Below are 48,508 nucleotides of genomic sequence, written 5' to 3'. Positions count from 1 at the left end.
GTTGGGGATTATACGCCGTGGTCTACCTGCTGCTGGGCCTGGCCACAACTGCCTGGCACGTCTGGGCGTTGTTCGCGGCCTACGGCATGTACTACGCCCTGGTCGAGGGGCCGGAGCGGGCGCTGGTCGCGGACCTGGTCCCGGCGCAGCAGCGCGGCAGCGCCTACGGCTGGTTCCACCTCAGCGTGGGGATCGGCGCGCTGCCCGCCTCGCTGTTGTTCGGCCTGATCTGGAAGTTTGTCGGCGCGCCGGCAGCCTTTGCCTGCGGCGCTGTGGCCGCGGCTCTGGCCTCGCTGGTGCTGCTCCTGGTCCGGGGCGAGCGGCGGCTTTGAGCCGCCACATGGCCCGCGTAGTTCGCTAGTCCTAATGCCACGACCTTTTCCGCGCCCGGCTTTGAGCCGGGGGCAAAACTCGCGCAGTTCGCTAGTCCTAGCGCCACGACCTTCTCCGCATCGGAAAATGGGAGGAGGGTAATAATGTTGAATAACATTATTGGGTAGGCGCTCGGCAGAAATCAGTTTGAGATTTTTTCGGATTGCCGGTCCGAAATACGCTGAGATAGTTCTCTGGTTCGCACGGAGGCTTGCTCAGAGGGTTCTCAAAGGCGCCCAGTTAATCGAGACAGGTTAAGACTTCTTTTCATCTGCTGGCGGACGCACCCAGTGTCCCGCTTTGCCAATAACGCTGGTCAGCCCTATTTTCGGATGAGAACCCGCTGATCAATCCCCCGCGCACACAATTGCATCGCCTTTGAGCTTAGTAGGAAAAATCTCAAACTGATTTTTGCCGAGCGCGGGGAGGAGAGACGGCGGCGCGACGGCTGCGCCATCGCGCCGCCTCCCCACACCCCACCTGCTCGCCGGGGCATCAGCACTAAGCCGGGCGATCTTTACCTCAGTATTCGCAGTCCAGCCAGGCTTTGAGCTTATTGCGCTGGTCCGCGCCGGGCTTGTCGCCGCGCGGCGGCATCGACTTTTTATCGATCACCCACTCGAGGATATCACCCTTGTCTTCGGCGATCTTCTCGACCAGGTCGAAGTCGTAGCCCGCGGGTGCGCCCTTGCGGCCGAAGCCGCTCTTATCGCTGGCGTGGCAGCGGGTGCAGTACTGCTCCATGAAAGCTTTGCCGAAGTTCTCGTAGGTCGTCGGGCAGTCCGCGGCGCGGGCCGAATCGGAGATAAAGGTCGCCGCGGCCAGCAGGCAGCAAATCGACAGCACGACCACACAAGGAGTCAATGCACGGCTCATCGCATTTACCTCACAGCTTTGGATTGACTATTCCTGCATATCGCGCCGCGCTGAATAAAGCAATTATTCGGGCTAACCTTGCATTGCGCGGTGCGTGGTATATTCTTGACGCCATGCGTCATGGTCAAGGGATCGGCGGCCTGCTGTGGAGCTTGGTCCTGGCCGCGGCCGTCGGAGGACCGGCGGAGCTGTTGGGTTCGGCTGCGTTGCGGCCGGACCTGCTTTACGGACCGACGGTGGTTCTGCCGCTGTTGGCGGCCGGAGCTTTGCAGTGGACGGCGCTGGCCGTGCTGCTCGCGCCGCTGATGTGGATCGTGGGCAACGCATTGGGCGGCGGACGTTTCTGGCGCGCGTTGACGATCATTGCGCCCTCCGGCTGTGCTTTGGCCGTGGTCGTGGCTTTACGCGCGTTTCAGCTTTTCGGCGGCGGGGAATCCTGGACCGCGGCGTTGAGCCTGGGTTTGCCGCTGCTGTTGATCGCTGCGCTGACGTTGCTGGTTGCGCTGCTGTTCGCGCGGCAATCGGCGCGGCGTTCGGTTATGGCCGCAATCGGGATTGTGTTGCTGCTGCTCGGCGTTTCGTACCGGCTGATCGCGGAGCAAGGGGCCCAGAATCGCCGGACCGATTACGGCGTCTCGCTGGTGCTGGTGACCCTTGATACTCTGCGCGTCGACTACCTGGGGCTTTACGGATCGGAGCACGGCCTGACCCCGAACCTGGATCGGCTGGCGCAATCGTCGATCTGTTTCGATCTGGCCTACTGCACCCAGCCCGAGACCACGCCCTCCCACGCCACGATCATCAGCGGCCTCGAGCCGCTTAATCACGGCGCCTGGCGCGGCAACGGCCACCCGATCGGCAGCCATGTTACGACCCTGGCCCAGATGCTGGGCTTGGCCGGGTATCGCTGCGGGGCCTTTGTCTCGGGCTACCCCCTTGACCGCGCCTTCGGACTCGGACGGGGCTTCGCGGTCTACGACGATGCCTTTGCCGGCCGACTGCGCTCGTTCCTCTCGTTGCCCAGCCTGCTCGACGAGATGCGCTCCCGGCTGGGCGATTACGTACTCGAGCGCGACGGCGCGCTGACCGTGGACGCGGCCTTGGCCTGGCTGGATCGCGCTCCACAGCCGTTTCTGCTCTGGGTTCACCTCTACGACGCACACCACCCCTATCTCGATCACGAGGGCAATTTCGACCCGGAGCTGGTCGAGGCGGTCAACCGCCGTTGGTTCGAAGACGAACAGCAGCCCGGCGAGGCAGAGCTGATTAAGCAGCTCTACGCTTCGGAGGTACGCTACGTCGATCAACAGCTGGGACGGCTGATCGACGGGCTTGCGCAACGCGGGCTGCTCGACGAGCTGGCGCTGGCCGTGGTCGGCGACCACGGAGAGGGTTTGGGCGACCACGGCTACAAGTGGCACTCCGAGCGGCTGTACGAGGAGCAGGTGCGCGTGCCGCTGCTGATCCGGCTGCCGCGCTCGCGTCTCGGCGGAACGCGGATCAACGCCCTGGCGCGTACCGCGGACATCGTGCCGACGCTGTACATGCTGGCTCTGCCCGGCGCGTTCCTGCCCGCGGCCACCGATGGCGTGGACCTCTCGGCCGCGTTCGACGGCGAGGAGGAGGCCATGGGCGAGCCGGCGCTGATGCTTACGCGCAAGGGACTGACCGCGGGCACCGATGGTCAGCTCAAGCTGATCCTGCCCGCGGACCACGGCGCGCCGTCGGCCTACGAGCTATTGCTCGATCCGGGCGAGGCTGAACCGTTGGCGCGGATTCCCGAGGAGGGCGATCCGCTGCTGGAGCAGGTGAAGGCGCTCAGCGATCTGCTAACCAGGCTCGGCCCGGATAGTGCGGATTAATTTGAGGGAAGGGTGATCCTGAAGCTCGTGCCCCGGCCGGGGCTCGATTTGACTTTGATATCGCCGCCGTGGCGCTGGATCAGGATCCGCGCCAGGTGCAGGCCGAGGTTGTTCGAGCCCTGTGAATCCTGGGGCGAGAAGAACGGCTCGAAGATCCGCGACATCTGTTCCTCGGGAATTCCCCGGCCGTTGTCGCTGACGATCAGCGAGATCGAGGAATCCTCGCCCAGCACGGTCTCAATTTTAATGTGACCGGCCTCGGCGGGCAGCGCGTCCATGCAATGGCCCAACAGGCTGAGCACGATCTGCTCGATCTGCATCCGTACGCCGTGGATCGGCGGGATGTTCGCATCCAGGGAGGTCTCGACCACCGCCTGGTGCGTGCGGGCCTCGGGGCCGACCTGCTCCACGCAGGTCTCCACGGTCTGGTTGAGCTCGACCGGGCTGAACAGGTCGCGCATCCCCTGGCTGTCGCCCGGGGCCATCAGCTCGAGCAGGCCGTCCAGCCGATGGGCGACCTCGCTGATGCGTAGCGAGGTCTCGGTGGCGCGTTCGGGGTTGGTGCGGCCCGAGGCGATCAGCTCGGCCTGGGTGACGATCGTGGTCAGGTACTGCCGCAGTTGGGGCAGGATCGCGCCGGCCAGCCGCCCCTGGGTGGTCAGCCGCTCCATGCGCCACAGCACCTCCTCGGCCAGCTCGCGCCCGCGGCGCTCCTTGGACAGCCGGTCGCCCATCGCCTCCAGGCGATAAAAGCTTGACATCAACTCCTCGCGCGAGGAGTTGAGCCGCGTCAGGGATTGCTCGATCTTGGCGCTGCGTTCGCGCACCCCCACGCTGAGCACCAGGTTGATCATGAACGCGTAGCCGATGAACAGGCACAGCACCACCAACAGCGAGGGCATGTAGATCGAATTCTCGAGTAGGGCCGTGCCGGTCAGGACCGGGTTGATACGGGCGATCAGCCCCAGAGCCGTTCCGCCGGCGAGGATCGTGAACATCACCAGGCCGTAGATGCTCGCCAGCAGCGCCTGCATCACGTTGATCAGCAGGATCGAGGCCATGATCTGCACGAAGTAAAGCAGCACGAACGGGCTTTGGGTCAACCCGGTGAGCAGCACCAGCGCGCTGATTCCCAGCACGTCGAAGACCGTGGCGATGTAGTTGGCCTGGGTCACGAAGCGCCACTGCCAGTAGCACATCAGGTAGGCGGTGTTGATCGCCACCGCGCCCGCCAAGGCGATGTGGAAAAGCGGATAGTCCGCCAGCCGCCAGCCGTCCGCAGGCAGCACGATCACCAGCCACAGGGTGATTAGAGTGCCGTAGCGCAGGCCCGCCGACCATATCAGCCGACGCCGCAGCTCAGGGCTTTCCAGTTGCTGTAACAGCTTTAGTTTGGGCAAATCCCCTATCCAATCGCTTGCAGCCGGTTAAGACCGGACGCTCACTGAATATTGTATGCCATGGAGCGTATCATTATGGCAAGCCCGGAGCGGTCCGCGGAGGCATTGCGCTTAAAGAGACCAAATAAACTCTGTAAAAGCGCTTGACGCAACGCGGCTTGCCGCGTAAGGTATTCTACACAAGCCACATATACGGATACGCCATCCCCGTAACTTTATGCTCTATCACATCGGATAACACCAGACCGCCCGCTTTATCGGGCGAAGATCTTGGAAAACCAACCGGTGAAAAACCCTTTAGGAGATCGCGATGAGCGAGTCGGAATCAACGAAAGTTGAAGAACTGAACCTTAAGAGCCTTAAAGAGAAAAAGATTTCCGAGCTGACCAAGATCGCCCGCGACTTCAACGTCGAAGGCGCCTCGGGCATGCGCAAGCAGGAGCTGATCTTTGCCCTGTTGCAGGCCCAGGCCGAGAAGAGCGGACTGATCTACGGCGAGGGAACCCTCGAGATCCTGCCCGACGGGTTCGGCTTTTTACGCGCGCCGGATTACAACTACCTGCCCGGCCCCGACGATATCTACGTCTCGCCGAGCCAAATCAGGCGCTTCAACCTGCGCACCGGCGACACGGTCTCGGGCCAGATCCGCCCGCCCAAAGAGGGCGAGCGCTACTTCGCCCTGCTCAAGGTCGAAGCGGTCAACTACGAGGAGGCCGACGCGATCCGCGACAAGATTCTCTTCGACAACCTCACTCCGCTCTATCCCGACGAGAAACTCAACCTCGAACACAGCGCCGAGGCCTACTCCACCCGCATCATGGATCTGCTCACCCCCCTGGGCAAAGGGCAGCGCGGTCTGATCGTCTCACCGCCCAAGGCCGGCAAAACGATGATCCTCCAGGACATCGCCCACGCCGTGGCCAAGAACCACAAAGAGGTCTACCTGATCGTGCTGCTGATCGACGAGCGACCCGAGGAGGTCACCGACATGCAGCGTTCGGTCAAGGGCGAGGTGATCAGCTCAACCTTTGACGAACCGGCCCAGCGCCACGTGCAGGTGGCCGAAATGGTGATCGAGAAGGCCAAGCGTCTGGTCGAGCATAAGCGCGACGTGATCATCCTGCTCGACTCGATTACCCGTCTGGCCCGCGCCTACAACACCGTAGTGCCGCACTCAGGCAAGATCCTCTCCGGAGGCGTGGACTCCAACGCGCTGCACAAGCCCAAACGCTTTTTCGGCGCCGCGCGCAACATCGAGGAGGGCGGCAGCCTGACGATCATCGCCACGGCCCTGGTCGACACCGGCAGCCGAATGGACGAGGTGATCTACGAGGAGTTCAAGGGTACCGGCAACATGGAGATCCACCTCGAGCGCAAGCTCGCTGACCGCAGAATTTTCCCGGCGATCGACATCAACCGCTCCGGAACCCGCAAAGAGGAACTGCTGCTGGACAAGGACAGCTTGGCGCGTATCTGGTTGCTGCGCCGCGTGCTCTCGCCGCTCAACGCCATCGACTCGATGGAATTTTTACTCGACCGGATCATCGGCACTGAGGACAACGAAGGGCTCATGTCCGCGATGAACAAGTAGCCCCCTCCCCGGCTTTAAGCCGGGCGGTAAAACACGCGAGCCGACCATAGTCGTAATGCCACGACCTTGCCGGGCGACTCAAACATTACCCGACAGCTAGGCTATGAATTGAATTCAGGTTTGTGGATTCGCGGCCCCGCTGGCTTGTGTATTTTGCGATGGGTATAAGCTGATTGTGTAAATACGGCAGCTTAAGTCAGCCTTTAAACCGAAATCACGGTTGATGATTAATTTGGCTATATAACTTGATGCGAGCCAAGAAAAGGGCTAGGTTGATATGAAATATATAATCGATCAGGGGCAGAATGGCGATTATTAAGGATGGCTGATTATTATATTAAGTGCCAGAAAAAGGCTCCGGACGGCTCGATCATTGCGCTGGGGATGTCCAGCAGCCTGCGGGGCCCGGTTTCCATGTTCCGCAAGGCGTCGGTGGTGGCGTTGGTCCGCGAGATGAAAATATCGATTTGGACCGCGCTGTTAGAGGACGGCAAGTGGATTGAGGGCGAGCAAATGCGCACTGTTGAGGGCCGTTATCTGCGCACTGACCGCAACGACACGCCCCTGGACAACCTGGGCGAGCTGCCCGACCTGCGATTGAACGACTAATCTTCGGTTGGGGACGCCTGCGGATCGGGCTGCGCTGGGGCAGTATTCCCCACTTGGTCCTGAGTTGCGTGCGCCGCGGCCGCGGCCGGATCAAGGGTTTGCAGCAGTTCCAAAACCTTGGCCTGGACCTCAGGCCGTTTGAGGTCAAAGTAGAATGAGCCGAGGAACTCGCTGGGATTGGACGGCGCGAAGTAGCTGGTGATCATCGTCGACAGATCCCACTGATCGGCTTTGCCCTTGTAGTCCGGGTAGCGCACGGCCATCAGCTCGTCGGCGTCGCTATCGAGGATGTCGCTCAGCGCCTTGACGATCGATTGCTTCTGCGCCTCGGTCTCGTACTGGATCTCCACATCATCCAGATAGCTGACGATCGGGATCTTGCCGTCGGCCGTGAGCATCATCGGCGGAGCGTCGGTCGCGGGCTGTTCGGGCTCCGTAGTGTCGGCTTGCTCGGTTTGTGCTGCTTCGTTGCCGGGCTTGCCGCATCCCGCTATCAGCACCACGGCCAAAGCGATCAGCAGTACCAGAGCTATTTTGTTTCTCATGGTCCTCGCTCCAATTATCCGCATCCGTCGTCCTGTTGCGGGTCTGCGTCCTGATCGTCGTCCTCGCTCGGCGCTGGTTGCTGATCGTCGTCGTCCTGGTCGCAGTCGCGTACCGATACTATCAGCGTAGTTCCGGATTTGCCCAGCAGCCAGGGAGTGAGCAGAACCGCGCCGGGATTTGTCGCCAGCAGCAGCCCGTTTTCCACGTGGGCCACCGCCTCGTCCGAGGAGGTCCAACCGCACAGCCCGCTGATCTCGTGCTCTGCGCCGAGCCAGTCCAGGCCCACGGCCCCCAACTCGGCGTTGTCGCCCGGGCAGAGCTCGATCGACTCCTGTTCAGCGGCCAGGCCCTCGATGCGCGAGGCGATCTCTTGGTGCAGGGTGTCGATCCAGTAATGGTGCGCCGACCAGCGGGCGTCGGGTCCGCCGAGGATCTCGAGTGTGATTCGTAGCTCGCGCTTGCCGCGCGTCAGCTCGGGCCGCACGAAGAACTCGTCCTCGATCCAGCGTTTTACGCGATTGGTGCGCGCCTGGTACCAGATCCCCGCGGGTTCGCCGTCGACCAAGACCTGCGCGCGTTGGCGGTCGTGTCCCATGTCCGACAGTCGGCGAATGATCAAGCCGTCGTTGTCCGGATGGATGCGCACGGTCCACTGTTCGCTGCCGCGGGTCAGGCGGCCGTTGTCCAGGGCCGGCGCCAGGTCTTGGTCGCCCTCGAAGTAGTACTTCGTTGTATTCAGCCGCTTGCTGTCCACGAATTGCGCATCGTGTGCAGCCTCGGAATTGGGTTGCCCCACGTCGATTTCGTCGCGCACCACACGCGCCGGATCGTCCACTCCGTAATAGAACGCCACCGAGGCGTAGTGCTCGCCGGAGTAGATGTTGAACATGTCGTGCTCGATGCCGTGGACGATTCCGTTGCGGAAAACGATCGCATCGCCCAGGTGCAGCCGGTAGCAGGTGCTCTGCTCGAGCAGCCCCAGGTAAAGGTGGTTGGCGTTGCCGTGGGTCGCCAGGGTGAACGGGCCGCGGTCGAAGTACCAGCCGCCCTGGTAGTAGTCCTCGGTCCCCGTGCCGTAGATCGCGGGCCAGCGCGAGCCGTCGACGTAGATCCGCTCGTCGCCCTCCAGATAGCTCAGGTCGGCGCCGATCATCCGCTGCACCTGGCCCAGGTCCACGCCGCGGCCGGGAACGTCGAGCACGATGTAGTCGCGGCCCAACAGCGTGGGGTACTGCTCGCGCTGCAGCGCGTGAAACGTCAGCGCGTCGATCAACGGCGGCTCGTTGCGCAGCGCGATGCTGTACTCGATCGGCGCGGCGAGTTCCGAGGCGTTGTGCAGCATCACCCGCGCGCCCTTGAAGTAGGGCATCGGGAAGTAGAGGTAGGCCGTGGGGCCCAGAACCGGATCGTCGTAAATCCCGGCCAGCAGGCTGCGCATTCCCTCCCAGGTGCCCGATGCGCCGCACAGCAGCGAGAGTCGCGCCGATACCTGAGGCTGTTGCGCGCCATCGAAGAAGATCTGTAGCTGCACCTGCTCGAGCTGCTCGAGACTCAGCCCGGCCAGCCCCAGTCGCAGCGCCGCAATCCAGCCCGCGCCCTCCAGGGCCGCGAGCTCGGCGCTCTGTCCGGGCTCGAGCGCCGGTGCGCCGAGGAGCACCGAGCTGGTCAGGTCGGTCTTGGGATCGCGCCCCAGCAGCGTCGGGTCGAGCAGGTCCAGCAGCGCCGAAAGCTTTGCCGGATCGGGCTCGGGATCGTAGGGCTCGATTGCGCTTCCTTCAGGATAGCGTTGGTACAGCGCGTGAAAGAAGTGCGGACGCCCGCTGGTCGCCAGCTTGAGGCTGTGCTCGAAGCAGATCGGCGCGTAGCTGTAAAACCCGCCCGACGACTGATCGTCGTTGCCCGCCAGCGGAAAAATGAACGGCGCTTGAACCGAGTTGAAAACATCGGCGATCGGCATGTCGACGAGCAGCTCGCCGTCGACTTGGCAGCGTAGGTCCTTTGCGAAGTTGATCAGCGTGAACCACAGGTCGTAGACGCAGCCCGGTCCCTCGACGTCGAGCAGCACGCGTTGGCCCTGCTCGTCGCGGTACAGCGGGCTGAACAGGCCGGTGAATCCGTCGAGATTGCCGCCCAGCGGATCGTGGCTCGAGGTCTGCAGGGTTTGGGCGTACAGCGGCATGCGCGGCAGCTCCCACAGCTCGAGCAGGCGCGCGGCGCCCGTGGGGCCCAAATCATCGGCGCACAGTGCGGGTCCGGCAGCGCACAGGGCGCAGCAGACGATCAGCGCGGATAAATGTTTGGGCATCGCGCTTACGAGCATAGCAACGGTGCGGCGGCGATCAAACCCGCGTCGATTTTTCCACAAGTTTTTTCATGATACTATTTCGCAATTCTTTTTCTGCGACAGCGGAGGACGATAGTGGAGGAGCTGTTTTCAGGCCTGCCCCCGACAATAGCCTTGGGCCTGCGGGCCTTTGTGCTGGCCCTCGGCGCCACGCTGTTTATCCTTGCTGTGCTCAATCTGCTCAAACGCTTCCGCGATGTGATCGCGGTTTTCCTCTATCGCTTCCGCGTGCCGGTGCTGCTTGCGATGTGCGCCGCGACGATTTTCTTCGGCTACTTTCTTAAAGACTGGAATTACGCCTCCAACCTCAAGGACGACCTGCCCGACAACAACCCGGTGAAGCTCGAGTTCGAGCAGTTCATGGAGGAATTCGGATCGGCCGAGCTGTTGACCGTGGTGGTCGAGGCGCCGGACGTGTTCACCCCGGACGTGCTGCGGCTGGTGCGTCGGCTGACCCAGGAATGCGAAGGGCTGCCCGAGGTCGACGAGGTGATCAGCCTGGCCAACGTCAGCAGCTACATCCAGACCCGCGACGCTGACGGCGAATCGCTGATCAAGGTCCGACACTTTCTCGACGGCGCGATCCCCGAAGACCGCGAGGGCTTGCAGGCGCTCAAGCAACGCGCATTGGACCAGGAGATGTGGGTCGGCGACATCCTCAGCGCCGACTCCACGATCACCACGGTCAACGTCAAGCTCTCGATGGTTCAGGAGGACATGGAGAAGCGGCTGGAGCTGGTGGAGCTGGTCTACGACGCGATGATCACCAGCCTGATTCCAGAGCCGCGGCAGACCAGCGGCGCGCTGTTCGGCGCGGACTTCGGCGCCAAGTATCCGGTCAGCCCCTATCGCGAAACGCAGATCGCGATCACCGCCGACCCGATTCCGCGCGAGAACGTCGAGGACCGCGCGCGGCCCGCCTCGATCCGGCTTTACACCACCGGGATCTCGGTGCTCAGCGTCGACTCGCTGTGGGCGATGGAGCACGACACCAATACCTACCTGATCTGGACGCCGGTGATTTTGATCCTGCTGCTGTTCCTGTTTACACGCACGGCGCGCGGGATCGTGATCCCGCTGCTGATCATCATCACCTCGGTTTGCACGACCCTCGGGCTGTTCTTCATGCGCGGCCACTCCTACAACATGATCACCACCGTGCTGCCCACGTTCCTGATGGTCTACTGCCTGTCGGACACGATCCACATCCTGATGCGCTACCACGAGGAGTACGGCAGGCTCGGCGAGCGCAAGGCCGCGGTGATTCAGACCCTGCGCGTGATGATGATCCCGTGCTTCCTGACCTCGACCACTACCGCGGTGGGCTTCGGCAGCCTGATCCTCGCCGACCTGAACTCGTTGATCGACTTTGGCTACTACAGCGCGATCGGCGTAATGATCTCCTACGTCTACGCGATCGTGATCACGCCGCTGACGGTCTCGTTCCTGCCCGCGCCCAAGCCCACAATGGTCAAGCGCTACTCCGGCGGCACTCTCAGCCGATTGCTGGCGTGGGTCGGCGAATTCGACCAGCGCCGAGCCACGCTGGTCGTCGTGGTCTGCGTGGCGGCGATCGCCGTGGGTGTGGTATTCACCCTGCGGCTTGATGTCGAGACCCAGCTCGCCAAGTTCATCCCCGAGCATACCGGCAGCCGCAAGGGGCTGGACCTGTTGGTCGACAAGCTCGCGGGCGTGACCACCCTGGACATGACGCTAGCCTGTCCCGACGGCGAGGACGGCGAGCCCACGCAGTGCTTTAAACAGGTCTGGGCCCTGGATCAGCTCGACCGGCTGGCGGGATTCATGGACGTCGACGTGGCCCAAACCCAAAAGGTGCTCAGCTACGCCGATCTGGTCAAGGAGATCAACCGCGTAATCAAAGACGGCGACCAGGCCGCATTCCGCATTCCGCAGACCGAGGCCGAGCTGTACGACGTGATCTTCTTTTTGGAGAACGAGCCCGAGGCCACCGAGCCGTTCATGAACTGGGACTACTCCAAGGCGCGCATCGCCGCGCGCATCGACTCGATGTCGAGCAAGCAGCACCTGGAGCTGATCGAGACGATCGAGAGCTGGGCCGCGGCCAACGTCGATCAGCGGCTGAAATTCAAGGCCACGGGCATTGTGGTGATCTATGCCACCACGGTGCAGGCGATCGTCAACACCCAGATCAAGAGCCTGATCGTGGCGCTGACCGTGATCGGCATTCTGATGACGATCAACGTGCGCAGCTTCAAAATTGGCGCGATGAGCATGCTGCCCAACGCGCTGCCGATCTTTTTCACGCTGGGAGTGATGGGGCTGTTCGGCATCGACCTCAACGCGGCCACGGTGATGGTCGCCTGCATTGCCATCGGCATTGCGGTGGACGATACGATCCACTTCCTCACGCGCTACATCGAGGAGTTCCAGCTGGACCAGGACGTGCCCGGCGCGATGAAGCGCGCCGTGGCCACCACGGGCAAGGGGATGGTGGCGACCTCGCTGGTGATCACCGGCGGCTTCATGTTGATGGTGCTCTCCGAGTTCGGGCCCAACCGTTCGTTCGGCTACCTGATCGCCCTGGCGATGATGGCCGCACTGGTCGCCGACCTGTTCCTGGTCGAGGCGCTGGTGGTGCTGACCAAGGCCAAGCTGCGCCGCAGCGTGCTGCTGGGCGGCAACAACGGATCGCCCGAGCCTCCCGACGGGGCGGATGCCTGAACCGCGGCCCGACCGCGACCGGCTCGGCCGGGCGTGGACCGCTGGTTATCCGCTGAGACTGCTGCTGCTCTATGCGGCCCTGGCCGCGATTGCGGCGCGCTATGCCGCCAAGCTTTTACGCTCCGGTCCGGGCGGCGGGGATGAGCTGCTGCTGGCCTTGATCGGCCAGCTCGACGTCTACCGCGCGCTTTGCTACGCCGCGCTGCCCGCAATGCTGATCGTGATTTTCGCCCCGGCCCGGCGCAGCGGCGCATTCGCCCGGCCGCGAACCCTGCTTTGCTTGAGCTTGGGGCTCGGAGCGCTGTGCGCGGCTCTGATCTGGTTCGCGCCGCTGCTCACGCGGCCCCAGGCCCAACGCGGAATCGGCGCGCTGCTGAGCTGCTGCTACGTGGCGGCCAACGTCTCGCTGCTGATCTGGCTGCACTGCGGCGGGATGTGGACCCAGCGGCTGCGCGCGCTGACAGTCCGCTGCGTGGGATTTAGCGACCTGCTGCTGCCCGCAGTGCTGTGGTCGGCGCGCGAACGCGGCGGTCTGCTCTGGGCCGCTGCCCGGCCGCTGTGCGCGGCGCTGATCGGCTTGGCCTGCCTGCTGCCCTGGGTGCTGCAACCGTTGCCCGTGGACGATCCGCTACGCCTGGGACCGCAGTTCCAGCGGCTGCGCGGCGGTGCGCACTACCAGGCGGCGATCGATCCGGTTGAGGGCACGTTGGTGCTGACCCACGCCGATGGCCGGGTGACGCAGCTGGACCCGCGCAATCCCGCTGTTGCGACCAGCGCGCAAGTCGGTGCGGACTACGTGCTCTCACTGGCCCGCGACCAGGCCTCGGGGCGCTGGGTCTACGTCGATCCGGCGGGCGGACAGACCCTGGTGTTCGGACCGGCCGCTGATTCCCGACCGCTGCGGATCGTCATCGAACCACCCGATGTGCCGTGGACCAACTGCCGCTCGCTGTGGAATCCCGAGCGGCAGGAATTGGCCGCAGCCTGCTTCGGCGGCGCGCTGCGGTTGTGCGCGGACGGCGAAACCGTGGTGGCCCGCTGCGGCGCGATCTCGCTGGTCGACGCGCTACTGCATCCCACACGCCCCGAGCTGCACGCGGCACTGATCTCACCGCGCGGCTTAGCGATTTTCGACTCACGGACTATCGAACTACTGCGTTTCGTCGGTCTGCGGCAGGTGCCCGAACGCATGCTGCTCGATGCGGCGACCGACCGCCTGATCGTCTCGCTGCCCATTGCGGGCAGCCTGTTGCTGGTCGACGCGGCGGGCCAGGGCGAACCCGAGCTGGTGCGGGCCTTTCCCGGAGTGCGCGAGATGGCGATCGACGAGCGAGCGCGGCTGTTGTACCTCGCCGGGCTCTCGCCGCTGATTGAAGTGCGCTCACTGGACGACTTCTCGCTGATCGGTCGCGTGCACGCTCCGTCCTGGGCGCGCTGGCTGTCGATCGATCCGCAACGCAACGCAGCCTACTTGGCCACGGGTCGCGGGTTATGGCGCGTGGACCTGGACTATCTCACGACCGGCGGACTGCGGTACGACCCGTTCTACGCGCTGGCCGGCGCGCTGGGCAGCTTGCTCGCGCGGCTGTCGACCATCGGCCGTTCGCCGGTCCAAAGTCCGCAACTCGAGCCCGTGATCTACGACCCTCAGGGGTGCGCCGGGCCGCCGTGGACCGCGCTGAGCCTTGACACTCCTCCGGATCAAGCTGGAATATTCGACCCAACACCGTTTTCGGCACAGTCCGACCCATAGAGAGACGAGGACGTTGATCTCCGACCCGCAGCTGCTCAAGGCGATCTCGCTGACGATTTTTCTCGCGGCCTACGCTGCGTTCGTGATCTGGCCCACGCGCCGCGCTCAGGTCAGCGCGGCGGCCGCAGGGTTGGCGATCATCACCGGCGTGGTCTCGTTGAGTAACGCCTTCTGGAGCTCGCCCGAGGGCTACGGGGGTTCGTACGTCAACTGGAACGTGATGGGCGTGTTCTTCGGCACGCTGGTGATCGCCGAGTTCTTCATGTTCTCGCGTATGCCCGAGGTGCTGGCCGAGAAGCTGCTTTCCAGGATGAGCTCGGCGCGCGGCGCGCTGGTTGTGCTCTGCCTATTCGGCGGCGTGCTTTCGATGTTCCTGGAGAACGTGGCCGCGTTTCTGATCCTGGCGCCGATCGGCCTGACCGTGGCGCGCAGGATGGGCAAGGCGCTGACCCCGGTGATGGTCGGCCTGGTGCTGCAAAGCAACCTGCACGGCGCGGGCACGATGATCGGCGATCCGCCGGACATGCTGTTGGCGGGCTACACGCGGATGGGCTTTCCCGACTTCTTTTGGTTTTTCGGACGGCCCAGCCTGTTCTTTGCGGTAATGGTTGGCAGCCTCACCGGGTCGCTGGTGCTCTGGCTTTCGTACCGCAGCTATAAGGGCAAGATCGAAATCAAATCGCGCACCAAGCCCACGTCCTGGTTCCCGCTGATAATGATCGGGATGCTGATCGTCGGCCTGGGGCTGAGCAAGCTGATCGACCCGGGGTTCGTCTGGGCCGCGGGCACGATCACGATGTGCCTGGCGCTGATCGGCACGGTCTGGTACATGGCGCTGACCAAAGGGCGGATTCTCAACACCGAGGAGCACGAGGCGCTGATCGAGGCCGAGTACGAGGGCCGCACTCCGCCGCGGCAGCCGTTGTTGAACGGGACGGCCAAACTCTGGCAGCTGGTGCGGCACCTGGACTGGGACACCACGGTATTTCTGATGGGGATCTTTATCGTGGTCGGCGGGTTCACGCACTACTGGGTCGACGACATCGCCGGAGTGATGGCCGGAATCAGCTCGGGCTCGGTGCTGGTCGCCTTTGTGCTGATCGTGCTCAGCTCGGTGACCTGTTCGGCGTTCATCGACAACGTGCCGTTCCTGCTGACCATGCTGCCGGTGACCGACGCCCTGGGCGTCAGCCTGGGGCTCGATCCGTGGAGCGTGCAGATGTTCTTCCTCTACTTCGGTCTGTTGATCGGAGTCTCGGTCGGCGGCAACATTACGCCGATCGGCGCCACGGCCAACGTCGTGGCGATCGGCTATCTGCGCCGACGCGGCGAGCCGGTGCGCTTCTTGGACTACATGAAGCGCGGCCTGCCCTTCACCCTGGCCGCCACATTTGTCGCCTCGATCTTCCTGGTGGTTTTCTGGTATCTGCTCGTTTGACCCGCGAGGTCTCAGCCGCGGAAATTGACCTGCGGGGCCGATCGAGTAAGGTATGCACTCGATGATCGACCCCGGCGCACAACCCACCCGACGTTCACGGACCAGGACGCTGATCTTTGCGCTGATCGCCTTAGTGCTGGCGCTTTCTGCGGCCGAGGGAGTGCTGCGGTTGCTCGATTTGGGCACGGTCCCCGAGGACCGGATGTATACCGACACCTATGATGTGCGCTACCGCCTGCGGCCCGGCGCGCCCAATCCATGCCCCGGGCAGGAGGACCGCATCAACTACCAGGGCACGCGCGGCCCGGAGTTTAAGCAGGACAAGCCCACCGGCGTGCAGCGCATCCTGTGCCTGGGCGACTCGACGACCTTCGGCTGGGGACTGAGCGCGGACCAGACCTACCCGGCGCAACTGCAGCGGATGATCGATCAGATCAAGCCCGGCGCGTTTGAGGTAATCAACGGCGGCATTCCGGGGACCAACAACTATCAGCAGATTTTGTTCTTCGAGGAGCTGGCGCACCGCTGGACCCCGGACGTGGTGATCTGGCGCGTGGGGCCTAACGGCCGCGATGACATCATTCGCTATCGCCGATTGCGGCGCTCGATCTTGGGCAGGGGGGTGCTGACCCTACGCGACGGGCTCTCGCACTCCCGGCTCTACCGCGTGCTGCGCTGGGCGATCAAGCCTGCTCAGCGCGGCCCGACGCTGCCACCGAACCCGGAGCACCTTGAAGAGATCCGCGACGATTACCGCGCGGACCTGGCCGCGATCAAAGACCTGTCCGAGCGCTACGGCTTCGTCTCGATCTGGGTGCATCCGCCGCAGCAGGATCAGGTAGAGTTCGGGCGAAGCTGGCTGGCCGAGCACCCGGACGCGGGACGCGCGGAGTTCGAAGCGTACTTCGCGCCGCGCGACTCGGAAACCATCGAGTTCGTGCAGAGCAACGGCTTTCACTACGTCGCGCCGCTGTACGACTTCGTTCTCAACGACGACGACGAGGGCCTGTTCGTCGATCCGGGACACCCTGGCGAGACCGGCCAGCGCATCTGCGCCCAGCTGGTTCTCGAGACTTTGCGGCTGCCGGTGGTTCTGGACTTTTAATCGTCCCTGCGCTACCAATATAGCCCCGTTGACGCGCTGCGGCGTGAACGGGAAGTTACATCTTCCGCAGACGAGGAGAGCCGGAAATGTCCGAGCGAGTAGTGCTTGCCTATTCAGGCGGCCTGGATACATCAGTGATAGTGCATTGGCTGGCCGAAAAGGGCTACGAAGTGATCGCCTATATGGCCGAACTGGGCCAGCACGAAGATGCGCAGGTCGTGCGCGACAAGGCGCTGTCGATCGGCGCGCGCGAAGTGATCATCGAGGATCTGCGATTGCCGTTCCTGCGCGACTACGTCTATCCGGCGTTCCGCGGCGGAGCGCTGTACGAGGGACGCTACCTGTTGGGCACGGCCCTGGCGCGGCCGCTGATCGCGCAGCGACAGGTGGCGATCGCCCGTAAATTCGAAACCACGTTGCTCGGACACGGCTCGACCGGCAAAGGCAACGACCAGGTGCGTTTCGAGATGAGCGCCATGGCGCTGATGCCCGACGTGCGCATCCTCTCGCCGTGGAAGGAACCCGAGTTCCTGGCGCAGTTCGCCGGCAGACAGGAGTTGATCGAATACTCCGAGCGCCATGGGATCCCGATTCCGGTCTCGCGCTCCAAGCCCTACAGCACCGATGAGAACCTGCTGCACCTGAGCTTCGAATCCGGTGCGCTGGAGGACGCCGACGCGCGTCCCAAGGACGACACGTTTCAGCGCTGCGTGGACCCGCGCCTGGCGCCGGATCAGGAAACGATCGTCGAGATCGAGTTCGATCACGGCGATCCGGTGAAGCTCAGCGTGCCGGCCGACGGCCGCAGCTGGGACGATCCGGTCGAGCTGTTCATCGAGCTGGATAAGCTGGCCGGGGCCAACGGCGTGGGGCGCGTGGACATGGTCGAGAACCGTTTCGTCGGCCTGAAGAACCGCGGGGTTTACGAGACCCCGGCGGGCACGGTGATCGCCGAGGCGCGACGCGACCTGGAGGGGATCACGATGGACCGCGAGGTGCTGCACCTGCGCGACAGCTTGATCCCGCGCTATTCCGAGATGATCTACTACGGTTTCTGGTTCTCGCCCGAACGCGAGTGCCTGCAGGCGCTGATCGACCGCGCGGCGTGCAACGTGTGCGGCAGCGTGCGCGTGGCGCTGTACAAGGGCAACGCCACGCCCGTGGGCCGCAGCAGCGCGGTCAGCCTCTACGACTCGGAGATGGCGAGTATGGATGTGGTCGGCGGATTCGATCAGCAGGACTCGGCCGGATTCATCAAGCTCAACGCGCTACGGCTGCGGCTGCACGCGTTGCGCCTCGATCACGACGGAGACGGGAAGTGAGTAGGCTGTGGGAAAAGGGAACGAGCAGCGATCCGCTGGCGATTGAATTCGCCGCGGGCCGCGATCCCGAGCTCGACCCGCTGCTGGTGCCCTACGACTGCGTAGCCTCGGCCGCCCACGCGGCCGAGCTGCAGCGTATCGGTGTGCTCAAGGCAGACGAGGCCGCGGCCCTGCGTCGCGAGCTGGGCAAGATCAGGCAGCGCGCCCTGGACGGCAAATTCCGCGTGCCGCCCGAGCTCGAGGACGGCCACACCGCGATCGAGAGCGCGCTGACCAAGGCGCTGGGAGCGCTGGGCGGCAAGATCCACGCCGGACGCAGCCGCAACGACCAGGTCTCCGCCGCGATCAGGCTGTTTCTGATCGACGCGCTGAGCACCCTGGAGTGGTCAACGTTGACCCTGGCCACGACGATGTTGGGGCGCGCGCAGAAAATGCGCAGCTGGATCATGCCCGGGTTCACCCACCTGCGACGCGCGATGCCCAGCACCGCCGGGATGTGGTTCGCCGGGTTCGCCGAGCGGCTGATCGACGACTGCGAGGGATTGCGCAACGCCCAGCGCGAGGCGGACCACAGCCCGATGGGCAGCGCCGCGGGCTACGGCTCGCCGTTGCCGCTGTCGCGTCCGCGTATGGCCAGACAGGCAGGCTTTACCGAGGTCAGCGTCGTGCCCACGGCGGTCCAACTCTCGCGCGGACGCGCGGAACTCTCGGCGCTGGCAGGAGCCCACGGCGTATCGCTGACCCTCAGCCGTTTCGGCGCTGACGTGGTGCTGTTCACCTCCGAGGAGTTCGGGCTGCTGCGTTTGCCCGTGGAGCTGACCACCGGCAGCTCGATCATGCCGCAAAAGCGCAACCCGGATATCGCCGAATGCCTGCGGCCCGTGGCCGCGATGCTCGGCGCGCGTTACGCCGAGGTCGCCGGCGTGATCTCGCATTTGCCCTCGGGCTACCAGCGCGACATGGCGTTCACCAAGGCGCCGATGATCGACGGACTGCTGCGCATCGACCAGGCGCTGTCCGCCGCGCTGCTGATCGCCCAGGGGATCCAAGTCGATCGCGAGGCCTGCGCCGCTGCCGTGACCCCCGATGTCTGGCAGGCCCACCGTGCCACCGAACTGGCCGCGCGCGGCGTGCCGTTCCGCGAGGCCTACAAGCAGGTAGCACAGCAGGGCGCCGACGAGGACTACGGCCGTAAGATCGAGGAGCCGCAAACGGCCGAGATCAAGGCGCTGCGCGAGCGCGTTGCCGCACTGCGCCGCGGATGGCGCAGGCTGCGCATGCGCATCGAGCGCACCACGAACGATGCTTTCGAGGTCTAAGATGAGCCGCATCAAGATCGACGAAGGCGGCGGCGTCACCGATCCGCAAGGCTTCGCAGCCTGCGGATTGGGCTGCGGAATCAAGCCTGAGGGGGACGACCTGGCGCTGCTGGTATCCGACCGGCCGGCGCGCGCTGCCGGAGTATTCACCAGCAATAAGCTGGTCGGTGCGCCGGTCGTCGTCTGCCGCGAGCACCTGCGATCGGGCAGGGCGCGGGCGATCATCGCCACCTCGGGTAACGCCAACGTGGCCACCGGGCCCGAGGGGTTGCACGCGGCGCACGAGCTGGCGACCGCCACCGCGGCCGAGTTGGGCTGCCCGGGCCGCCAGGTGTTGGTGGCCTCGACCGGGATGATCGGCGTGCCCTATCCGCTGCAAAAGGCTCTGGACGGCATGCGCCGCGGCTGCGGCATGCTCGACCACAAACGCGAGGCCGGGCTGCACCTGGCGCGCGCGCTGATGACCACCGACACCCGTCCCAAGCACCTCTCGCTGCGGGTGGGCAAAGCAACCATCGGCGCGGCGGCCAAGGGTGCAGGCATGATCCATCCCCAGATGGCCACGATGTTCTGTTTCCTGACCACCGATGCCCAATTGCCGGCTCGCGGGCTGAGCGCGATGCTGCGGCGCGCGGTGGATTCGACGTTCAACATGATCAGCGTGGACCACGACACCTCGACCTCGGACAGCGTGATCCTGCTGGCCAACGGCACGGCCGGGCCGGTTGATCTCGAGCTGTTCGAGCGCGGGCTGATTGCGGCCTGCGCGCGCATGGCCCGGGCCATCGCCGCGGACGGCGAGGGTTCGACCAAGCTGATGACCGTCGAGGTCTCGGGTTGCCGCAGCCTGGACGACGCGCGCAAAGCCGCGCGCGGCGTGGTCGCCAGCAACCTGGTCAAGAGCGCCTTTGCCTTGATGCCGATCCCCGGCCGCGTGCTCTCGGCCGTGGGCTCGTCCGGCGCGCGCGCGAATCTCGATCAGGCCGAGGTCTGGTGGGGAGCGGTGCGCGTCTACGCCAATGGACGGATCTGCAGCTTCGACCAGGAGCGCTTCAAGCGCGCCTGCGCAGGCGAGGAAATATTACTGCGAGTGAAGCTGCACGATGGCCAGAGCTCGGCCAGGGCCTGGGGCTGCGATCTGACCGAGGGCTACGTGCGTTGCAACGCCGATTACTACAGCTGATCAGCCTAGGAGAATCGAAGTGATAGAGATTAAACGAAAGGCCGCCACGCTGGCCGAGGCTCTGCCGTACATCACGCGCTGGCGCAACGCGGTGTTCGTAATCAAGGTCGGCGGCAGCCTGCTGGACGAGCCGCGCAACCGCCAGGTGATGCTCGAAGACGTGGCGTTGCTCTCGCGCGTGGGCATTCGCCCGGTGCTGGTGCACGGCGGCGGCAAGCTCGCCTCGCGGATGATGAAGGACGCCCAGCTCGAGCCGCGGTTCATCGATGGTCTGCGTGTGACCGACGAGCCGACGTTAAAGGTAATTAAGCAAGCCTTTAGTAAGACCAACGCCGAGCTGGTTCAGGGACTGCGTGACGTCGGTGGCCAGGCGATCCCGCTGGCCGCAGTGCGTACTTCGGTGATCATGGCCCAGCCGCTGCGACCTGAGTTGGGGTTCGTCGGACAGGTCGAGTCCGTGGCTCTGGACGTACTCGGCGCGCTGATCAAGGACGCTCAGGTGCCGGTGATCAGCCCGCTGGGGCTCGGACCCGACGGCCAGATTTACAACATCAACGCCGATGAGGTGGCCCAGGCGGTGGCCGTGCAGCTTGGGGCTGAAAAGCTGACGTTGCTCACCGATGTTGAGGGCGTATTGGTCGACGGCGAGCTGATCAGCCACCTGGACGTGGGCGACATCGAGGAGCTGATCGTCCGCGGCAAGATCACCGAGGGGATGATCCCCAAGGTGCGCGCCGCCGAAGAGGCTGTGCGTGCCGGAGTGCGCAAAGTGCATTTCATTGACGGCAATATCGAGCACGCGCTGTTGCTCGAGATCTTCACCCACGAGGGAGTTGGAACGGAGGTCGGTGATGAAAAGCGTGAACAGTAGCTTCAAGCGCCGTGCCGAATCGCTGCTGGTGCCGACCTACGGGCCGCGGCCGGTGCTGTTCGAGCGCGGCGAAGGCTGCCTGCTCTTTGACGAGCACGGCCGCGAGGTGCTCGACTTTGCCGGCGGCATCGCCACCTGTCTGGTGGGCCACGGCCGACCCGAAGTGACTCGCGCCGTGGAGCACGCTGCGTCGCGGCTGATCAACGCCACCAACCTGTACTACACCCGGCCGCAGATCGAGCTGGCCGCGCAACTTAAAAAAATTTCCGGCCTGCCGCGGACGTTCCTGTGCAACTCGGGAACCGAGGCGATAGAGGCGGCGCTGAAGTTCGCGCGTCGCGCCACGGGCCGCACGCGCTTCGTCGGGTTCAGCGGAGCGTTTCACGGCCGTTCCCTGGGAGCGCTGAGCGCCACGCACAAGGCGGCGTTGCGCGATCCGTTCAAACCGCTGTTACCCGGCTTCTCCCACGTGCCCTTCGGCGATTTGGATGCCGCGGCCAAGGCGATCGGCCCCAAGATCGCGGCGGTGATTGTCGAGCCGATCCAGGGCGAGACGGGCGTAGTGCCCGCGCCGCCGGGATTCCTCGCCGGATTGCAGCGACTGTGCCGCAAGGCCGGTGCGCTGCTGATCGTCGACGAGATTCAGACCGGCATGGGACGCACGGGCAAATGGTTCGCCTATCAGCACGACAAGCTTGCCCCCGACATGGTGACGATGGCCAAGGGCCTGGCCAACGGCGTGCCCATCGGCGCCTGCCTGGTTAGCGAAAAGGTTTCATCCGCGATCAAACCCGGCGACCACGGCAGCACTTTCGGCGGCAACGACCTGGCCTGCAGCGCGGCCCTGGCGACCCTGGGCGTGGTCAGGTCCGAGCGGCTGTTGGCCAATGCCGCGCGCATGGGACGGCGATTGGCCGCGGGGTTGAACAAGATCAAATCGCCGCGAATCGTTGGAGTGCGCGGCCAGGGTCTGATGCAGGCGCTGGTGTTCCGCGACGATCCCTCCGACGTGGCCCGCCGCGCTCTGGACAACGGTCTGCTGGTCTTGCCGACCTCCAAGATCGCCCTGCGCATGCTGCCGTCGTTGGTGATCGACTCGGCGCAAATCGATTGCGGCCTGGAGCTGCTGGAGCGCTCGCTGTGAAGCGCGTGGCGATCGTCGGCGCATCGGGATTCTCGGGTCACGACCTGCTTAAGTTGATTAAAGCCCATCCGCAGCTCGAGCTGGGGCCGCTGGTGGCACGCTCGGAGGCGGGCAAACGCGTAAGCGATCTCTACCCGGACTGGCCGGGCGACGAGGTCTATATTCCGGCCACGCCCGACGAGCTCGCGGCAATGGACGTCGACCTGATGTTCCTCTGCCTGCCCAACGGCCAGGCGATGAAGATCGTGCCGCGGCTGCCTAGAAAGATGCGCGTGGTCGATGTCTCGGCCGACTATCGTTTCGATAACCGCATGCGCTGGGAACAGGTCTACGGCATGCAGCACGCCGATCCGGCGCGCCAGGCGGTCTACGGCCTAACCGAGTGGGCGCGGCGCGAGGTGGCCGGCGCGCGGGTGCTGGCCAACCCCGGCTGCTACGTCACCGCCTCACTGATGATCGCGCTGCCCCTGGCGCGCGAGGGCGTGTTGAGCCAGGCGGTGTTCGACTGCAAGAGCGGATACTCCGGCGCGGGACGCAAGCCCAGCCAGTTCAACGACCCCGAACAACTGCGCGACGATATCCTGGCCTACAAGCTGGCCAACCATCGCCACCAGGACGAGATTTCGGAGAAGCTCGGGCTCGAGATCAGCTTCACCCCGCACGTGCTGCCCGCGTTTCGCGGGATCCTTTGCACGGCCCACCTCTGGACCGATCCGCAGATGAGCGCCGCGCAGGTCAGGGAGTTGGTCAACGAGACCTACCACAACGAGCCGTTCGTCAAAGTTCTTAGCGACCGGCTGCCGACCCTGCACGACACGGTAAACACCAACAAGGTCTGCATCGGCGGGTTCGAGGAGGACGAGCGCACCGGCCGGGTCGTGGTCGTTTCGACCCTGGACAACCTAGTCAAAGGGGCCGCCGGACAGGCGCTGCAGAACGCCAACCTGATGCTCGGCCTGCCCGAGACCACGGGGCTGCGCTAAACCATCTCCCACATCTTCCGTCGCGGGGAAGGTCGCTGAGCTACGACTATGGTTCGCTCGCGTGCCATGCGGGCACCTCAAAAGTACCGGGCGCGGGGCGGACCGTTGGATTAGGACCAGCGTACTACGCGAGTTTTGTGGCGGCTCTAAGCCGCCTCAAAGGTGCCCCGGCGCTTGCCCGCAGTGCGTCCGGTCGCGGATAATCGGCGGCAAATGGTATTTCCGCGATCATTGCTGCGTCGTCTGAAGACGCCCGGCGCGCCGGCCCTGGTCGGTCTGGCGCTGATCCCGCTGGCCTTGATCGCGGCCTACGCTATCGCCAACTTCCGTCCGCTGTGGCTGCTGGGCGTGTTCGCCCTGGCCGGCTCGCTGGTTTTGCTCACGCGGATCGAGATCGCCGCGCTTTTCCTGCCGCTGGTGATCTTCCTGCCCGACATCGGCCGCGACCTGCCCGGGCCGTTTGCGCTGTTCGTCCACGACCTGATGATCCTCGCGCTGTTCGGGCTCTACGCAATACGGCAGATCGCCTCGCGGCGTCCAGTGCTGCAGATCGACCGCCGCGCCGCGTTCTGGCTGCTGGCGTTTATCGCAATCGCGGGCGCTTCGCTGATCAAGGCCGCGATGCTCGACCGCGCGATCTTTCTCGCCGGGGTCAAAGATTGGATCAGGCTGGTCGAACTGACGCTGATGACCGTGGCGCTGGCCGGGATGATCCAGACGCGCAAGCAGGCCCGTCGGCTGTTGCTCGCTCTGTGCCTGGCGGGCGCGGCCGCGGTCGGAGTGGCGTTGTGGGCCTACGTGCACGACAGCGAAGCGCTATATCGCGTGATGAACCTCAAGCGCGCCACGGTGCAGATCGTCGGCCTGCGCTACCGGATGGTCAGCAGCATGGGTACTGCCGCGCATACCGGGGTGTGCTTTGCTACCCTCGCCGCCCTGGCCACGGCCCTGGTGCGGCGAGGCGCACGGCGCTGGACTGTCATCTTCGGTCTGGCCTTGATCGTGCTGTGCCTGGTCTGCGTAGTGCTGACATTTAGCAAGGGCACCTGGGTTGCGCTGGCCCTGGCAATGCTGGTGCTCTGGACCTCGGGACGGCTGCCGCGGGCCTGGATCTTCGCGGTCGGTGCGTTGGCCGTGACCGGAGCCCTGGCGCTGATGGCGCTCTGGGGATCGAGCCTCGACCCGGGGGTGCTGGCCACCGACTTCTTCCGCCTCTCGCGCAGCTCGGCCGAAATCCGTTTGGCGCGCTGGGCCTCGGTGCAGAACGTGATGCTGCGCGAGCCGCTGCTGGGCGTGGGCTACAACTGCTACGCCTACGTCTACGGCCGCTTTGCCGTGGACTCGGGCGTGATGTACGACTACGGCCATCCGCACAACATGTTCATTGACGTGCTCACCGGCAGCGGCATCGCCGGGTTGGTGATGTTTCTCGGATTTTGCTCGCGGGTCCTCGGGTTGGCTCGGCGGCTGACCGTCGAGCGCGGCGGCTTGGCCGGCCTGGGTCGCGCCTGCTACCTGGCGCTGCTTATCTATTTCGGCGCGAGCCTATTCAACAGTTTTTTATTTAAGGCCGGACGTGCGGGGATGCTGCTGTTCGCGGTGATCGGGTTGGTCCTGGCCCTGGATCGGATGCGTTCAGAAATAGAGGATGACTCCGACGCAGATCGCGTAGCCCAACAGCGTGAGCTGGAACGGCCGGTCGCCGAGGATCAGTCGCTCGGGACTTAGCTCGCCCTGTCGGCGGTGCACCAGGTACAGGTAGCGAAAAATGCCGTGGAGCACGAACGGCGTGCTGAGCACCAGCGAGCGCGTGTTGAATTTGGCCAGCGTCTCCGCGCTCTGGGTATAGAGCACGTAGACCAGCAGCGTGGCGCTGGTGACCACGGCGATCATCTGGTCCATCAGGTACGGGCTGTACTCGCACAGCACCGGCTTATGTCCATCGCCGCCGAGTCGCACTTTCTCGAGCAGCTCGTGCCGACGCGTGCCCATCGCCAGCAGCAGTCCAAGCAGCATCGTGCAGACCATCAGCCAGCGGCTGACCGGTACGGGTACAGCCCAGGCGCCCGCGGTCACGCGCAGCAGCAGCAATCCGGCCATGGCGAACAGGTCGAGCACCACCAGCCTGCTCAGCACCAGGCTGTAGGCCACCTGTAGCAGCCAGAAGCCCAGGGCCGCGATAAAAAAGCGTGGTCCCAACGGCCAGGCGGCAACTACGCAGATCGCGGCGATCATCAGCGCCGTTGCCAGTGCCAGGCGCGTTGAGAGCCTACCCGCTGCCAATGCGCGATGACGTTTGATCGGGTGCAGCCGGTCGAACTTGCGGTCGACCAGATCGTTGATCAGGTAGCCGCTGCCCGACAGCAGGCAAAATACGGCCGCGGCCCAGAGGATCCGCAGCAGTGCCGACGGATCGTAAAGGCTCATACCGAATGCCAGGCCGACCAGCATTACAATGTTCTTGGCCCAGCGCCGGGGGCGCATCGAGGACCATAGTTCGAGCAGCATCTAGGCAGCTTAACTTCTACGGTTCAGGCCAACAAGCCGGCTTGGCCGGTCGGTCAAGGGTCTGCTATCCTTGGTCGTCCTGGTGCGGAAAACTTGGGAGAGTCGATGTCGGAAAAGAGCTTAGGACGCACGAAACGCCTGGTCGTGGTGCTGATCGCCGCGGTGCTGGCGATCGTCTACCTTTACGGTACGCGCCAGCAAGGCGGACCGGAGCAGGGGATCGCGGCCCCGGAGTTCAGCGGACAGCTGCGCGGCGGCGGCGATTTCACGCTTTCGGAACACCGCGGCAACGTCGTGCTGCTGGTCTTCTACGCCACGTGGTGTTCCAAGTGCAATAAAGAGATGAGGCACATCGCGCAGTACGACGAGCTATACGGCGGGCGAGGGCTCGACGTGGCTGCGGTCTGGATCGACCCGCAAAACGGCGACGAGCTCGATCGGCAGGTGCTCAAGAACAAGGCGCGCTATTGGTTTATCGAGGATCCGGAGCAGGCCGTGGCCGAGCTGTACGAGGTCGGTGTGCTGCCCACGATGGTGCTGATCGACCGGATGGGCACGGTGCGCGGCACGTATCTCGGCGGCGGATCGACCCAGCGCGAAGCCCTGGAGAACGAGCTGAACCTGCTGCTGTTCAGCCGCGAGCAGTAGGCGCGGGCAGTTGATTCAACAATCAAACTGATTAATTCCCCTCGAGCCTGAGGGCCTCGGAGCGTTGCAGGTCGGCGGCCTCGGGCAGGCCGATGCGCTCCAGTTCGCCTGCGAGCTCGGTGCGGCGTTGGGGGCTGCGCGGGCTGAGCACGGTTGCCGCGCCCGCGGTCCAAAGCGCGCGATCCGTGCCGGGCAGGAGTTTGAGCGTGGAGATCAGGTTGCGTTGGGCAAGCCCGTACCCCGGGTCGTGCTCCACAGCTCGCAGGTAGTTGGCGATCGCCGCACTATAGCGGCCCTCGCGGCTCTGGAGGTTGGCCAGATTATTGTAGGCCAGGGCGTAGGTCGGGTCCTGGGCCAGCGCACGTTCGAGGAATTGCTCGGCCGTGCGCACGTCGCCTTCCGCCGCCATCTGCAGGGCCGCGCCTGCCAGCGCGTCGGGGTTGAACTCGCGCGGCATGCCTCCCACGCCAAGATTGGATACGAGCAGCCCGCAGGCCAGCAGCGCGCCCGCGCCTGCCAGCAATGCGCTCCGGCGTTGCCGCGTCCAGGCGATCAGCGACTCGACGGCCAGCCCGGCGAGCACCAACTGCACGCCGATGGTCGGAGCGCGATAACGCGAGGTGACAAAGAAGATCACCGCGGCCGCGGCCAGGCACAGCAGGTAGATCGCGCTGAGCCGCGCCGCGCCCTTGCGGCGCAACGCCACCAATAGTCCCAACAGCGCCAGCGGCGAGAGCAGGCCCTGGGGAAAGGCCAGGACGTTGATCCACAGCGCGGCGCTTAAAAAGCGCGAGTATTCGCGCATCGGATAGATCTCGCGGTTGCGCATCCACTCGCGGCCCGAGATCCAACGCCGGCACTTATCGCCGACCACCCGCGGTAGCCACGAGGGATCGGCGCGCAGCTCGCGCAGGGACTTGGCAAAGAAATAGCGGCTGTGATCGGACGGGCGGGTCAGGCCCGCGGCCAGCGGTTCGGCCATGAACTCGCGCCAGCTCTGACTGGGCCGCATCTCGATGCTGGCCGGGTAATCCTGGTTGTTGCCCAAGTAGAAGTTGAGTCCGGGGTTGGTGCTGATCAGCACCAGGTCGCCGGTGACCAGATAGTTGCGCAGCGTGAACGGCAGTATGCAGAGCACTATGGGCAGCACGATCCGCGCCTGGACCGCAATCCGTTGGGCGATGCTCGATTGATCGCGGGTGACGATCCAGGCGTAGGCCATGGCCGCGATCACGAACAACGCCAGGTCGCCGCGGCTGACCAGCCCCAGGCCCAGCAGCAGTCCGGCGATCAGCCAGCGCCGGTGCATCAGGGCCAACAGCGCGGCCAGGCCGAACAACGTGATCAGCGGCGTTGAGAGCAGCTCGGCGTCGAAGTAGACCGTTGTCGGCCACAGCGCCGCGCCCAGCGCGCAGACCAACGCCGTGCGCCTGCCGAGCATCTCGCGGCCCAATGCGTAAACCAGCGCCGCGCCCAACGCGCCGAGCAGCGCCTGGATCAGCCGCACCAGGTACAGGTCGCGGCCCAGCAGTCGATAGATTCCGGCGAGGAAGAACGAGTAGACCGGCGATTGATAGTAGGCGCTTCGTAAAAACACGGGGTCCGCGCCGGGCTCGCCGGCCAATGCCCGCGCCTGCTTGTCGTACTCGAACTCGTCGACCACCGGGTGATCGAAAAACGGGTTGAGGTGAATCTCGTGCAGGTAGATCAGACGCACGCCCAGGGCGACTGCGAAGATGATCAGCCACGGCAGTAGCGGCTTGAGCCGATTCATGAGGATTTCCCGATCAGCATCGGGAACGAATATATCCCACCCTCAGGCGGGGCGGAAGCTGATCGAGGCGAAGCTGACCGAGGCCAGGCCGCCATCGTCGCTCCATTGTCCGTATTGCAACAGCTCGCCGCGCGAGCGCGGCATGCAGGCCAGCGCGGCGTAGATCGGCGCCAACCCGCAGATCCGGCGACTGTCGTGCTCGGCAACCACGCTTTCGAAAAAGCCTTCGGCCGAGCCCTCGAGGGCGGCGTGCAGCAGCAGTTGATCGGCCTCGGAACTGGCCTTTAACACTTTCTCATTGAGCTTGTGCCGGTCGCCGAACTGCTGCCCGATGTGCGCCAGGTCGGCCGATGCGACGAACGCCACGTCGTTGCCGCGCGATGCAGTGGATTGGCGGATCGCCTGCAGCAGCGCGGCCAGCCGCGGGTCGGAGTCCGGCGGCTGTTCCGACTCGACGTGTTCGCCGAACGAGCCCAGCAGCACCGGCAGGATGCGGATTTTGCGTCCCAGCCGATCGCCGATGTAGGCCAGCCAGATCGCGGCCAGCTCGATTGAGTGCTCCTGGCGATGGGCCAGCGGCTCGCCAAAATCGCCGTGCAGCGCTTCGCCCACAGCCTGGTACAGCTCGCGGTCCACCTCCAGCGGGCCGTAGGGCGTGGTAAAGGACTTGTCGGTCAGCGAGTAGGGCTCGGCCAGGCCGTGGTGGTCGGTGCCGAAGACCACGTAAGTCGTCGCATCGCTCCCCTCGGCCAGGGCCTTGTAGGCAAAGGCGTAGCTCGCGCCGCCGCGCTGGTAGTCGATGTGCGGGGCGATGATCCCGTGAACGATATTTTCCGGTGCGGGCCGCGCAACCGAGAAGTCGATGGGGCCCGGCCCGGCCTCGATCGAGGCGTAGCGCTCGAACAGTCGCGTGCAGTGTTCGGGCTGGTCCGGGTAGCTGCCGATGCAGACCGCCTCGCGTAGCGGGCTGTCGAGGTAGACTTGGCTGACCTCGACCATTCGCTTTTGAAAATGTTGGTTATCGAGCAGGAACTGCGAGTCGAGAACATCGATAAATTCGACCAGCGGCTCCGAGGGCACGATCTCTCCCGAGGCTTTGGTGAGCATCGTCTGGATGTCGCGGATCGAGTTGTTGCCGTCGAGCATTTGCAACAGGCCCAGGCTCTCGTAGGGGATTGAGATCGTCTGTTCCGATAGTGCCAGCGGATCGCGCAGCGCCACCACCGGCTGGCCCTGGACCTCGGCGGGCACAAACTCCAACTCGCGCAGCTTGGGACTATCGCTCGGATCGGCCATCGGTTCAGCGCCCCTTGGGCAGCATTGCCTGGATGTAGCTCAGCAACATCTGCGGTTCCATGCTGCTATAGCCCAGCTTTGACGCCAGCTCCGGGCCGCTGAGCTCGTTGCCAAAGGCCCACAGACCGGCCATGAACTCGCCGCTACGCCCATCAAGCCACCAGCGCGCGCCGAATTTTTTTTCAAGAGTTGCGCTGAGCATCGCCTCGAGGAAGAACGCCTGGGCGTAGCTCGAGGCGTAGAGCAGCGGGTCGACGTCGGAGAGGTAGCGCAACGCCTCCTCGGAGGTCAGCTCGAAGCCGTAGGCGCGGCTCATCAGCGTGCGGTATTCCTCCTGGGGGTTGTCCACGCCGCTGAGCAGGCGGATCTCGTAGACCGTCTTGGCGCAGTAGCGGCGCGACATGTACAGCCGCGAGAAGGCCACGTACTCCATGTAGCGCTCGAGATCCTCGGCCGACATCTTGATGTTGTCTTCGATCCAGATCCGGTTTTCGGGCAGCCCCTCGAACAAGTAGGCGTAGCTCTCGGTTACAGCGTTGTCGCCCAGCTGCTGGAACTCCCAGACCGGGGTCTGCGAGTGGGCGAAGTGCTCGGCGTGGCCGAACTCGTGGAACAGCGAACTGAAGTCGTCCTTGCCGCCCACCGGCTTAACATTGACGCGGATGTCATTAGGCACGCGGATCGAGAAGCAGGCCGCTCGCGGCACCTTCTTTTCCAGCTCGCGGTCGTCGATCAAAATGTTGGTCTGCTCGTCGAGCACGATGCCCATGCCGGCCAGGGTCTTCTTTAACAGCGGCAGGGCGCTGCCCTTGGGGAAGTACTGGTCGAAGTCGCTGCCCGAGAGCAGAAAGAGAATGTCCGAGCGGTGAAACTCGGAGCGCTTGATCGGGCTGACCTTGTCCCACAGCTCGAAGTACAGCGGCTCGCTGATTTCGAGCCAGCGCAGGTAGTCGTCCTCGGTCTGTTTCGGGTCGATGCGCGCGTGGCGCAACGCCATGTCCAGGTAGCTGTCAAAGCCCAGCTCGCGCGCCAGGCGTTGGCTGGTCTCCAGGTCGCGGCGCAGGATCGTCTCGTTGAACAGCTTGTAGGCCTGGTACTCGGCCTTGGCGATCTCGAAACGCCGTGCCGGGTCGGGCTCGGCCCCGAGGATGCGGTGCAGTTCGCGATACGGCGTGGCCTCGCCCTCCACGGTGACCATCAGGTTGGCCTCCATGTCCATGTAGATATCGTAGAGCAGCGCGGTCTGGTTCCAGATGTACTCTTCCTGCTGGTACTGCGAGAACCATTGCAGGGCCTTGCGTTGGACCGGGTCGACGGTCAGCTCGATGGCGCGCTTGGTCGCGGCGATACGCTCGGGCTGGAACAGGTAGCCGTACTCGCGGTAGAGCGCGGCCTGGTCCGAGGCCTCGCCCTGGGTGTAGGAGAGCCAGGCCATCTCGCTTTGCTTGATCAGCAGTTCCTCGGCCGCCTTGCGGTCGGCCTGGACTTGATCGAGGGTCGCGTTGTCCTGCTCGCCGGCCCAGAGCATCGCCGGGGCGCAGAGACAGGCGGCCAACAGGGACAGACCGAGCACTATCGATAGCTGCTTGCGAAGCATCATTTATCTCCATTTATTGCGTTCGAGGCGCAGTCAAGTTATCAGCCGCTTTGGGGGCAGTCAATCGGCCGCATCGCACATTTCATCGCACGGTTGACAGTCGCGGCAGCCTCGGGTTGGATCGTCGGCAATGCAGATTCGAAACGCTGTCCCGACCCTGCTTGTGCTGCTGCTGATCGGCCTTGCGGCCTGCCCGGCCGCGGCCCGCTCGATCCTGCCCGAGCCGCGCGATTTCCAGCCGCTGTTTAACGGTGTCGATCTGTGGCGCGTTGAGCTTGAGCAGCCCGATTTTTTAAAAATCTTTATTGTGCGTGTGGACCTGCGGGCGCAGTGGGTCCAGCCGCTGGTTACACCGGACAACGGATCGCGACCGCTGGAACTCGACGCGGCGCGCACCAGCAGTTTCGCCGAGCAATACGACTTGCAGCTGGCGATCAACGGCGACTTCTTTGCGCCGTTCCCCATCGAGTCCGAGGGTGAGCCGTGCGACGTGGCGGGCGCGGCACGCTCGCGCGGCGTGAGCTACTCACCCGACGTCGGGTTTCCGGCCCTGCTGCTGCGCGACGGTCGCGCCGAGCTGTTGCAGCCGCCGATGCCCGAGCAGCCCGCAGGACAACTGATCAGCGGCAGGCCGCTGCTGGTTTGGCAGGGAAAGAGCACCCATCCGCTGGACCTGCTGCGCCAGCCGCGCACGGCCGTGGGCCTGGATCGCGCGGGGCGCACGCTATACCTGGTGGTGGTCGACGGCAGGCAGCCGGGCTATTCGGTGGGACTGCGCCTGACTCAAATGGCGAGGCTGATGCTCGAGCTGGGCTGCTACAGCGCGCTGAACCTCGACGGCGGCGGCTCGAGCACGCTGGTAATCTGCTCGGCCGCGGGCACTGGCTGCCGCGCGCTCAACTCGCCCTCGGGCCATCGCGGCGAGGGCGGCGAGCGGATCGTGGGTAATCATCTGGGATTTTTCGCCGCGCCCGTGGGCGGGCCCAAGGCGCTCAAGGACCGGACTATTCGTTAGTTTTTGTCGTCCGTGCGCGGCAACCGAACCTTGCTGCCGAAGTAGTAGAACGAGATGCGCAGTAGGGCGTAGGCCGTGACCGGCCGGATGAAACGCGCCACTGTGGTCAGCGGGCCAAACCGCAAAAAGAAGCGCAACCAGGCGCGGCGGAACAGCGTGCGCAAACGCGGCAGGGGCACATCGCTGAGTTGCACCGGTGCGAAGTGGTAGCTGCGGCTGATCACGTTGCGCTTGGTCTGCTCGTCCAGCCCCTCGAACAGCTCGCATCCTGGATATGGAATGCAGTAGCTGAAGTTCGCCAGGTCTAAAGGGGCGTCCAGGGCCCAGCGCACCGTGCGCTCGATGGTTTGCTCGTTGTCGCCGGGCAGGCCGAGGATGAAGTAGCCGAAGGTCAGGATCCCCGCCTCGCGCGTGAGCTCGACGGCGCGTCGCGCGGCATCGAGATCAAGCGGCTTCTTGTTGCGCCGCAGCACCGCCGGGTCGCCGGACTCGATGCCGAAGCCCAGCATGTAGCAGCCCGAGCGGCGCATCAGCGCCAGCAGCTCGGCGTCGATGGCGTCGGCGCGCACGCCGTTGGGCGTCTTCCAGTGCAGTTGCATCTTGCGCTCGATCAGGCCCTCGCAGAATGCCTGCGCGTGGTCGCGGCTGCCGATGAAGTTGTCGTCGAGAATGTGCAGCTCGTCCACGCCGTGTTTGTCGATCAGCATCTGCAGCTCGTCGAGCACGTCGGGCATCGGTCGCGGCCGCCAGCGTTTGCCGGTGACCACCGAGGCCGCGCAGTAGGTGCAGTTGTAGGGGCAGCCGCGTCCGGTGATTAAGGTGGTCACCACTTTGCCGCGGCGGATCGCCTGCCAGGGGATCGCCGAGTAGCGCTTGGGCGGAATCAGATCCCAGCGCGGCCAGGGCAGCTTGGCCAGGTCGGGCGCGGCGCGCGGCGCGGTGCGGCGCGGCTCGCCCTGGGCACTGCGATAGACGATGCCGTCCACCTGCTCCAAGTCGCCGCCATCGGCCAGGGCCTGCGCGAGCTCGACCACCGTCTCCTCGGACTCGCCGAGCACCGCGGCGAACGCTCCGGTCTGCTCCAGCGCGCGCTCTGCAAATAGCGTGGGCCAGGAGCCGCCGAGCACGATCGGCGCGTCGGGCCGCAGCTCGCGGATCATTTGCGCGGCGCTGTGCGCGCCGGACTGGTTCTGAACGTTGTTGTTCAGCCCGACCCACTCCAGCGCCGGGTCGGCCAAAGTCGCGGCCAGGACGCGCTGGTCCTCGGAGAAGTTTAAATCGAGCAGCCGCACCTCGCGACCAACGGCGCTTAGCGCACCGGCGATGTAACCCAGACCCAACGGCGGCGTGCGCGTCAGGCTGAACATCCGTGGCACCACCAGTAGAATCATCGCCCGCTCATCAGCCGCTTGGAGCGCAGCGCCAGGCTGGCCCAGGCTAGGAAGTTACGCAGCATCTCGCGCATCCGTCCGGCGTGCAGCACGTGCCAGGCGATCTGCGCCAGTTTGCGCGGCCGCAAATAGAACTTGCGCATGCAGCGCGCGCGCTCGGTTACCAGATCGTCGGCGCTGAGATCGGGCAGGCTGAACACCGGGCTGAAGTGCCACGAGTAGCGCTTCCAATCTTGGTGCAGCAGGTAGCCCTGGGACACCATGCGGTCGAAAACCCGCGCGCCGGGGAAGGGCAGCAGCACGATGAAGCTGGCGTAGGCCGGGTTGGTCTGCAGCGCCAGATCGAGGGTCGAGCGGATCGTGCGCCGCGTCTCGCCGGGGAAGCCTAAAATGTATGTGGCCCAGAGGTTGATCCCGGCCTTGCGCGCGTCGGCGAACACCTCGCGCACTTGGCTGGATTTGTACGGTCGGCCCATCGACTTGAGGATCTCGTCGTCGCCGGACTCGACCCCGACTTGGATCTCGACGCAGCCCGCGCGGCGCATCGCCTCGAGCATCTGCGGTTTGAGCGCGGTCAGGTGGCTGTGGCAGATCCAGCGCAGACGCTTGCCGTAGCGCTCGAGGTGTTCGCAGATCTCCAGCGCGCGTTGCGCGTCGGCGGTGAAGTGGTCGTCGTCGAAAAACACCAGGCTTGCGCCGTGTTCCTGCACCACGTGGTCGATCTCGGCCTTGACGTAATCGAGGCTAAAGGTGCGCAGCTTGCCCCACAGCGTGTGCGAGCCGCAGAACGCGCAGTTGAACGGACAGCCGCGGCTGGTGAACTGGGTGGTGAAAATCCCGCGCGGCACGCGGTAGGGGTAGGAGTGGAAGTAGCGCTGTTGGGGCAGCAGGTCGCGGGCCGGGAACGGGATCGAGTCCATCGGCTCGATAAAGCCACCGGGTTCGCAGATCGTCTCGCCCTCGCGCAACAGGGCCGCGCCCGGAGTGCCCTCCAGCGCCTCGCCCGCCAGATGCCGCCGCGCCAGTTCGACGATCGTTTGCTCGCCCTCGCCGACCACCGCCGCGTCAAAGCTTTGCAGCAGGTCGCCGGGGCGCACGGTGGAGTGCGGTCCGCCGGCCACGAGCAGCGCATCGGGCAGCAGCGGCCGCAGCCCCTGGGCGATGCGTAGCGCGGTGTCGACCGTCGGCGTAACCGTCGAAACGCCGACCAGGTCCGGCCGCAGTCCGGCCACGATTCGCAGCAGCTCGTCCGGCTCGTGGCGATGGACGATCTCGTCCATCAGCGTCACCTCGACGCCGGGCAGATCGCGCCGTAGCGCCGCGGCGAGGTAGGCGATCCCCAGCGGCGGCCGGGCGTAACTTATCCAGCGCCCCGAGCCGGTGGGGAAGTAGTCGAACGGCGGGTTGATCAGTACTGCGCGCACGATCGCCTATTGTCGCCGCTCGGGCGCAGTGCAGTCCAGCGCGCTCATCACCTCGACTAGATGATCGACAGTTGCTTGCCGACCTTGGCAAAGGTCTCGAGCGCCTGTTCCAGATCTTCGCGCGAGTGCATCGAGGTCATGATCGTGCGCACACGGCCGGTGCCGCGCGGTACTGTGGGGAAGATGATCCCCTGGGCGAATACTCCCTGAGCGTACAGCTCGTCGGAGAAGGTGTTGGCCAGCGACTCGTCGCCGACGATCACCGGCGTGATCGGCGTCTCGGGATTGCCGCAGTCAAAGCCCAGGGTGCGCAGCTCGCCGCGGAAGAACTCGACGTTGCTCCACAGCCGCTGCTGGTGCTGCGGCTCGGTCTCCATTACTTCGATCGCCGCGATGGTCGCCGCGGGGACCGCGGGCGGCGTGGCCGTAGAGAACAGCATCGGCCGCGAGCGCATAATCAAATAGTCGATCAGGTCGCGCGAGCCCACGATATAGCCGCCCATCACGCCGATCGCCTTGGACAGCGTGCCCATCACCATGTCGATTTTGCCGTGCAGGCCGAAGTGATCCACCGATCCGCGGCCGGCCTCGCCCAACACGCCCGAGGCGTGGGCGTCGTCCACAAAGGTGATCAGCCCGTACTCCGCGGCGATTTCCGCGATGGCGGGCAGCGGCGCGATGTCGCCGTCCATCGAGAATACAGAGTCGGTGACCAGCAGCTTTTTACAGTCGCGGTCGTGGTGGCGCTGACACAGCTCGCGTAGCGAGTCGACGTTGGAGTGCTCGTAGACCTCGATCTTGGCCCGCGACAGACGGCAGCCGTCGATGATCGAGGCGTGGCTGAGCTGATCGGAGTAGATCAGATCGTCGCGGCCGACCAGCGCGACGATGGTGCCCTGGTTGGCGCAGAACCCGGACTGGAAGACCAGCGCGGCCTCGACGTTCTTCCACTGCGCGATCTTTTTTTCCAGCCGGTCGTGCAGCTCCAGGGTGCCGATGATCGTGCGTACCGCGCCCGCGCCCGCGCCGATTTCGCGCACGGCCTTAAGCGCAGCCTCGATCACCTTGGGATGCTTGGTCAGGCCCAGGTAGTTGTTGCTCGAGAGGTTGATCACCTCGCGGCCGTCGATCACCGTGCGCGCGCCCTGCATGCCCGAGACGATCTTCAGCGGACGAAACAGGTTCTTGGCTCGCGCCTCGTTCAGCTCATTGGTGACGAAGTCCAGCGGCTTACTCATCGCGTTCTCCTCCGAATCAGGTAGACGGCGAATAGGTTGTCACTTTTCCGTGCTCGGTTCCAGGGCATCGAGATCGATCTCGAACGCGCCCAGGGCCGAGGCGAATGTCAGGCTGCGGCCATCCGGCGCCAGCGCGGGCCAGCGCGGACGCGGGCCGGTCTGGATCCGCGAGCGTACCCTCAGGGTCGCGCTGTCGACAATCAGCAGCTCGCCGTGGAGGAAGTCGGCCACGGCCAGCTCGCCGCCGGGCAGCAGCGCCAACTGGCGGATGCCGCGGTCGAGTATTGCGCGGCGCTTGACCTCGAGGGTCTGCGGGTCAAACACCACCAGCTCGCCGGTGCTCATCGAGGCCACGTACAGCGCGGGCTCACGCGGGTCCAGGGCCAGGTTGAAGTAGGTGAAGCCCTTGATCCGCGTCTGCCGTCCGGGGGTCAGGTCGGCAAGGTCCAGCTGGGTCAGCACGCCGGTGTTGCTCATCTGCCAGGCCTTGCCGCGCGCCTGGTCGAGCACCAGCGCCGCGTTCCAGCCCACGCTCACCGCGCCGCGCACCGCGAGGGTCAGCGGGTCGATCGAGTAGACCTCGGATGTCGCGTCGTGCAGCAGCAGCAGGGTCGCGCCGTCCTCGCTGATGCGCCACAGCCCGGGCAGCTTGGCCGGGGAGGGCACGTCCACACGCTCGGTGCGCAGGTCGTGCAGGTCAAAGCTGCGCAGGCGGTTCGCTCCGTAGTCCGCGGCGATCAGCAACCCGGCCTCAATGTCCCAGACCGCGTTGTCCGACACGTCGCCCTCGAACTCCAGCCGCCATGAGCGCGCGGCGTCGTTGCGATCACGGACCACGATCCCCGGACGTTCGCCGCGCACGCCGATCAAGGCGTGTTGCAGGTCCGGGGCGATCAAGGCGAAGCGCGGCTCGCTGCCGCGGCCGATCAGTTCATAGAGCGGGGAATCGCGGTCCGCGGCCAGATACAGCGGCCGCACGCCGGGTTGGGCCAGCACCTCGTCGGTGCGCCAGGTAGGCACGCTGGAGAGAAACGACATCAGCATCAGTGCGCTGAGCGCGCCGTAGACCGCAAAGGCGATGGAGCGCCGCGGCAGCGCGGAGAACGCGTGGACCAGGCCCAGGGCCAAGCCCGCAGAGCCCAGGACCGCGATGACGATCAAGTGCTCGAGGCGCATGGGCGCGGCCAGCCACAGCGCCAGACCCAACACGCACAGGCCGACCAGCAGTCCGGGGATCCGGCGGCGTGCGCAGATCAGTGCGGCCAGCGCCAGCAGGGCGGGCAACGCCACGCACCAGAGGTGGATCATCCGCAGGAAGAACGAGGGGAGCACCAACCCCACAACTACTCCCAGGTAATAGATCGCCAGCCAGACTTTGAAGAGTCGTGGCACGCGGCGGCTCAGCCGTGGAGCAATCCAGGCCGCGATGCACAGCACGACCAGCGCCAGGGCCAGCAGCGGTTTGTAGACCAGCCAGAACGCCAAATAGCAAAGCGGCGCGTGCAGCAATAGCAGCGCGGCGCCCACGCCTGTGGATCGCAGCGCGTTGCGGGGTTCAGGGCCCGACGATGATGCTGAGGATCTGTCCAATCTTGATCTGCTCGCCGGGTTTGAGGTTGTTCCACAACATGATCTCGCCCACGGTGACATCGAAGTAACTCGCCAGCGAGTACAGCGTGTCGCCGGTCTGGACCTCAACGCGCACCAGCTTGGAGTCGCCCTCCGACGCAGGCTGCGGCGCCTGGTGCGCCTGATAACCCGGCGGTACGCGGACCTTGATCGTCTGCCCGGCGTAGAGCGGATCGTGGGGGCGCATGTCGTTGGCCTCGCACAGCGCCTCGACCGAAGTGTTGTAGATCCGCGCGATGGCCGTGAATGTCTGGCCGGGCTCGATGCGGTGCTCGATTACGTTGTTCGACTGCCGCAGATTGAACGCCCGCGCCGCGCCGTCGCCGGGTCGGATGCTGGTCTGCGGCGAAGAGCCGCTACGCACCACGATCAAGGTCTGCCCCGGGCTCAGCGGGGTCTCGGGCGTGATGCGATTGGCCGAGCACAGCTCGGAGATCGAGACGTTGTAACGCTTGGTGATCGAGAACAGCGTGTCGCCTTTGCGCACCACGTGGGTCACGATGTGCGCCGGGCCGCCGTGCCCCAGCCGGTCGCTGAACTTCTCGCGCCGCGCCGCGTCGTAGGGGATCGGCACGATCAGCAAGTCGCCGGGCTGAACTTCGTCGCCTGGCCGCAGACCGTTGACCGAGCTTAAGGCCTCGATGTGTGTCTGGTAGTGGCCGGCGATCGATTGCAGAGTTTCGTCCTGCCGCACGCGCAGCATGCGGTAGGTTAGTTTCTTACGGTCGGGCACCGCGCGGAAGCGCAAGTAGAAATTGTCGGCCGTGCCTGCGGGCACGCGCATGGAGTAGCCCGGATAGTTCGGCGGGGTGAACGGCGTGAGCAGTGCCGGGTTGAGCGCCAGCAGGGTGTCGGCGTCGGTCCCGGCGCAGGCCGCGAGAAACTTGAGCGAGAACGAGTCGGGCACGCTCACCGTCTCGAACACCAACGGCCCCTGCCAGGGCACATCGACGAAGCCGTAGCCCGCCGGGTCGTGCATGATCACCGCCGCGGCGAGGATCTTGGGCACGTAGTCGCGGGTCTGGGCCGAGATGTAGTTGGTGCGCGCCAGGGTCCAGAAGTCGACGCAGCCCGAGGCGGACAGCCCGCGACGCACTGTGCCCTCGCCGCCGTTGTAGGCGGCCATCGCCAGGTGCCAGTCGCCGAACTGTTCATAGAGGTAGCGCATGTAGTTGCCCGCAGCCTCGGTCGAGCGTCGCGGATCTATCCGCTCGTCGATCCAGAGGTCAACGCGCAGGCCGTTGATCTCGGCCGTGGTTTCCAGGAACTGCCAGAGGCCCACGGCCTGGCTGCGTGAGACCGCCAGCGGGTCGTAGCCGCTCTCGACGTAGACCACGGCCGCCAGGTCGCGCGGCATGCCCTGGGTGTCCAGGTTCTGCCAGATCAGCGGCAGGTAGGTTGCCGAGCGCGCCAGCCACAGCTCGAACTGCTTGGAGCCCGGGCCGATGAAGTAGTCGATCCAACGTTTGACCTGATCGTTTATCGGCACCGGAATGTCGTATTCCTCGGCGATCTGCGGCGGCTTTCCGGGCAGCGAGAGTACGCGAGCCGGGCCCTCGCCGGGCGTGGGCGTCGGCAATCCGTCAAGCAGTTCCGGCGGCAGGCCGGGCAGCGGCTCATCGTCCGCCGGTGGCGGTCCGAGCTGCTCGTATTCCGGCGTCACGTGCTTGTGGCATCCGGCTAGGCACAGCACCGCGAGCAGCAGGCAGATCAGCGTGATTTTACGGATTAACATCTTTGCCAGACTAGAGCCGGTGGAAAACGACGTCAATACAAACGGTGTTCGGCTCAAGGACGATTAAATTTGGAGGGCAATAAGTCAGGCGCTATACTCGATCGCCCAACCCCGGCGCCCGGGGTGGGAACCATAGCATTGGGAACAGAGCGACAACGATTGAGATGATCGGCCTGGACTGCGCCCCGCTCGCGGGTGTGAGCGACGGACCGTTCCGACTGATCGCCAAGCTCATCGGCGGGCCGGACCAGGTGTTCAGCGAGATGGTCAGCGCCGTGGGGTTGGTCAGGAACGACCGACGTTCGCGACGGATGTTCTTTCGCGACGATCGCGAGCGGCCGTTGGTGGTTCAGCTGTTTGGGGCCGATCCCTTGATCGTGGCGCAGGCTGCACGGATTGTCGTCGAGCAAGGCGCGGACGCCATCGACCTCAACTTGGCCTGCCCGGTGCGCAAAGTCGTTAAAACCGGGGCCGGGCTGGCGTTGATGCTCGACGAACAGCGAGCGGCGAAGCTCTTTGAGATGACAAGGCAGGCAGCGCAGGGGCTGCCGCTGAGCGTCAAGTTGCGCGCGGGCTGGCGGCGTAGCGAGCCGCGGGCCGTGCTCATCGGTCGCTTGGCCGAGCAGGCCGGGCTGAATCGCGTGATCCTGCATCCGCGCTTTCACGGCGGCTACGATCAACCCGCGGACTGGCGGCTGATCGCCCAGCTGGTGAGCGAGCTGTCGATCCCGGTGACCGGCAACGGCGATCTGCGCAGCGGGGCCGACGCCCTGCGGATGGTCGAACAGACCGGGTGCGATCGGGTGATGATCGGCCGTGCGGCGTTGGGCGATCCGTGGATCTTCCGCCGCGTACGAGCGGCACTCGACGGCCGGCCCGAGCCTGCGCCGCCCACGGTCGCACAGCGCGGAGCAGTGCTGCTGCGGCACATGGATCTAGCCCTGGAAGTCGGCGGGCCCGAGGCGCTGCGCAGCTTTCGCAAGCACCTGGGTTGGTACGCACGCGGGATCCAGGGCGTGGCCGAGTTCAGGCGCAGGGCGATGCGCTTGTCCAGCGTCGACGAGGTACGGCGCTTGGTGTATGAGTTCTTTCCCGGGTCTTCGGATTCGGCGTTCGATAGAGGACCGAGATGAGCAGTGTAAAGCAGACAACTCCGATTCAGCAGGCGCAATCGTTGGAGCAGCTCGTGGAGCCGCGGCTGCGCAAGTTCGTCAATCAGGCGGCCCAATGCGAGGGCAACGGCCTGTACGGCACGGTGATCCAGTGCGTGGAGCGGCCGCTGATCAGAGCGGCGCTCGATCAGTGCCTGGGCAACCAAGTAGCGGCGGCCAAGCTGTTGGGCATCCACCGCAACACCCTGCGACGCAAGATCAAGGATCTGGATCTCGAAGCCTGATGCTGCGTCGCGGTCTGTACGTGATAGTCGATTTGGATCATCTGCCGCAAGATCTGCCGCAGGGCGCGTTGTGGCTGGCGGCCGAGGCGTTGGCCGGCGGCGCCGTGGCTCTGCAGCTGCGCGCCAAGGGACGAGCGCGCGAAGAGCTGACGCAGTTGGCCCGCGAGATGGCGCAGCTTTGCGCACCGCGCGGCGTGCCGCTTTTCATCAACGACGATCCGCAGGCTGCCGCCGACTCCGGCGCCCAGGCCGTGCACCTGGGGCAGGAGGATCTCGATGATTGGCCCATCCAGCGCGTGCGGCGAATGCTCGGCGCGGGCGCGCTGGTCGGCATCAGCTCCCACGATTTGCAACAGGCGCGCGCGGCCCAAGCCGCGGGCGCGGACTACGTGGCCTTCGGACCGGTGTATTCGGCGCGCACCAAGGGCTCCGACGACGCACCGCGCGGCGTGGAAATGCTGGCCGAGGTCTGCTCCGCGATTATCAAGCCGGTAGTGGCCATCGGCGGGATCGACGCTTCCAACGTCGCTGACATTGCCGCGACCGGCGCGCAGATGGCCGCGGTGATCACCGCGGTGTCAAAGGCCAATGAGCCGCGCGCCGCCACGATCGAGCTCGCCCGAGCGTTCAAGGTGGGTGGGTAATATTGTTGGTTCAACAATATTGTTAGGCGCTGGCTAAGGCACCTTCACGGTGCTTGCGTCGCGGGCGGCAGCTCGCAGATCGCGCTGATCGCATAGCCGCCGGACGCGCCGAGCTCGGGGAATTCGACCAGCCGTTGCGTTCCGGCCTGTTGCAGCATCACAAACCCAAAACCATCGGATACGCCCGAGCCGCACAGCGCCAGCCCGCCGCCCGACAGCCGCTGGATGCGCTCGAATCTGTGCAGCCGGTTCGGGTGCAGCGCGCTGAGTTCGATTACGTCGTCGCCGCGCCATAACAGCAGCAGCCCCTCGCCCGGAAATAAACTCGCGGCGAGCAGGCAGCGCCCTGCATCATCGCAGTCCAAGTCGTTGATCGACCAGCTCTGGGCGTAACGCGGCAGGTCGATACGCGTCAATGCATGGCCATTCCAACGCATCAGTAAACCCTGGGTCCGCTCGTGATCCACGCCGACCAAATATCCGCTGCCGTCCTCCGCCAAGTCCGCGGCGTAGAGCGACCACGAACTCGCGACTCCCACCGGATTGATCGCACTCCAACTTCCCTGGTCGAGGCTGTACAGCAGGCCGCGTGAGCCGGGGCCGGGACCGACCACGTACTCGCCCACGGCCAGTGCGCGCTCCTGTCCGTAGCATTCCACGCGGTGCAGCAACGTCGGAAGCTCAAGCGCGGGTTGCGGCTCGCAGGTCAGGACGCCGGTCTTGATTTCGGCCGTGACCGGGTTGCGCTCGGCGCTCCAGCCCACACAGCGCAGCACGCCGTCGGGCCCCTGATCGCAGTCGCTGAGAAACGCATCTGAACACTGCGCGGTCTTGATCCGCTCGATCCGGCCCGCGTCGTACCACCACGCCAGGGGCTGCGCCGCCTGCTCGTCAAAACCAAGTACCAGCGTCCGCTCGCCGATGCGCCGAGCGTTGTACAGAGCCCACGACGGTGACTGGTATTGCAGCGGATGTTCGACCCACGTGCCCTGCTCGCCGATCAGCAGCACACCGCGGCCGCTGTGCACCAGAGCGCGGTCCACATCCACGATCGGACCGGCGCTCCAACCCACGGCCAGCAACGTCGATTGCTCACCGGGTTTGGCCTGCTCCGGGGTCGGCAAACGTTTGGGGCAACCGGCCGCGGCCAGGATCAGGGCCGCGCACAACGTCAGAATTGCGATGTTTCTCGCCATAGTTAGAGCACAATAGCACACTGCTTGGCATCGTGATAAACTCAGTAATCGACCCTAAATACGAGGTTGTTTTGAGCGAGCCGGACAAGCCCCAAGCCGAGGAAAAGCCCAAACGCAGAGGCATTCGCAAGCTGCTGCAGCGGTTGATCACGGTCGTAGCCGTACTGCTGGTGATCGCGGTAATCGCGGTGGGAGCATACCGCGCGCTGCAGCGCGTGTTCGGCTGGGGAGTCGAAGAGACGCTCGAGGTGCCGCAGGTCCAGCCGCAGCCCGAATGGAATCCGCTGCAGCTCGTACCGCTGGACACGACCATCGCCGACGTGGCCGAAAAGGTGCTGCCCTCGGTGGTGACGGTGACGACCACCAAGCTTGGGGGCGAGCCGCAGACCCCATTGTGGTTCCTGCCCGCGCCGGCTCCGCGCAACCGCGAGGGCTTGGGCTCGGGGGTCGTGGTGCGCGACGACGGCTACATCGTCACCAATTACCACGTGGTCAGCCGCGCCGATGACATCCGCGTAACGCTGCATACCGGCCAGGAGTTGTCGGCCCAGGTGGTGGGCAGCGAGCCCTCGGTCGACCTGACGTTGCTCAAGGTCGACCGCCGCGGGCTGACGCCGGTGACCTTCGGCGACTCCGATAGTTTGCGCATCGGCGCGTTGGTGCTTGCGGTGGGCAACCCGCTGGGCGTGGGACAGACTGTGACCATGGGGATCATCAGCGCCAAGAACCGGCGGCTGGGATTGTCGGCCTACGAGAACTTTTTACAGACCGACGCGGCGATCAACCCGGGCAACTCCGGCGGCGCGCTGGTCGACCTCGAGGGCAATCTGGTCGGCGTGAGCAGCGCGATCTCCAGCTCCGACGGCGGATATCAGGGCATCGGCTTCGCAATTCCGAGCAACCTGGTCGACGAGACCGTGCGCGCGTTGATCTCGGGCGAGCGTCCGCGCCGCGGCTGGATCGGCGTGACCATGCAGAACCTCTCGCCCCAGCTCGCGCGCTACTTCGGCCTGGACCAACCCTCGGGCGTGCTGACGATCGATGTCGCACCCGGGCATCCGGCCCAGGCAGCGGGGATCAAGCCGCGTGACATTATTATCGCGGTGGACGGCGAGCCGATCGTCGACATGGAGCAACTACGCAACGTGATCGGACTGGCCAAGCCCGGCGCACAGATGAACTTCAAGGTCTGGCGCGACGGCGCCCCCCTCGAGCTCAGCGTGACCCTCAGCGCACGCCCGGATACTCCCTAGCCCGCATTATTTATAAGACGTTTGTTGCGGTGCCTTAGCGTAGGTCGGCCTCGTCCTCTTCGGGGGCCACGGGGATCAGCGGTCCGGCGTTGGGCAGCACCGTGACCTCGGCGTCGTGGCCGCAGCGAGCCAAGGCCAGGTCCAGCGCCCGCTCCATCGAGTCGCACGGATCGCAGAACAGGTTGCGCAACAATCGATGGTCACGCATTTCGCTTACCAGCATGATTTTGACGTTGTCGGGCATGTACTTGATTAGGCCGATGCGGAAGATCGCCTCGCATTTCTGTGCGCTGTCGCCCAGCCCCTCGGGGCAGGGACCGGCGATGATCAGGCAGCCGCCGGGCTGCACGCACTTGGCGGCCGGGGCCACGGTTTTGGTCATCTGATAGAGGCTCATCCCCGCGGGCATGCCCTGTCCGGCAATGACGATCGGCGTGCGGCGCTCGACTTTGACCTGTCCGACGCGGCGCAACCAGGGGACCAGTTGCCGATGGGCCTGGACCACATCGCCGCTGGCCGCGGCCAGGGTGCGGCCAGCGGCGTCCTGGCAGACGTTGAGGATGAACAGCTTGCCGCGATAGAGCCGCGCGGCGTCCTCCATATCTTGGCGCGCCACGTTGCCCTCGATCATGCCGAGCATCGCGCGCGGATGGGTCTTCATCGCGTGGTTGGCGCCGATGGTCAGCCGCGAGCTGATGCCGGGCAGCACGCTCTTGGCCCCGCCGCCGAACCCGGCGAAGTAGTGCGGCTTGACCTGACCCAGACAGACCAGCAGGTCCGACTCGCGGGCCGCGCGGTTGATCTGAACCGGCGTGCGCAGCGACGCGCCGAGCACCACGCCCAGGCGCGCGGGTAAACTGAAAACACGGCGAAAGCGCAGGGCCTCTTCGTCGCGCTCGCGCAGTTCGCGGATCAGGGCGGCAATACCGGCCAGTGGGTCGGCGAGTTGCACCCGGGCAATGCTCCGCAAATAGCGCAAATACGCGGTCCAGTCCGGCTTCTCCGGGGTCAGGCCGATCAGGCTCAGCTTGTCGCGGTCCTGGCAGTCGTGCCATTGAAAGCTGTAGCGCTCCAGCAGCTCGGGCGGTACGCCGATGCGCTTCTCGACCGTGGGCTGGTGCATGCCGCAGGCGATGATCAGTCCGATGTTGCGGTCCGGCACTCCCGCGGCGTGCAGCTCGTCGAGCACCGCGTCGAGCATCTGGGCCTTGCAGAATTTACGCGCCGGGTCCGAGAGCAGGATCGACACGCGGTCGCTTGGCGCGGCCAGCTCGCGCAGTCGCGGCGTTCCTATCGGATTGTGCAGCGCGTCGGCCAGCAGGTTTTGCGATGGCGGCGGTTTTTTCAGCCGCCTGGGACGCAGCACCTGGGCCACGTTCAGCGGTGGCAGGGTCAGGCGATCGGCGCCGTATTGGATGCTTGTCTTTCGAGTTGTCATCGGAGTCGTAGTATACATCAGGCGTTAATCCCGGAAACGCCGGGTGGAGATCAGCGGGCGGCTGATGCCGATCATCCGCCGCTCGGGTCGTGTAGAATAATCTTGGTTGGCGTTTGTGCCGCTTGAAGCACCGCGCTCGCGGCGGGTATAACGTTCTGATCGAACAACGCACGGAGAGAACCAGTGATAAAGGACAAATCCAAGAAGCTCGGCGAGCTGTTGTTGGAGCGGGGGCTGATCGACAGCAAGCAGTTGGAAAAGGCTCTGGATCTGCAAAAAATCTCCACGGCCAGGCTGGGCAGCCTGCTGACCAAGATCAAGGCGATCTCCGAGGTGGAACTGCTGAGCTTTCTCTCGCTGTACTTCGATTGTCCGTATTTCGACCTGCGCGGGTTCCATGCACAGCCCGATGTGTTGGCAACGATCCCGTCCGAAGTGGCGCGTAAATACCGCATTCTGCCGATCGCCATCGAGGAGCCCAAGGAGGGCGCGGCCGAGTTGGTCGTGGGCACCAACGACCCGACCAACCTCGACGCGATGTATCAGGCCAGCCGCGCGTCGGGCTACAACGTTAATCTCCGCGTGGTCTCGGATCACGAAATGGCCGCGGCCCTGCTGCGGCACTACAGCCCCGACGCCCGCCCCGAGATCATGGCTCTGGCCCAGCAGATCCAGGGTTTGGAGGCCGAGGTGATGGCCGAGCTGCTTGGTCTGCTCGCCGAGAAGGGGATCGTCGACATCGACCTGTTGTTCAAGCGGCTGCGGGCCGATAGCGACCAGCGCTACGTACCGGAAGCGGGAAAGGATCAGTCATGAGTTTTACGGTCAACCGTAGGGAGTTCATCGCCGGATCTGCCGCGGGGCTGGCCGCGCTGTCGATGCGCCTGGACGAGGCGCAGGCTGCGGGCGGCGCGGCGCTGGCATCGCCGCTGGAGACGCGCGACTACGAGCGTTTGATCACCGAAGCGCTCTCGCGCGGGGCGCAGTTCGCCGAGGTCTTTTACGAGCGCTACGCGATGACCAAGATCGTGCTCGACGAGCAGCGCATTCGCAGCGCCACCTATTCCATCTCCCAGGGCGTGGGCGTGCGGGTGATCGTCGACGGCCGAGTCGGCTACGCCCACTCCGATGACCTCTCGCCCGAACGGCTGCTCGAGACTGCCCGCACCGCAGGCTTCATTGCCAGCGGCAGCGCCCGGACCGCAGCCAAACTGACGCGAGTTGCGCCGCCGAGCATCATTCGCGTGAGCCTGCTGCCCGGGGACGTGGCCGTGGCCGACAAGGCCGCGCTGCTGATTGCCGGGGACGAGGCCGCGCGCGGGCTGGACAAGCGGGTGATCCAGGTCCAAGGCAGCTTCCTCGACGGAGCCAAGAGCTTCACCGTGGCCAACTCCGACGGCCGTCTGGTCTCGGACGAGCTGGTGATGAACCGACTGAGCCTTTACGCCGTGGCCGAGCAAGATGGCGAACGTCATTCCGGATTCTACGGCGGCGGCGGTCGCGTGGGCTTCGATTGCTACGCGACCTTTACGCCCCAGGCCGCGGGCCGCGAGGCCTCGCGCGTGGCCATCGCCCAGCTCGGAGCGCGCGAGGCGCCGATGGGCGAGCAGACCGTGGTGCTCTCCAACGGCTGGTCCGGCGTGCTGTTGCACGAGGCCGTGGGCCACGGGCTCGAGGCCGACTTCAACCGCAAGGGGACCAGCCTCTACACGGGCAAGGTCGGGCAGCAGGTCGCCTCGGAGCTGGTGACCGTGATCGACGACGCCACGCTGCCGGGCCGTCGCGGATCGTACAACGTGGACGACGAGGGTGAGCCCGGACAGCGCAAGGTGCTGATCGATAAGGGCGTGCTCACCGGCTACATGTCCGATCGGCTCAACGCCGACCTGATGGGCATTCCGCGCACGGGCAACGGACGCCGCGAGAGCTTCCGCCACATCCCGCTGCCGCGGATGAGCAACACCTTCATGAGCGCGGGCACCGACGCGCCCGAGGACGTAATCCGCTCGGTGAGCAAGGGCTTCTACGCGCGGACTTTCGGCGGCGGCCAGGTCGACATCACCAACGGCAACTTCGTGTTCGAAGTGCGCGAGGGCTACCTGATCGAGGACGGCAAAATTACCGCTCCGGTCAAGGGCGCGACGCTGATCGGCGTGGGTCCCGAGGTGCTGGGGCGCGTGAGCATGGTCGGCTCCGACGCCGAGCTCGATCCGGGCATCGGCACTTGCGGCAAGGACGGTCAGGGAGTGCCCGTGGGGGTCGGCCTGGCTACGCTGAAGATCGACGGCATGACCGTCGGCGGCACCGGCCGATAGGGGAGTGGAAGACTCAATGGATATACAGCAGCTCAAGCAGTTTGCCCAGAAAGTGGTCGATCGGGCGCGCGCGGCAGGCGCGGATCAGGCCGAGGCCTGGACCCAAAACGGCCGCGACTTCTCGGTGCGCGTGCGCGACGGTGCGATCGAGGACATCACCCAGGCCACGAGCAAGGGTGTGGGTCTGCGAGTCTACGCGGGTAAGCGTCTGGGTTTCGCCAGCTCGACCGATTTTAGCGACGAGGCCGTGGAGGCGATGGTCGGCCAAGCCGTGGCCATGGCGCGCGAGGTCAGCGACGACGACAATCACGGGCTGCCCTCGGCCGCGGACCTTGCGTTGCGCAACGCGTCGATCGATCTGTACGACGAGCAGACAGCCGCCCTGACCCCCGAGTGGAAGATCGAGACCGCGCTGGAGATGGAGCGCATCGTACGCGCCTTTGACCCGCGGATCAGCAACATCGACGAGGTCGGTGCGGGCGACTACGTCGGGGCCGTGGCGTTCGCCAACAGCTTGGGAGTCAGCGACGGATACCGCGGCACCAGCGTCTGGCTTTCCTGCGCGCCGCTGGCCAAATCCGGCGACGAGC

39 protein-coding genes are annotated in these 48,508 nt (G+C 65.1%); 24 read left to right on the top strand and 15 right to left on the bottom strand.

What is annotated here, in order from left to right; genetic code table 11:
• Positions 1-332, top strand: a 332-nt coding sequence (locus P9M14_07820) for a hypothetical protein (GenBank protein MDP8255639.1), incomplete at its 5' end; no start/stop codon positions are given.
• Positions 333-894: 562 nt separating this feature from the next.
• On the opposite strand, the gene P9M14_07815 is transcribed toward P9M14_07820, so the two are convergent.
• Entirely contained in the window at positions 895-1,248 is a 354-nt protein-coding gene (locus P9M14_07815; protein MDP8255638.1) for a cytochrome c, read from the bottom strand.
• A 113-nt stretch (positions 1,249-1,361) separates the two neighbouring features.
• On the opposite strand from P9M14_07815, the gene P9M14_07810 reads away from it, so the two are divergent.
• Positions 1,362-3,110 (top strand): sulfatase, encoded by a 1,749-nt coding sequence (locus P9M14_07810; GenBank protein ID MDP8255637.1) that lies wholly within the window; start codon positions 1,362-1,364, stop codon positions 3,108-3,110.
• Here P9M14_07810 and P9M14_07805 read toward each other — a convergent pair.
• The gene (locus P9M14_07805) at positions 3,107-4,510 is read right to left on the bottom strand and encodes an ATP-binding protein (GenBank protein ID MDP8255636.1); all 1,404 of its coding nucleotides are present in this window, start codon (positions 4,508-4,510) and stop codon (positions 3,107-3,109) included. The two genes, P9M14_07810 and P9M14_07805, sit on opposite strands and share 4 nt — an antisense overlap.
• Before the next feature lie 343 nt (positions 4,511-4,853).
• Between P9M14_07805 and rho the strand changes: the two genes are divergently transcribed.
• Both rho and P9M14_07795 read left to right on the top strand, forming a co-directional pair.
• The gene (gene rho, locus P9M14_07800; GenBank protein MDP8255635.1) at positions 4,854-6,101 is read left to right on the top strand and encodes a transcription termination factor Rho; all 1,248 of its coding nucleotides are present in this window, start codon (positions 4,854-4,856) and stop codon (positions 6,099-6,101) included.
• A gap of 321 nt (positions 6,102-6,422) precedes the next feature.
• Positions 6,423-6,710, top strand: coding sequence for a DUF3892 domain-containing protein (locus tag P9M14_07795; protein ID MDP8255634.1), 288 nt, complete (start codon positions 6,423-6,425; stop codon positions 6,708-6,710).
• Here P9M14_07795 and P9M14_07790 read toward each other — a convergent pair.
• On the bottom strand, positions 6,707-7,255 hold the full coding sequence (locus P9M14_07790; protein ID MDP8255633.1) for a hypothetical protein: 549 nt from the start codon (positions 7,253-7,255) through the stop codon (positions 6,707-6,709). The genes P9M14_07795 and P9M14_07790 overlap by 4 nt on opposite strands.
• Before the next feature lie 14 nt (positions 7,256-7,269).
• Entirely contained in the window at positions 7,270-9,561 is a 2,292-nt protein-coding gene (locus P9M14_07785) for a DUF2961 domain-containing protein (protein ID MDP8255632.1), read from the bottom strand.
• 114 nt (positions 9,562-9,675) lie between these two features.
• Here P9M14_07785 and P9M14_07780 point away from each other — a divergent pair, with 114 nt between their 5' ends.
• The 11 genes from P9M14_07780 to P9M14_07730 all read left to right on the top strand — a co-directional run bounded on the left by P9M14_07780 (position 9,676) and on the right by P9M14_07730 (position 25,149).
• Positions 9,676-12,303 (top strand): MMPL family transporter, encoded by a 2,628-nt coding sequence (locus tag P9M14_07780; protein MDP8255631.1) that lies wholly within the window; start codon positions 9,676-9,678, stop codon positions 12,301-12,303.
• Positions 12,296-14,056 carry a hypothetical protein gene (locus P9M14_07775; GenBank protein MDP8255630.1) on the top strand — a complete coding sequence of 587 codons (1,761 nt, stop codon included), beginning with the start codon at positions 12,296-12,298 and terminating at the stop codon, positions 14,054-14,056. Before P9M14_07780 ends, P9M14_07775 begins: the two co-directional genes overlap by 8 nt.
• A gap of 13 nt (positions 14,057-14,069) precedes the next feature.
• The gene (locus tag P9M14_07770; GenBank protein ID MDP8255629.1) at positions 14,070-15,494 is read left to right on the top strand and encodes an anion permease; all 1,425 of its coding nucleotides are present in this window, start codon (positions 14,070-14,072) and stop codon (positions 15,492-15,494) included.
• Positions 15,495-15,546: 52 nt separating this feature from the next.
• Complete coding sequence (locus tag P9M14_07765) at positions 15,547-16,599, top strand: hypothetical protein (protein MDP8255628.1); 1,053 nt, start codon at positions 15,547-15,549, stop codon at positions 16,597-16,599.
• Positions 16,600-16,685: 86 nt separating this feature from the next.
• Positions 16,686-17,921, top strand: a complete 1,236-nt coding sequence (locus P9M14_07760) for an argininosuccinate synthase (GenBank protein ID MDP8255627.1) — start codon at positions 16,686-16,688, stop codon at positions 17,919-17,921.
• Positions 17,918-19,240 (top strand): lyase family protein, encoded by a 1,323-nt coding sequence (locus tag P9M14_07755; GenBank protein ID MDP8255626.1) that lies wholly within the window; start codon positions 17,918-17,920, stop codon positions 19,238-19,240. The genes P9M14_07760 and P9M14_07755 overlap by 4 nt, the downstream gene beginning before the upstream one ends.
• 1 nt (position 19,241) lies before the next feature.
• On the top strand, positions 19,242-20,423 hold the full coding sequence (argJ, locus tag P9M14_07750) for a bifunctional glutamate N-acetyltransferase/amino-acid acetyltransferase ArgJ (GenBank protein MDP8255625.1): 1,182 nt from the start codon (positions 19,242-19,244) through the stop codon (positions 20,421-20,423).
• 19 nt (positions 20,424-20,442) lie between these two features.
• Positions 20,443-21,294 carry an acetylglutamate kinase gene (gene argB, locus P9M14_07745; protein ID MDP8255624.1) on the top strand — a complete coding sequence of 284 codons (852 nt, stop codon included), beginning with the start codon at positions 20,443-20,445 and terminating at the stop codon, positions 21,292-21,294.
• Positions 21,275-22,438, top strand: a complete 1,164-nt coding sequence (locus P9M14_07740) for an acetylornithine/succinylornithine family transaminase (protein MDP8255623.1) — start codon at positions 21,275-21,277, stop codon at positions 22,436-22,438. Before argB ends, P9M14_07740 begins: the two co-directional genes overlap by 20 nt.
• The gene (gene argC, locus P9M14_07735) at positions 22,435-23,421 is read left to right on the top strand and encodes an N-acetyl-gamma-glutamyl-phosphate reductase (GenBank protein ID MDP8255622.1); all 987 of its coding nucleotides are present in this window, start codon (positions 22,435-22,437) and stop codon (positions 23,419-23,421) included. The genes P9M14_07740 and argC overlap by 4 nt, the downstream gene beginning before the upstream one ends.
• Positions 23,422-23,634: 213 nt before the next feature.
• Entirely contained in the window at positions 23,635-25,149 is a 1,515-nt protein-coding gene (locus tag P9M14_07730; protein MDP8255621.1) for an O-antigen ligase family protein, read from the top strand.
• On the opposite strand, the gene P9M14_07725 is transcribed toward P9M14_07730, so the two are convergent.
• Positions 25,057-25,929 (bottom strand): UbiA prenyltransferase family protein, encoded by an 873-nt coding sequence (locus P9M14_07725; GenBank protein MDP8255620.1) that lies wholly within the window; start codon positions 25,927-25,929, stop codon positions 25,057-25,059. The two genes, P9M14_07730 and P9M14_07725, sit on opposite strands and share 93 nt — an antisense overlap.
• A gap of 105 nt (positions 25,930-26,034) precedes the next feature.
• Between P9M14_07725 and P9M14_07720 the strand changes: the two genes are divergently transcribed.
• Positions 26,035-26,577, top strand: a complete 543-nt coding sequence (locus P9M14_07720; protein MDP8255619.1) for a TlpA disulfide reductase family protein — start codon at positions 26,035-26,037, stop codon at positions 26,575-26,577.
• Between the two features lie 31 nt (positions 26,578-26,608).
• Here P9M14_07720 and P9M14_07715 read toward each other — a convergent pair whose 3' ends face one another.
• The 3 genes from P9M14_07715 to P9M14_07705 are packed head-to-tail and all read right to left on the bottom strand — an operon-like array spanning position 26,609 to position 31,244.
• Entirely contained in the window at positions 26,609-28,351 is a 1,743-nt protein-coding gene (locus P9M14_07715) for a glycosyltransferase family 39 protein (protein ID MDP8255618.1), read from the bottom strand.
• 42 nt (positions 28,352-28,393) lie between these two features.
• Entirely contained in the window at positions 28,394-29,647 is a 1,254-nt protein-coding gene (amrB, locus tag P9M14_07710) for an AmmeMemoRadiSam system protein B (protein ID MDP8255617.1), read from the bottom strand.
• Positions 29,648-29,651: 4 nt separating this feature from the next.
• Positions 29,652-31,244, bottom strand: a complete 1,593-nt coding sequence (locus P9M14_07705) for a hypothetical protein (protein ID MDP8255616.1) — start codon at positions 31,242-31,244, stop codon at positions 29,652-29,654.
• A 130-nt stretch (positions 31,245-31,374) separates the two neighbouring features.
• Here P9M14_07705 and P9M14_07700 point away from each other — a divergent pair, with 130 nt between their 5' ends.
• Positions 31,375-32,259, top strand: coding sequence for a phosphodiester glycosidase family protein (locus tag P9M14_07700; protein MDP8255615.1), 885 nt, complete (start codon positions 31,375-31,377; stop codon positions 32,257-32,259).
• Here P9M14_07700 and P9M14_07695 read toward each other — a convergent pair.
• From P9M14_07695 to P9M14_07675, 5 genes are read right to left on the bottom strand one after another with little or no spacing between them, the layout of a single operon-like run.
• Positions 32,256-33,650, bottom strand: coding sequence for a radical SAM protein (locus P9M14_07695; GenBank protein ID MDP8255614.1), 1,395 nt, complete (start codon positions 33,648-33,650; stop codon positions 32,256-32,258). The two genes, P9M14_07700 and P9M14_07695, sit on opposite strands and share 4 nt — an antisense overlap.
• A complete protein-coding gene (locus P9M14_07690; protein MDP8255613.1) occupies positions 33,647-35,074 on the bottom strand; it encodes a radical SAM protein in 1,428 nt (475 codons plus the stop codon). Before P9M14_07690 ends, P9M14_07695 begins: the two co-directional genes overlap by 4 nt.
• A 56-nt stretch (positions 35,075-35,130) precedes the next feature.
• Entirely contained in the window at positions 35,131-36,312 is a 1,182-nt protein-coding gene (locus P9M14_07685) for a glycine C-acetyltransferase (GenBank protein ID MDP8255612.1), read from the bottom strand.
• A 39-nt stretch (positions 36,313-36,351) separates the two neighbouring features.
• Positions 36,352-37,839 (bottom strand): hypothetical protein, encoded by a 1,488-nt coding sequence (locus tag P9M14_07680; GenBank protein MDP8255611.1) that lies wholly within the window; start codon positions 37,837-37,839, stop codon positions 36,352-36,354.
• A 28-nt stretch (positions 37,840-37,867) separates the two neighbouring features.
• Positions 37,868-39,676 (bottom strand): LysM peptidoglycan-binding domain-containing protein, encoded by a 1,809-nt coding sequence (locus P9M14_07675; GenBank protein ID MDP8255610.1) that lies wholly within the window; start codon positions 39,674-39,676, stop codon positions 37,868-37,870.
• A gap of 164 nt (positions 39,677-39,840) precedes the next feature.
• Between P9M14_07675 and P9M14_07670 the strand changes: the two genes are divergently transcribed.
• From P9M14_07670 to thiE, 3 genes are read left to right on the top strand one after another with little or no spacing between them, the layout of a single operon-like run.
• Positions 39,841-40,809, top strand: a complete 969-nt coding sequence (locus P9M14_07670) for a tRNA-dihydrouridine synthase (protein MDP8255609.1) — start codon at positions 39,841-39,843, stop codon at positions 40,807-40,809.
• Positions 40,806-41,072, top strand: coding sequence for a helix-turn-helix domain-containing protein (locus P9M14_07665; protein MDP8255608.1), 267 nt, complete (start codon positions 40,806-40,808; stop codon positions 41,070-41,072). The genes P9M14_07670 and P9M14_07665 overlap by 4 nt, the downstream gene beginning before the upstream one ends.
• Positions 41,072-41,716 (top strand): thiamine phosphate synthase, encoded by a 645-nt coding sequence (gene thiE / locus P9M14_07660; GenBank protein ID MDP8255607.1) that lies wholly within the window; start codon positions 41,072-41,074, stop codon positions 41,714-41,716. The genes P9M14_07665 and thiE overlap by 1 nt, the downstream gene beginning before the upstream one ends.
• Positions 41,717-41,760: 44 nt before the next feature.
• Here the strand turns inward: thiE and P9M14_07655 are convergent, their stop codons facing one another.
• Positions 41,761-42,912 carry a hypothetical protein gene (locus P9M14_07655; GenBank protein ID MDP8255606.1) on the bottom strand — a complete coding sequence of 384 codons (1,152 nt, stop codon included), beginning with the start codon at positions 42,910-42,912 and terminating at the stop codon, positions 41,761-41,763.
• 71 nt (positions 42,913-42,983) lie between these two features.
• Here P9M14_07655 and P9M14_07650 point away from each other — a divergent pair, with 71 nt between their 5' ends.
• The gene (locus P9M14_07650) at positions 42,984-44,165 is read left to right on the top strand and encodes a trypsin-like peptidase domain-containing protein (GenBank protein ID MDP8255605.1); all 1,182 of its coding nucleotides are present in this window, start codon (positions 42,984-42,986) and stop codon (positions 44,163-44,165) included.
• 34 nt (positions 44,166-44,199) lie between these two features.
• Here P9M14_07650 and P9M14_07645 read toward each other — a convergent pair whose 3' ends face one another.
• Positions 44,200-45,603 carry a lactate racemase domain-containing protein gene (locus tag P9M14_07645; GenBank protein MDP8255604.1) on the bottom strand — a complete coding sequence of 468 codons (1,404 nt, stop codon included), beginning with the start codon at positions 45,601-45,603 and terminating at the stop codon, positions 44,200-44,202.
• Between the two features lie 183 nt (positions 45,604-45,786).
• Here P9M14_07645 and P9M14_07640 point away from each other — a divergent pair, with 183 nt between their 5' ends.
• From P9M14_07640 to P9M14_07630, 3 genes are all read left to right on the top strand, one after another.
• Positions 45,787-46,419, top strand: a complete 633-nt coding sequence (locus P9M14_07640) for a hypothetical protein (protein ID MDP8255603.1) — start codon at positions 45,787-45,789, stop codon at positions 46,417-46,419.
• Complete coding sequence (locus P9M14_07635) at positions 46,416-47,918, top strand: metallopeptidase TldD-related protein (protein ID MDP8255602.1); 1,503 nt, start codon at positions 46,416-46,418, stop codon at positions 47,916-47,918. Before P9M14_07640 ends, P9M14_07635 begins: the two co-directional genes overlap by 4 nt.
• Before the next feature lie 16 nt (positions 47,919-47,934).
• Positions 47,935-48,508, top strand: a 574-nt coding sequence (locus tag P9M14_07630; GenBank protein MDP8255601.1) for a DNA gyrase modulator, incomplete at its 3' end; no start/stop codon positions are given.

Source organism: Candidatus Alcyoniella australis (genome assembly GCA_030765605.1).
Classification (GTDB): Bacteria; Lernaellota; Lernaellaia; order JAVCCG01; family Alcyoniellaceae; genus Alcyoniella; species Alcyoniella australis.
This window is presented reverse-complemented; position numbering and strand designations above follow the sequence as displayed.

Excerpts from the sequence above, each read along its gene's own strand:
- P9M14_07635 (MDP8255602.1), top strand. The coding sequence starts at position 46,416 with ATGAGTTTTACGGTCAACCGTAGGGAGTTCATCGCCGGATCTGCCGCG.
- P9M14_07665 (MDP8255608.1), top strand. The coding sequence starts at position 40,806 with ATGAGCAGTGTAAAGCAGACAACTCCGATTCAGCAGGCGCAATCGTTG.
- P9M14_07790 (MDP8255633.1), bottom strand. The coding sequence starts at position 7,255 with ATGAGAAACAAAATAGCTCTGGTACTGCTGATCGCTTTGGCCGTGGTG.
- P9M14_07705 (MDP8255616.1), bottom strand. The coding sequence starts at position 31,244 with ATGCTTCGCAAGCAGCTATCGATAGTGCTCGGTCTGTCCCTGTTGGCC.
- P9M14_07655 (MDP8255606.1), bottom strand. The coding sequence starts at position 42,912 with ATGGCGAGAAACATCGCAATTCTGACGTTGTGCGCGGCCCTGATCCTG.
- P9M14_07645 (MDP8255604.1), bottom strand. The coding sequence starts at position 45,603 with ATGACAACTCGAAAGACAAGCATCCAATACGGCGCCGATCGCCTGACC.
- thiE (MDP8255607.1), top strand. The coding sequence starts at position 41,072 with ATGCTGCGTCGCGGTCTGTACGTGATAGTCGATTTGGATCATCTGCCG.
- P9M14_07810 (MDP8255637.1), top strand. The coding sequence starts at position 1,362 with ATGCGTCATGGTCAAGGGATCGGCGGCCTGCTGTGGAGCTTGGTCCTG.
- P9M14_07695 (MDP8255614.1), bottom strand. The coding sequence starts at position 33,650 with ATGATTCTACTGGTGGTGCCACGGATGTTCAGCCTGACGCGCACGCCG.
- P9M14_07765 (MDP8255628.1), top strand. The coding sequence starts at position 15,547 with ATGCACTCGATGATCGACCCCGGCGCACAACCCACCCGACGTTCACGG.
- P9M14_07725 (MDP8255620.1), bottom strand. The coding sequence starts at position 25,929 with ATGCTGCTCGAACTATGGTCCTCGATGCGCCCCCGGCGCTGGGCCAAG.
- P9M14_07795 (MDP8255634.1), top strand. The coding sequence starts at position 6,423 with ATGGCTGATTATTATATTAAGTGCCAGAAAAAGGCTCCGGACGGCTCG.
- P9M14_07760 (MDP8255627.1), top strand. The coding sequence starts at position 16,686 with ATGTCCGAGCGAGTAGTGCTTGCCTATTCAGGCGGCCTGGATACATCA.
- P9M14_07700 (MDP8255615.1), top strand. The coding sequence starts at position 31,375 with ATGCAGATTCGAAACGCTGTCCCGACCCTGCTTGTGCTGCTGCTGATC.
- P9M14_07730 (MDP8255621.1), top strand. The coding sequence starts at position 23,635 with ATGGTATTTCCGCGATCATTGCTGCGTCGTCTGAAGACGCCCGGCGCG.
- P9M14_07715 (MDP8255618.1), bottom strand. The coding sequence starts at position 28,351 with ATGAATCGGCTCAAGCCGCTACTGCCGTGGCTGATCATCTTCGCAGTC.
- P9M14_07670 (MDP8255609.1), top strand. The coding sequence starts at position 39,841 with ATGATCGGCCTGGACTGCGCCCCGCTCGCGGGTGTGAGCGACGGACCG.
- P9M14_07675 (MDP8255610.1), bottom strand. The coding sequence starts at position 39,676 with ATGTTAATCCGTAAAATCACGCTGATCTGCCTGCTGCTCGCGGTGCTG.
- P9M14_07720 (MDP8255619.1), top strand. The coding sequence starts at position 26,035 with ATGTCGGAAAAGAGCTTAGGACGCACGAAACGCCTGGTCGTGGTGCTG.
- P9M14_07815 (MDP8255638.1), bottom strand. The coding sequence starts at position 1,248 with ATGAGCCGTGCATTGACTCCTTGTGTGGTCGTGCTGTCGATTTGCTGC.
- amrB (MDP8255617.1), bottom strand. The coding sequence starts at position 29,647 with ATGGCCGATCCGAGCGATAGTCCCAAGCTGCGCGAGTTGGAGTTTGTG.
- P9M14_07785 (MDP8255632.1), bottom strand. The coding sequence starts at position 9,561 with ATGCCCAAACATTTATCCGCGCTGATCGTCTGCTGCGCCCTGTGCGCT.
- argJ (MDP8255625.1), top strand. The coding sequence starts at position 19,242 with ATGAGCCGCATCAAGATCGACGAAGGCGGCGGCGTCACCGATCCGCAA.
- P9M14_07685 (MDP8255612.1), bottom strand. The coding sequence starts at position 36,312 with ATGAGTAAGCCGCTGGACTTCGTCACCAATGAGCTGAACGAGGCGCGA.
- P9M14_07740 (MDP8255623.1), top strand. The coding sequence starts at position 21,275 with ATGAAAAGCGTGAACAGTAGCTTCAAGCGCCGTGCCGAATCGCTGCTG.
- P9M14_07775 (MDP8255630.1), top strand. The coding sequence starts at position 12,296 with ATGCCTGAACCGCGGCCCGACCGCGACCGGCTCGGCCGGGCGTGGACC.